This is a genomic window from Thermophilibacter provencensis (assembly GCF_030372065.1).
Lineage (GTDB): Bacteria > Actinomycetota > Coriobacteriia > Coriobacteriales > Atopobiaceae > Thermophilibacter > Thermophilibacter provencensis_A.
Genome location: NZ_JAUDEA010000014.1, coordinates 1 through 51,083 on the forward strand (window position 1 = coordinate 1; position 51,083 = coordinate 51,083).

At 65.3% G+C, this 51,083-nt stretch carries 35 protein-coding genes; 13 read left to right on the forward strand and 22 right to left on the reverse strand.

The features are described 5' to 3' along the window. Nucleotides 1-298: 298 nt before the first annotated feature. Together QUW25_RS08190 and QUW25_RS08195 are read right to left on the reverse strand one after the other, a co-directional pair. Nucleotides 299-4,939 (reverse strand): 2-hydroxyacyl-CoA dehydratase, encoded by a 4,641-nt coding sequence (locus QUW25_RS08190; protein ID WP_289511716.1) that lies wholly within the window; start codon nt 4,937-4,939, stop codon nt 299-301. Then, on the reverse strand, nt 4,939-5,616 hold the full coding sequence (locus QUW25_RS08195) for a TetR/AcrR family transcriptional regulator (RefSeq protein WP_289511717.1): 678 nt from the start codon (nt 5,614-5,616) through the stop codon (nt 4,939-4,941). Before QUW25_RS08195 ends, QUW25_RS08190 begins: the two co-directional genes overlap by 1 nt. Before the next feature lie 465 nt (nt 5,617-6,081). Here QUW25_RS08195 and QUW25_RS08200 point away from each other — a divergent pair, with 465 nt between their 5' ends. Beyond that, nucleotides 6,082-7,053, forward strand: coding sequence for a serine hydrolase (locus QUW25_RS08200; RefSeq protein WP_289511718.1), 972 nt, complete (start codon nt 6,082-6,084; stop codon nt 7,051-7,053). 181 nt (nt 7,054-7,234) lie between these two features. Here QUW25_RS08200 and QUW25_RS08205 read toward each other — a convergent pair whose 3' ends face one another. From QUW25_RS08205 to QUW25_RS08255, 11 genes are all read right to left on the reverse strand, one after another. Next, complete coding sequence (locus tag QUW25_RS08205; protein WP_289511719.1) at nt 7,235-9,712, reverse strand: phosphoketolase; 2,478 nt, start codon at nt 9,710-9,712, stop codon at nt 7,235-7,237. A gap of 144 nt (nt 9,713-9,856) precedes the next feature. Then, nucleotides 9,857-10,882, reverse strand: a complete 1,026-nt coding sequence (locus tag QUW25_RS08210) for a LacI family DNA-binding transcriptional regulator (RefSeq protein ID WP_289511720.1) — start codon at nt 10,880-10,882, stop codon at nt 9,857-9,859. A gap of 14 nt (nt 10,883-10,896) precedes the next feature. After that, on the reverse strand, nt 10,897-11,904 hold the full coding sequence (locus tag QUW25_RS08215) for a substrate-binding domain-containing protein (protein ID WP_289511721.1): 1,008 nt from the start codon (nt 11,902-11,904) through the stop codon (nt 10,897-10,899). 178 nt (nt 11,905-12,082) lie between these two features. Further along, nucleotides 12,083-12,793, reverse strand: a complete 711-nt coding sequence (locus QUW25_RS08220) for an L-ribulose-5-phosphate 4-epimerase (protein ID WP_289511722.1) — start codon at nt 12,791-12,793, stop codon at nt 12,083-12,085. A 47-nt stretch (nt 12,794-12,840) separates the two neighbouring features. Continuing rightward, nucleotides 12,841-14,445 (reverse strand): xylulokinase, encoded by a 1,605-nt coding sequence (locus tag QUW25_RS08225; RefSeq protein WP_289511723.1) that lies wholly within the window; start codon nt 14,443-14,445, stop codon nt 12,841-12,843. Between the two features lie 96 nt (nt 14,446-14,541). Beyond that, complete coding sequence (araA, locus tag QUW25_RS08230) at nt 14,542-16,038, reverse strand: L-arabinose isomerase (RefSeq protein WP_289511724.1); 1,497 nt, start codon at nt 16,036-16,038, stop codon at nt 14,542-14,544. Between the two features lie 171 nt (nt 16,039-16,209). Beyond that, the gene (locus QUW25_RS08235; RefSeq protein ID WP_289511725.1) at nt 16,210-17,241 is read right to left on the reverse strand and encodes an ABC transporter permease subunit; all 1,032 of its coding nucleotides are present in this window, start codon (nt 17,239-17,241) and stop codon (nt 16,210-16,212) included. 1 nt (nt 17,242) lies between these two features. Next, nucleotides 17,243-18,340: an ABC transporter permease gene (locus QUW25_RS08240; protein WP_289511726.1), complete on the reverse strand. Its 1,098-nt coding sequence runs from the start codon at nt 18,338-18,340 to the stop codon at nt 17,243-17,245. After that, complete coding sequence (locus QUW25_RS08245) at nt 18,337-19,854, reverse strand: sugar ABC transporter ATP-binding protein (protein WP_289511727.1); 1,518 nt, start codon at nt 19,852-19,854, stop codon at nt 18,337-18,339. The genes QUW25_RS08240 and QUW25_RS08245 overlap by 4 nt, the downstream gene beginning before the upstream one ends. Nucleotides 19,855-19,960: 106 nt before the next feature. Continuing rightward, on the reverse strand, nt 19,961-20,983 hold the full coding sequence (locus QUW25_RS08250; RefSeq protein ID WP_289511728.1) for a substrate-binding domain-containing protein: 1,023 nt from the start codon (nt 20,981-20,983) through the stop codon (nt 19,961-19,963). Between the two features lie 518 nt (nt 20,984-21,501). Continuing rightward, complete coding sequence (locus QUW25_RS08255) at nt 21,502-22,281, reverse strand: type III pantothenate kinase (protein ID WP_289511729.1); 780 nt, start codon at nt 22,279-22,281, stop codon at nt 21,502-21,504. 104 nt (nt 22,282-22,385) lie between these two features. On the opposite strand from QUW25_RS08255, the gene QUW25_RS08260 reads away from it, so the two are divergent. Then, complete coding sequence (locus QUW25_RS08260) at nt 22,386-24,035, forward strand: OPT/YSL family transporter (protein WP_289511730.1); 1,650 nt, start codon at nt 22,386-22,388, stop codon at nt 24,033-24,035. Nucleotides 24,036-24,197: 162 nt separating this feature from the next. Here QUW25_RS08260 and QUW25_RS08265 read toward each other — a convergent pair whose 3' ends face one another. Beyond that, on the reverse strand, nt 24,198-25,010 hold the full coding sequence (locus QUW25_RS08265; protein WP_289511731.1) for a fructosamine kinase family protein: 813 nt from the start codon (nt 25,008-25,010) through the stop codon (nt 24,198-24,200). 293 nt (nt 25,011-25,303) lie between these two features. Between QUW25_RS08265 and yihA the strand changes: the two genes are divergently transcribed. Next, a complete protein-coding gene (yihA, locus tag QUW25_RS08270; RefSeq protein WP_289511732.1) occupies nt 25,304-25,891 on the forward strand; it encodes a ribosome biogenesis GTP-binding protein YihA/YsxC in 588 nt (195 codons plus the stop codon). Between the two features lie 100 nt (nt 25,892-25,991). On the opposite strand, the gene QUW25_RS08275 is transcribed toward yihA, so the two are convergent. Then, on the reverse strand, nt 25,992-26,564 hold the full coding sequence (locus tag QUW25_RS08275) for a manganese efflux pump MntP (protein WP_289511733.1): 573 nt from the start codon (nt 26,562-26,564) through the stop codon (nt 25,992-25,994). A gap of 153 nt (nt 26,565-26,717) precedes the next feature. Here QUW25_RS08275 and QUW25_RS08280 point away from each other — a divergent pair, with 153 nt between their 5' ends. From QUW25_RS08280 to QUW25_RS08290, 3 genes are all read left to right on the forward strand, one after another. Then, nucleotides 26,718-27,593, forward strand: coding sequence for a transporter substrate-binding domain-containing protein (locus tag QUW25_RS08280; RefSeq protein ID WP_289511734.1), 876 nt, complete (start codon nt 26,718-26,720; stop codon nt 27,591-27,593). A gap of 81 nt (nt 27,594-27,674) precedes the next feature. Further along, nucleotides 27,675-28,328 (forward strand): amino acid ABC transporter permease, encoded by a 654-nt coding sequence (locus tag QUW25_RS08285; RefSeq protein WP_289511735.1) that lies wholly within the window; start codon nt 27,675-27,677, stop codon nt 28,326-28,328. After that, nucleotides 28,321-29,094, forward strand: a complete 774-nt coding sequence (locus QUW25_RS08290; RefSeq protein WP_289511736.1) for an amino acid ABC transporter ATP-binding protein — start codon at nt 28,321-28,323, stop codon at nt 29,092-29,094. The genes QUW25_RS08285 and QUW25_RS08290 overlap by 8 nt, the downstream gene beginning before the upstream one ends. A gap of 174 nt (nt 29,095-29,268) precedes the next feature. On the opposite strand, the gene QUW25_RS08295 is transcribed toward QUW25_RS08290, so the two are convergent. Then, complete coding sequence (locus tag QUW25_RS08295; RefSeq protein ID WP_289511737.1) at nt 29,269-33,453, reverse strand: FtsX-like permease family protein; 4,185 nt, start codon at nt 33,451-33,453, stop codon at nt 29,269-29,271. A gap of 10 nt (nt 33,454-33,463) precedes the next feature. Continuing rightward, nucleotides 33,464-34,165 carry an ABC transporter ATP-binding protein gene (locus tag QUW25_RS08300; RefSeq protein ID WP_289511738.1) on the reverse strand — a complete coding sequence of 234 codons (702 nt, stop codon included), beginning with the start codon at nt 34,163-34,165 and terminating at the stop codon, nt 33,464-33,466. Nucleotides 34,166-34,322: 157 nt separating this feature from the next. On the opposite strand from QUW25_RS08300, the gene QUW25_RS08305 reads away from it, so the two are divergent. Further along, on the forward strand, nt 34,323-34,868 hold the full coding sequence (locus QUW25_RS08305; RefSeq protein ID WP_289511739.1) for a TetR/AcrR family transcriptional regulator: 546 nt from the start codon (nt 34,323-34,325) through the stop codon (nt 34,866-34,868). A 340-nt stretch (nt 34,869-35,208) separates the two neighbouring features. Here QUW25_RS08305 and QUW25_RS08310 read toward each other — a convergent pair whose 3' ends face one another. Together QUW25_RS08310 and QUW25_RS08315 are read right to left on the reverse strand one after the other, a co-directional pair. Next, on the reverse strand, nt 35,209-36,054 hold the full coding sequence (locus QUW25_RS08310; protein ID WP_289511740.1) for a DegV family protein: 846 nt from the start codon (nt 36,052-36,054) through the stop codon (nt 35,209-35,211). 79 nt (nt 36,055-36,133) lie between these two features. Beyond that, entirely contained in the window at nt 36,134-36,586 is a 453-nt protein-coding gene (locus QUW25_RS08315; protein WP_289511741.1) for a MarR family winged helix-turn-helix transcriptional regulator, read from the reverse strand. Between the two features lie 472 nt (nt 36,587-37,058). Here QUW25_RS08315 and QUW25_RS08320 point away from each other — a divergent pair, with 472 nt between their 5' ends. The 4 genes from QUW25_RS08320 to recQ all read left to right on the forward strand — a co-directional run bounded on the left by QUW25_RS08320 (nt 37,059) and on the right by recQ (nt 42,211). Next, on the forward strand, nt 37,059-37,628 hold the full coding sequence (locus QUW25_RS08320) for a hypothetical protein (RefSeq protein ID WP_289511742.1): 570 nt from the start codon (nt 37,059-37,061) through the stop codon (nt 37,626-37,628). 72 nt (nt 37,629-37,700) lie between these two features. Beyond that, complete coding sequence (locus QUW25_RS08325) at nt 37,701-39,461, forward strand: ABC transporter ATP-binding protein (RefSeq protein ID WP_289511743.1); 1,761 nt, start codon at nt 37,701-37,703, stop codon at nt 39,459-39,461. Continuing rightward, complete coding sequence (locus QUW25_RS08330; RefSeq protein WP_289511744.1) at nt 39,454-40,200, forward strand: energy-coupling factor transporter transmembrane component T family protein; 747 nt, start codon at nt 39,454-39,456, stop codon at nt 40,198-40,200. Before QUW25_RS08325 ends, QUW25_RS08330 begins: the two co-directional genes overlap by 8 nt. A gap of 124 nt (nt 40,201-40,324) precedes the next feature. Further along, nucleotides 40,325-42,211 carry a DNA helicase RecQ gene (gene recQ / locus QUW25_RS08335; protein WP_289511745.1) on the forward strand — a complete coding sequence of 629 codons (1,887 nt, stop codon included), beginning with the start codon at nt 40,325-40,327 and terminating at the stop codon, nt 42,209-42,211. A gap of 89 nt (nt 42,212-42,300) precedes the next feature. On the opposite strand, the gene thpR is transcribed toward recQ, so the two are convergent. Together thpR and QUW25_RS08345 are read right to left on the reverse strand one after the other, a co-directional pair. Further along, on the reverse strand, nt 42,301-42,837 hold the full coding sequence (gene thpR / locus QUW25_RS08340; RefSeq protein ID WP_289511746.1) for an RNA 2',3'-cyclic phosphodiesterase: 537 nt from the start codon (nt 42,835-42,837) through the stop codon (nt 42,301-42,303). Nucleotides 42,838-42,948: 111 nt separating this feature from the next. Beyond that, nucleotides 42,949-44,250 carry a hypothetical protein gene (locus tag QUW25_RS08345; RefSeq protein ID WP_289511747.1) on the reverse strand — a complete coding sequence of 434 codons (1,302 nt, stop codon included), beginning with the start codon at nt 44,248-44,250 and terminating at the stop codon, nt 42,949-42,951. A gap of 529 nt (nt 44,251-44,779) precedes the next feature. Between QUW25_RS08345 and QUW25_RS08350 the strand changes: the two genes are divergently transcribed. After that, nucleotides 44,780-46,114: a DinB/UmuC family translesion DNA polymerase gene (locus QUW25_RS08350; RefSeq protein WP_289511748.1), complete on the forward strand. Its 1,335-nt coding sequence runs from the start codon at nt 44,780-44,782 to the stop codon at nt 46,112-46,114. 158 nt (nt 46,115-46,272) lie between these two features. On the opposite strand, the gene QUW25_RS08355 is transcribed toward QUW25_RS08350, so the two are convergent. Continuing rightward, on the reverse strand, nt 46,273-47,784 hold the full coding sequence (locus tag QUW25_RS08355; protein WP_289511749.1) for an aminotransferase class I/II-fold pyridoxal phosphate-dependent enzyme: 1,512 nt from the start codon (nt 47,782-47,784) through the stop codon (nt 46,273-46,275). A 734-nt stretch (nt 47,785-48,518) separates the two neighbouring features. On the opposite strand from QUW25_RS08355, the gene QUW25_RS08360 reads away from it, so the two are divergent. Beyond that, on the forward strand, nt 48,519-51,083 hold a 2,565-nt coding region (locus tag QUW25_RS08360), incomplete at its 3' end, for a hypothetical protein (protein ID WP_289511750.1).

Genomic DNA, 51,083 nt, shown 5'->3' on the forward strand with positions numbered 1-51,083 from the left:
GTTTTGGCCCTTCTCGTGTCCCGCGGATCGCCTTATCCGGGGCGCCCGGGGAGGTTTTGGGGCAAAGGTTTTATGCCGCACCGCCGTGGAAGGAGCCAAAGCCACGTCCTTCTCGCCGCCGAGCCCGGCGGATTCAAGTTTGCATTGCACCACCACTTGGAGGTGGTGGTGCAATGCAAACTTGAATCCGCCCCAAGCGGGGACGCGGACCAACGCTCAGGCGAGAAGGACCCTCACACAAGAAGGCGCCGCCGGACACGCGGCCCGACGGCGCCGATCATGACACTCAACCCTGACGTCAGCTACGCGCCGCGGCCTTGGCGCGGTCGAGCTGGGCGAGCTGCTCGTCGCTCAGGTGGATGGGGCCGTAGTCCTCCCCACCGTACGTGGGATCGTCGGGATTCTCCAGCTTGAAGCCGCCGGAGCGGTTCTCGCGGAAGTTCTCCTTGGCCACAGAGATCATGAGCTTGATGCGGTTGAGCTGGTTCACCTCGGAGGCGCCGGGGTCGTAGTCAACGGCCACGATGTTGCTCTCGGGGTGCATCTGGCGCAGGCGCTTGATCACGGACTTGCCCACCACGTGGTTGGGCAGGCACGCAAACGGCGAGCAGCACACGATGTTGGGCGTGCCGGTCTCAATGAGGTCGCACATCTCTGCCGTGAGCAGCCAGCCCTCGCCCATCGTGTTGCAGAGAGACAGCACCTGCTCGGCCTTCTCGGCCAGCTCGAAGATGTCCGGGTACGTCTGGAAGCGCGTGGTCTTGGCGAGCATCTTGTTGATGGGCTCGCGCAGGCCCTCGATGAGCTTGATGCCGGCCATGTGGGTGGCGCGGCTCGTGGCCTTGGTGCCCAGCTCGGCGTTGGTGTTGATGGCGTTGGTCATGCCAAAGAGGAAGAAGTCCACAAGGCCGGGCACGTTGGCCTCGCAGCCCTCCTGCTCGATGACCTTGACCACCTGGTTGTTGGCCGTGGGGTGGAACTTGACCAGAATCTCGCCCACCACGCCCACGCGCGGCTTGGAGCGGTCGTTCACGAGCGGCAGCGCCTCAAAGGCGTCGATCGTGCGCTGGCAGAGGTCATAGAAGCGCTTGGAGCCGCCCGCCACGATGGTGCCCTTGGCGTCGGCCATCATGCGGTCGTAGAGCGCGTCGGCGGAGCCCGCCTCGGCCTCGTAGGGGCGCACGCGGTAGAGCAGCTGCATGATGAGGTCGCCGTAGAGCAGGGCGTTCACGGCCTTCATGAGGAGCCCCGGCTTCTTGAGGACGTCAAATCCGGGGTTCTTCTCGTCCAGGCCGGAGGCGGCGGTCAGGCTGATCACCGGGATCTCCGGGTGGCCGGAGTCCTTGAGTGCCTTGCGGATGAGGGCGATGTAGTTGGTGGCACGGCAGCCGCCGCCCGTCTGCGTGATGATCACGGCCAGGCGGGAGAGGTCGTACTTGCCGGAGAGCACCGCCTCCATGATCTGGCCCGTCACGAGGATGGACGGGTAGCAGATGTCGTTGTTGACGTACTTGAGGCCGGCCTCAACAGCGCCCTGGTCCACGGAGGGGAGCAGGACCACGTTGTAGCCGGAGCTCTTGAAGAGCTCCTCGATGAGGTCAAAGTGGATCGGCGCCATCTGCGGCACGAGGATGGTGTAGCCGGCCTTCTGCATGTCCTCGGTGTAGCGGACCTTCTCGAAGGCGGCGCTGGCGGCCTCGCGGTAGACTGGCACGCGCCCCTCCTGCGTGGTGCGGGCGCGCTCGAGCGAGCCGTCGGCGTTGTGGACGCCCACGGGCTCGACCTCGCGGACCTTGCCCTGGCTGGCGGCGCGGCGCAGCTCCTCGCGCTGCTCGGTGAGGGCGGCCATGAGGGAGCGGATGCGGATGCGCGCGGCGCCCAGGTTGGAGACCTGGTCGATCTTGAGGACGGTGTAGATCTTGCCCGAGGCCTCAAGGATCTCCTGGACCTGGTCCGTGGTGAGGGCGTCAAGGCCGCAGCCAAACGAGAAGAGCTGGATGAGGTCGAGGTCGTTCCTGGACGCCACAAAGCGTGCGGCGCGGTAGAGACGACTATGGAACATCCACTGGTCGATGACGCGGATGGGACGCTCGGGCTTCATCTTGTGCGCAACGGAGTCCTCGGTGAGCACGGCAAAGCCAAAGGAGTGCACGAGCGCGGGGATGGCGTGGTTGATCTCCGGGTCGTTGTGGTAGGGACGGCCGGCAAGCACGATGCCGTGCGCGTCATGCTCCTCGATCCAGCGCAGGGCCTCGTCGCCGGCGCGGTGCATGGCGTCCTTGAACTCAAGGTCGGCCTGCCAGGCGGCGTTGACGGCCTCGTCGATCTCCTTGCGGGTGATGTGCTCGCCGCGCACGCGGCCGCGACCATCCGCCGCGTCCTTCTCGCGCTGCTCGGAGACGAGCTCGTAGAGGCGGCGCTTGAGCTCCTTCTTCTTGTCATACGGGATGAACGGCGAGAGGTACTCGATCTTGGAGCCCTGGCCGAGCTCGTCAACGTTGAGGCCGAGCGCCTGCGGATAGCTCATGACGATCGGGCAGTTGTAGTGGTTGGTGGCGCCGTCGTCCTCCTGGCGCTCCCAGCGGATGCACGGCATCCAGATGAAATCCGGGTCCTTCTCGATGAGGTTCATGATGTGGCCGTGGGAGAGCTTGGCCGGGTAGCACACGCTCTCGGACGGCATGGACTCGATGCCGGCGTCGTAGGTTGCCGCGGAGGTCTGGTCGGAGAGCACCACCGAGAAGCCCAGCTTGGTGAAGAAGGCGTGCCAGAACGGGTAGTTCTCGTACATGTTGAGGGCACGCGGGATGCCCACGGTGCCGCGGGGCGCTTCGTCGGCGGGGAGCACCGGTCGGTCAAAGAGCAGCTTGTTCTTAAAGTCAAAGAGGTTGGGTGCCTCGTTCTTCTTGGCCTTGGAGCCACCCGCGCCCTTCTCGCAGCGGTTGCCCGTGATGAAGCGACGGCCGCCGCCAAAGTCGTTGATGGTGAGCAGGCAGTTGTTGGAGCAGCGCCCGCAGTGGACGTTAGTGTGCTTGACCTGCAGGTTGTCGATGTCCTCGCGGGAGAGGACCTGCGAGGTGCCATACGCGCCGGCACGGTCGCGGGCGAGAAGGGCCGCGCCGTAGGCGCCCATGCAGCCCGCGATGTCCGGGCGGATGACGTCACGCCCGGTGAGCTTCTCAAAGGCGCGCAGCGTGGCGTCGGACATGAAGGTGCCGCCCTGGACCACGCACCACTGGCCGATCTCATCGAAGTCACGCAGCTTGATGACCTTGAAGAGGGCGTTCTTGATGACGGAGTAGGAGAGGCCGGCCGCCACGTCACCGATGGTCGCGCCCTCCTTCTGCGCCTGCTTGACGCGGGAGTTCATGAAGACGGTGCAGCGGGAGCCCAGGTCCACGGGGCTCTTGGCGCGCGTGGCCGCCTGCGCAAACTCCTGGACGGTCATGTTCATGGAGACGGCAAAGCTCTCGATGAAGGAGCCGCAGCCCGAGGAGCACGCCTCGTTGAGCATGATGTGCTCGATGACGCCGTCCTTAACCTGCAGGCACTTCATGTCCTGGCCACCAATGTCCAGGATGAACTGCACGTCCGGGACAAAGGCCTTGGCACCGCGCAGGTGGGCGACCGTCTCGATCTCTCCGGAGTCGGCGCGCAGGGCCTCTATCAGAATCTGCTCGCCGTAGCCGGTGGTGGTCACGTGGCCGATGGTGCAGCCCTTGGGCAGGCGGTCGTAGATGCCGTCCATGATGTGGCGCGCGGTGCCGAGGACGTCTCCGTTGTTGTTGCCGTACCAGGTGTAGAGCAGCTCGCCGCCCTCGCCCACCACGGCGCACTTCATCGTGGTGGAGCCAGCGTCGATGCCGATGAACACGCGGCCCTGGTACGTGGCGAGGTCGCCCTTGGGGACCACCTGCTTGTCGTGGCGCTCCTTGAACTCCTGGAAGTCCTCCTCGGAGTCAAAGAGCGGCTCCAGGCGCGCGACCTCGGAGCCCTGGGTGTCCTTCAGGTTCTCGAGCAACTGGATGACCTCGTCAAAGGTCACGTACTTCTCGGACTCGCCGGCAAGGGCCGCGCCCGTGGCCACAAAGAGGTGCGCGTTCTCCGGCACGATGATGTGCTCGTCGTCCAGGTTGAGCGTGATGTAGAAGCGCTTGCGGAGCTCCGAGAGGTACTGGAGCGGGCCGCCGAGAAACGCCACGTGACCGCGGATGGGGTGGCCGCACGCCAAGCCGGAGACCGTCTGATTGGCCACGGCCTGGAAGATGGAGGCGGCGATGTCGGACGGCTTTGCGCCCTCGTTGAGCAACGGCTGGACGTCGGACTTGGCAAAGACGCCGCAGCGCGAGGCGATGGGGTGGATCTGGGTAGCGTCCTTGGCGAGCTCGTTCAGGCCCGCGGCGTCCGTGTGGAGCAGGGACGCCATCTGGTCGATGAAGGCGCCCGTGCCGCCGGCGCAGGTGCCGTTCATGCGCTGCTCGATGCCATTATCGAAGTAGATGATCTTGGCGTCCTCGCCGCCCAGCTCGATGGCGCAGTCGGTCTGCGGGATGAGGGTCTCCACGGCGCGCTTGGAGGCGATGACCTCCTGGACAAACTCCAGGCCCAGCCAGTTGGCGAGCAGCATGCCGCCCGAGCCGGTGATGGAGACGCGCATGGGGGCCGTGCCGATCACCTTGCGCGCGCGGGCGAAGAGCTCCTTTGCCGTGGCGCGGATGTCCGTGTGGTGGCGCTCGTAGTTGGCGTAGACGAGGTTGTCATTGTCGTCGATGACGGCGAGCTTGACGGTGGTGGAGCCCACGTCGATGCCCAGGCGCAGGTGAGCGTGGCTAAAGTCCGTGCGGCGCGCCGGGGAGAGCTCGGCGCCGTCCGCCTTGAGCTCGAGCGGCTGGCGGGCGCTCTTCTCGGCCTGGATGGATGCGGCGGTCTTATCGGTCATCAGTTGTCCTCCTCGGAGCACATCGCGGCAAGGGCGAAGCTGGGAATGTCGAGGTCAATGGGGTTGTCGTAGAGGTCGCCGGGGCGTACGAACATGAGCGCCGTCATGAGGCGCGCCATGATGGGCACGCTCTCGCGGCAGCCGCCGTCGAGCCAGCGCAGGAGCACGCCGACCTCAGCGGAGATGGCAAACGTGAGGTAGTAGTCAAAGAGCGGGCCCAGGGCGCGCAGGTCCAGCCCGTCGAGGGCGCGCGTGCCGATGACCTGGTAGACGAGGGCCTTGATGCGCTCGGCAAAGGCCGGGTCGCCGCCGTTGCCCAGGAGCGGGCGCAGGTAGTCCGCGCGGTCGCGCACGGCCGTGAGCAGCCCCTCCGCGCCGGGAGCCGGGGCGCCATGGGCGAGCGCGGAGCGCAGGTCGTCCAGGTGGCAGGCCGCAAGGCGCTCGAGCGGGGCCCTGAGCTCGGCGAGGGTCTCGTCCTCGATCTGCGTGACGAGGTCCGGGATGTCCTTGAAGTGGGAGTAGAACGTGCGCCGCGTGACGCCGGCGCGCTCGGTCACCGCCGTGACGGTGACGCGGGAGAGGTCGCCCGTCGCAAGGATCTCATCCGCGAGGGCGCGCCGCAGGGCCCGCCGGGTGCGGACGCTCCTGCGATCGGTGCTGAGCACGCATTCCTGCATGGAGTCCCTTCTCCGATATTTCACAGCCTGCGTAGTATTGCACAACCTGTGCAGAAATGGGACGGCGAGAAGCGCGGCATAACTTCTCCACGCGCTGCGACGCACGCCGATGTGACACTGGCGTCAGAGCTGAGCGTCACATCAGGGCTGAGTGTCATACCGACAGGACGCACAAATCCGGTTTTGAGCAAACGCCGCACTCAAATGGGTGATTTGTGCATTGGGGCAACGAAGGAGGTCCTTCTCGCTGACAAAACCTCAGTTGGCGAGAAGGACAGGCGGCTCCCCGCCCCGAAAAGGCGACCCATGAGACGCCCCCAACGCTCAAAACCCTTAATTGAGCGCCCGCTTTGCACAAATCCGGATTTGAGCGCAAAGGGGCGGGCGCACGTGACACTCAGCTCTGACGCCAGTGTCACGAGTGTCATACTGGTGCGAGAGACGAGCGCCTAACGGGAGGCAGCCATGCGTCAGACCCACATCCTTGCCGTCATTCTTGCCGCGGCGTGCCTGCTGCCGCTCTGCTCGTGTGCCCAGGAGCCCCAGGCAGCCCCGGAGGAGCAGCGCGCGCCGCAGGTGGAGGTATACGACCGGACCGCCGACGAGGTCGAACCGGAACCGGAGCCCGAGCCCGAGCCGGAACCGGAACCCGAACCTGAACCCGAGGAGCCCCCGTTTGATACCACCGCCCCCGTTGCCAACGCTACCTCGCAGAGCGGCGTGAGCGCGACCGCACCCGAGGGGTTTCTCGACACGTCGGCTTTTGCCGAGGTAGACGCCCAGATTGCCGCCCTCGCGGAGGACGGCTACCACGTGGGCGTGGTGATGCGCGACCTCACCACCGGAAACGAGATCTCCTACAACACCGACGAGCGCCTCTACCCCGCAAGCTCCATCAAGGCCTCGTTTTGCGCGATGGTCTGCGAGAACAACGGCGGGGCCGGCAGCATGGCCGCAACGGTTGAGGACTGCCTGGTCAACTCCTCAAACGAGGCCTTTGAGACGCTGATCAACACCTATGGCCTCTACGCGCACGCCGCGTGGCTTCAGGCCCACGGCGCGCCGGAGGCGGCGGCGGACGCTGACTACTGGTACTACCCCAACATTTCCGCAGGTGAGCTTGCCGCCGTCTGGGAGGAGATCTATCGCTACGGGACCTCGGGCGAGGCCGGCGGCAACGAGCTTGCCGGATACCTCGCACGCACCGTGAGCTCCCCCATCGGCGAGCTCCTGCGCGAGAAGTGCGACGTCTGGAGCAAGCCCGGCTGGTTCCCGGACAACGGCGAGCTTGTGGCCACCAACGACGCGGGCGTGGTCTTCTCCGAGAGCGGCCCCTACGTCATGGTGATCATGACCACGATGAGCTCAAACCTCGACGGGCTGCTGCCCCTTATCGACGCCCTTGACGCCGCCCACGCCACCATGTGCGGCGCGTGACGTCACAGCCGAGAGGCGCCGGCCTGGGAACACGCACTTCTCGACAGGCAATCTCAAAATAACGCGCAAAAACGTACATGTACGTTATTCCGGCGCACACCCGCAAAACAGACCCGGCCGCACGTCTCGATTGGCGAGAGGTGCGGCCGGGCCCTTGGGGTGCGTGTGACGCGAGCGCTACTTACTCGTTGTCGCCCGCGGTCATCTGCGTGGCGGAGATGTCCTCGCCGGCGTCGGAGGCGTCACGCCACTTCCAGTCGGTGAAGGCCGGGTGGTCGTAGCCGTTGTCGACGGCAAACTGGAAGGCCTCGACGCGGAACTTCTCCCACTCGTCGATCTGCGCGGCCCACTTCTCGGCGTCGATCATGCGAAGGGCGTCCGCGGCGAGCGCCCAGCGGTCCATGTCGTTCACGCGGACCATGTCGTACGGCGTGGTCGTGGAGCCCTGCTCCTTGTAGCCGTGGACGTTGAAGTTGTCGTGGTTCGGGCGGTCCCAGATGAGGCGGCGGATCGTGCCGGGGTACGCGTGGAACGCAAAGAGGACGGGCTTGTCGGCCGTGAAGAGCTCAACGAACTTCTCGTCGGACATGGCACGGTCGTTCTCGCAGGCGTTCTGGATGCTGAGAAGGTCGAGCACGTTGACCAGGCGAACCTTGACGCCCAGCTTGTCGAGCATGTCGAGCGCGGCCATGGCCTCGCCGGTGGGAACGTCGCCGCAGCAGGCGAGCACGATGTCCGGCTCCTCGCCCTCGGCGGTGTTGGACGCCCACTTCCACTCGGCGGCGCCGGTGGCGAGCTCCTCGCGGGCCTCGTCGAGCGTGACCCACGTCGGGGCGGGCTGCTTGCCGGCAAAGATCGCGTTCACGCAGTTGGTAGACGTGTAGGCGCGCTCGGCCACGGCAAGGAGCAGGTTGGCGTCGGCCGGGTAGTAGATGTTCACCACATGGTCGTTGTTGAAGTTCTTGTTGAGAAGAACGTCAACGAAGCCGGGGTCCTGGTGCGAGAAGCCGTTGTGGTCCTGGCGCCAGACGTGGCTGGAGAGCAGCATGTTGAGGCCGGAGATCGGCGCGCGCCAGTCAATGTGGCGGACGGTGGCCTCGAGCCACTTGCAGTGCTGGTTGACCATGGAGTCAACGATGTGCACGAAGGACTCGTAGGAGCTCCAGAGGCCGTTGCGGCCGGTGAGGATGTAGCCCTCGAGCAGGCCCTCGCACTGGTGCTCGGAGAGCTGCTCGATGATGTTGCCCACGGGCGAGAGGTGCTCGTCGTTGGCAGGGTCGTCGTAGGTGCCCTCGCCAAACCACTGTTTGTCCGTCACCTGGTAGGACGGCTGCAGACGGTTGGAGGCCGTCTCGTCCGGGCCAAAGATGCGGAAGGCGTCACGGTTACTGTTGATGAGCTCGGCCGTGTACTCGCCGAGGACGCGCGTGGCCTCCACGGCGCCAAAGCCGTGGCCCTTCTCGGCGACGGGGACCTCGTACTTGGCGGTCTCGGGGAGCTTGAGCGGCTCGCGGAGCTTGCCGCCGTTGGCGTTGGGGTTGGCGCCCAGGCGCAGCTCGCCCTTGGGCATCCAGTCCGTGACCTCGGGACGGATGGCGCCGTTCTCGTCGAAGAGCTCCTCGGGCCTGTAGGACTCCATCCAGCCCTTGAGGACCTGGAAGTGGGCCTCGGTGTCGCGAGCGGAGGCCAGCGGCACCTGGTGCGCACGCCAGGAGCCCTCGGTCTTCTTGCCGTCGATCTCCTTGGGGCAGGTCCAGCCCTTGGGGGTGCGGAAGACGATCATCGGGTAGAACGGGCGGGAGGCCTCGCCGGCCGCCACGCGGGCCTTGATGTCGCAGATCTCGTCGAAGACGGCCTCGAGCAGCGCCGCAAAGCGACGGTGGATCGAGGAGTGGTCCTCGTTGTCAAAGCCGGCGACGAAGTTGTACGGGTGGTAGCCCATGCCGCGGAAGAACTCGTCGCGCTCGGCGTCGGAGATGCGGGCGAGGATCGTGGGGTTGGCGATCTTGTAGCCGTTGAGGTGCAGGATCGGGAGCACGATGCCGTCGGTCAGCGGGTCCATGAACTTGTTGGTCTGCCAGGAGGTGGCAAGCGGGCCGGTCTCGGCCTCGCCGTCGCCCACCACGGCAACCGCGAGCAGGCTCGGGTTGTCAAGGACGGCGCCGTAGGCGTGGGAGAGCGTGTAGCCGAGCTCGCCGCCCTCGTGGATGGAGCCGGGGGTCTCGGGCGCGTAGTGGCTGGGGATGCCGCCGGGGTAGGAGAACTGGCGGAAGAACTTCTGGAGGCCTGCCTCGTCATCGGTGATGTCCGGACGGACCTCGCGATAGGTGCCGTCGAGCAGGGACTGCGCGGTGCCGGCCGGGCCGCCGTGACCGGGACCCATGAGGAAGATGGCGTTCTGCTGGTGATCAGCGATGAGGCGGTTCACGTGGCCAAAGAGGAAGTTGATGCCCGGCGTGGTGCCCCAGTGACCAACAAGGCGGTGCTTGACGTCCTCGCGGCTAAAGCCCTCGCGCATGAGCGGGTTGCTGCGGAGGTAGATCTGGCCCACCGAGAGGTAGTTCGCCGCGCGCCAGTAGCGGTCGACGCCCTTGAGCTCCTCCTCGGAGACACCCCCGTTGAGCTTCTTCCACGGGGTGCCGATGACGGGCTGTGCCATGCTTGCTCCCTTCGTCCTTCGCCCCTCCCTTTGGGGCAAATGTTTCAGCTTGATTGCAAGTGTACGTGAGTAAAACGTTTTACTTCTCGAGAATTCCTGAATTTCTCGTGAGCGCCCACTTTGTGCCGGGTACGTTTTGGACGCTCACGAGAGGGTGCGCACGCTGGCCTTGAGCACCAGGCGCGGCATGAGGATGCGCTCCTCGGGCTCGCCCAGCTCCCCGCGCGCGCCCTCCTCGATCCTGCGGAACAGGAGCTCGAGCGCCGCCGCGGACAGCTCGTCCACGTTCTGCTCGATGGAGGTGAGCGCGGGCTCAAAGAGCACGTCCACAGCCGAGTTGTCGTAGCTCACCACCGAGTAGTCGCGCGGGACGCGAAGCCCCCGCTCATAGAGGCGCTTGAGCAGGCCAAGGGCGATGTTGTCGCTCGTGGCGAGAACCGCCGTGGCGTCCGTGTCCAGAAGGGCGCGGGCGGCCTCGTAGGCGGCGGGGATGTAGTAGGTGCTGTCGAGCACGAGCGCCGGGTCCGGCTCCACGCCCTTCTCGGCAAGCGCGCGCTCGTAGCCGGCCACGCGCTCGCGGCCAGTGTTGGAGGCAAGGTTGGCGAGACAGGCGATCCGGCGATGCCCGGCGTCAAGCAGGTGCCGGCACGCCAGGTAGCCGCCCGCCTCGTTGTTGAAGGCCACCTTGTCGCAGGAGAGGCCGTCGATCAGGCGGTCAACGAGCACGTAGGGCACCGGCAGCTGGGAGAGCGTCGCCGCCAGGCGCTCGTCCGTGCCGGACTCCCCCGAGGCAACCACAAACAGGCCGTCCGCGCCGCGGTTCACGAGCTGCCGCACGAGCCCGGAGTCGTTTTCCGAGGAGTCATCCGAGTTGGTGATGAAGAGCGCGTGACCCCGCTCGCGGCACCCCAGCTCCAGGCGCCGCGCAAGGGACGAGAAGAACCGGCTCTCGATGTTGGGCACCACGAGGCCAACGGTCTGGGAGTGCTGCGTCACGAGGCTGCGCGCGATCTGGTTGGGGATGTAGCGCTTCCGGCGCGCCACCTCCTTGATGCGCCTGCGGTTCTCGGCAGAGATCTTACACGGGCGGTCGTTGAGCACAAGCGAGACGGCCGTCGGCGAGAGGCCAACCTCGCGCGCGATGTCCCTCAGCGTCACCTTGGCGGCCACGTTTGCCCCCCGCCCTAGGTGAGCGCGCGGACGCTCTGCCGCTCCACGAACGTCGTTGAGAGGTGGACCACGCTCGTGTAGTCGCGCGGGGTGCGCATGCGGTTGATGACGGTCTCCACCGCCAGCTCGCCCATCTCGCGGTTGGGAACGCGCATCGTGGTGAGCGGCGGATTGGCGATGCTCGCAAAGGAGAGGTCGTCAAAGCCGACCATCGAGACGTCCTCGGGAATGCGTATGCCCTGCTCGTTCATAGCACGCATGCAGCCGAGGGCCATGATGTCGTTCTCGACGAAAAACGCGGTGGGGAGCACCGGGTTCTTGGCGAGCCACGCCTTCATGGCCTCACGCGCGGTGCCCACCGTCGTACCCACCTCAACGCAGAAGTCGGGGTTCACGGGCAGGCCCGCCTCGCGCAGCGCGCGCCGCCAGCCGCGCTCGCGCAGCGGGAAGTTCTTGATCCGGCACGAGCCGTAGATGTAGCCGATCTCGCGGTGCCCCATCTTGATGAGGTAGGTCACCGCGCGGAAGGCGGAGTTCTCGTTTGAGGTGACGATGCAGTCAAAGAAGAGGTGGTCGCTCCAGCCGTCCACCACCACAAACGGCGCGGTGGGATTCTTGAAGAGGTCGTAGTCCTCCTCCGCCATCTCCGTGCCCAGGAGCACCACGGCGGTGTCCGGGTTGTGCGTGAGGTCGTGGGCCTGTCGCGCCGCCGTCTGCCGGTCGGAGAGCTCGATCGTGGTGTAGATGGTGCTCAGGCCCTGGGCGCTCGCGGCGCGCTCCACGCCCTCGATAACACCCGGGTGGAAGGTGCCCTCGTCGAGGACCTCGCCCGACTTGCGGGCAAAGACAAAGTTGACGTTCTCCACGCGGTCGGGCCGCTCGTAGCCAAGCTCGCGCGCAACGCGCAGGATGAGGGCCGCCGTCTCCTTGTTAACACCGCGTTTATGGTTGAGCGCGTTGGAGACGGTTGCCGGAGAAAAGCCCGTTTTCCTGCTGATTTCTCGTACGCCTGAGTGTCTCATAGGGGCTCGGTTCCACTCTTGCTGTGCTGCCATGACACCCCCTATATTAAACAAATCTAAACACTGTTACGCCCTCGCCCGCCTAAAAGGGGACTGACCCCCTTTAGGCGGGCTTGCGGACGGTTGATGACGGGCTGCCCGGTGATGATGACAAACTACCCTGTCACCTTTGTCATGATCAGTGGGCGCCGCCCTGGCCGTAGTAGGCGTTGGGGCCGTGCTTGCGCAGGTAGTGCTTGTCCTGGAGGTACTGCGGGGCGGGCTCGACGCCGTGGTTGAGCGCCTCGGTGCGGGTGGCCATCTTGCAGACCTCCTCGAGCACCACCGCGTGGTAGACGGCCTGCGCCGCGTCCTTGCCCCACGAGAAGGGCCCGTGGTTGCGCACCAGAACGGCCGGCACCGCCACGGGGTCGATCCCGCGCTCGGTGAAGCCCTCGTGGATCACCTTGCCGGTGTTGAGCTCGTAGGCCTCCTCGATCTCGGCCTCGGTGAGGCCGCGCATGCAGGGCACGGGGCCGTAGAAGTAGTCGGCGTGCGTGGTGCCGTAGGCGGGCACGTCGCGACCTGCCTGCGCCCACGAGACCGCCCAGGAGGAGTGCGTGTGCACGACGCCGCCGATCTTCTCGCCCCACTTCTGGTAGAGGTAGGCGTGGGTGGCGGTGTCGGAGGACGGGTTGAGCTCGCCCTCCACGACCTTGCCGTCGAGGTCGCAGATCACGAGGTTCTCCGGCGAGAGCTCGTCGTAGTCCACGCCGGACGGCTTGATCACAAAGAGACCCCTCTCGCGGTCGAGCCCGGAGGCGTTGCCCCAGGTAAAGACCACCAGGCCGTGCCTGGGCAGGTCCATGTTGGCCTCGTAGACCTCCTCGCGGAGCTCCTTGAGCATCATGTTCTTCTCCAATCAGTCGGGTGATGAAAAGTGGCAGTCGCGCTTCATCACAGCACGGCCTCGGCGGTCTTCTCGGCCTCGTTTACCTTCTTGAACGTGGCGAGGAAGGCGCGGTAGCCCTCAACGTCGGCCGGGTCGGGCTCGAGCGTGGTGCCCTCCATGCCCGCAAAGACCTTGTTGTTGAGGTAGTCCGCGAGGGACTCGCCGTCCTCGTGGCGCGCCATGTAGGCGGCCGCCACGGCCTGGCCCCAGGCGCCGCCCTCGCCCGCCGTGGCCATGACGGTCACGGGCGCCTCGAGCGCCGCGGCGAGCAGGCTCTGGGCCACCTTGGGCGTCTTGAAGATGCCGCCGTGGCCGTAGAGCTTGTCGATCTTCACGTCCTCGGCGCGCAGCGCCTCGTTGCCGGCGGCAAGCGCCCCAAAGGCGGCCATGATGTGCATGCGCATGAAGTTGGCGATCGAGAAGTTGGCGTTCTGCCCGCGGACAACCATCGGGTAGCCCGTCTGGACGCCCATGACCGTCTCACCCGAGATGAACGGGATGGAGACGATACCGCCGGCGTCCTTGTCGCCCTCAAGGGCGGCGTTGAAGAGCTTGGTAAAGACCTCGCCCTTGCTGAGCTTGGTGCCCATGAGCTCGGAGAACTCGCAGAGCAGGTCAACCCAGTCATTGATGTCCGAGGTGCAGTTGTTGCAGTGGACCATGGCCACCGGGTCGCCCACGGGCGTGGTCACGAGGTCAATCTCCGGCACGGTGGCGTCCTTGAGCGCGTGCTCGAGCACGATCATCGAGAAGACCGAGGTGCCGGCAGAGACGTTGCCGGTGCGCGGCGCGATGGAGTTGGTGGCGATCATGCCGGTGTCGGCGTCACCCTCGGGCGGGCAGAGCGGGCAGCCCGGCTCGAGGTCGCCGTCGGCGTCGAGAAGGGCCGCGCCCTCGGGCGTGAGGTGTCCGGCGCACTCCCCCGCCACCAAGATCTTGGGCAGCAGGTCCTCGACCTTCCAGGCAACGCCCTTGGAGGCCACGAGCTCGTCGAACTTGGCGATCATGGCCGCGTCGTAGTCGTGCGTGGTGGAGTCGATGGGGAACATGCCGGAGGCGTCGCCAATGGAGAGGACCTTCTCGCCCGTGAGGCGCCAGTGGGCGTAGCCGGCGAGCGTGGTGAAGAAGGCGATGTGGGGCACGTGCTCCTCGCCGTTGAGAACGGCCTGGTAGATGTGGGAGACGCTCCAGCGCTCGGGCGTGTGGAAGGCAAAGAGCTCGGAGAGCTCGTGGGCGGCCTGCGTGGTGGTGGTGTTGCGCCACGTGCGGAACGGCACGAGCAGCTTGCCTTCGGCGTCAAAGGGCAGGTAGCCGTGCATCATCGCGGAGATGCCGAGGGCGCCCACGCGCTTGAGCGTGACGCCGTACTTCTCGGCAACGTCCGCCTTCATGGACGCGTAGGCGGCGGCAAGACCGGCGAAGATCTCCTCGTCGCTGTAGGTCCAGTAGCCGTCGATCAGGGAGTTCTCCCAGTCAAAGGCACCAATGGCGATGGGCGCGTTCTGCGAGTCAACGAGAACCGCCTTGATGCGCGTCGAGCCGTACTCGATGCCCAGCGCCGTGGCCCCGGACTCGAGCTCCTCGATGATCTGTTCCTTGGTGAGTGCCATGTGTTCTCCTTGTTGAGTGAGGCGGCCGCGCCCCCCTGGCGAGGACACGGCCGCCGCGATTCACGTGTGACGAGAAGTGACCGTCGCTCCTCGTCGTCAGCGGTAGAATACCTCGCCGAGCCTGAGGTCGCGCTTGAAGCCGCGGATGGTGGTGTCGGCGTCGATGACCACGCTCTCGATGCCCATGGCGTCCGCCCAGTCAACCATCTGGTCGGCCGTGAGGTCATAGGAGAACGCGGTGTGGTGCGCGCCGCCGGCGTAGATCCACGCCTCCGTACCCACCTTGAGGTTGGGGCGCGGGGTCCAGAAGACGGTGCCGGTGGGCAGCATCGGCATAGGCTTCTCGACCTTCTTGCAGTCCACGTCCTGGATGATCAGGCGGAAGCGGTTGCCCAGGTCAACGAGGGAGGTGGCGATGGCCGGGCCGGTCTTTGCGGTGAAGATCAGGCGCGCGGGGTCCTCGCGGTCGCCCATGGAGAGCGGCGTGGCGCGAATGGCCACCGGGCCCTCGGCCACGGACGGGTCGACCTCGGCCATGTGGGACTCGAGGATGCCCTCCTTGCCGGGCACCAGGTTGTAGGTGTAGTCCTCCATGAGGGCGGAGCCCTTGGCGGACGGGTCGCCGGCGGTCATGACCTTCATCAGGCGCACCATGGCCGGCGTCTTCCAGTCGCCCTCGGGGCCAAAGCCGTAGCCCTTCTGCATGAGGCGCTGGATGGAGAGCGAGGGCAGCTGCTTGAGGCCGCCGAGGTCGCCAAAGTGGTCGGAGAACGCGTTGTAGCCGTGCTCCACGAGGAAGCGCTCGATGCCGATCTCCTGCGCGGCCTGGACCTCCACGTGGCGGCGGAACTCCTCCGGGTCACGCCCGTCGAGCACAAGCTCGTAGGTGTCGTAGTACTCGTCGGTGAGGGCCTTGACCTCGCCCGGCGTGACGGCGTCAACGTAGGGAACGAGCTCGTTTACCGGCCAGGCGTCCACGGTCCAGCCAAAGACCTGCTGCGCCTCGATCTTGTCGCCGTCGGTAACTGCCACGTTGCGCATGGTGTCCGCAAAGCGGCACACGCGGATGTTGCGGGACTCGTTCACGCCCACGGCAACGCGCATCCACTGGCCGAGCTCGGCGAGAACCGCCTCGTCCTTCCAGTAGCCAAACACCACCTTGTGCTCCCAGCGCATGCGGGCGAAGATGTGCCCGAGCTCGCGCTCGCCATGGGCTGCCTGGTTCTCGTTCATGAAGTCCATGTCGATGGTGTCGTACGGGATCTCCTCGTTGTACTGCGTCGCAAACTGGCAGAGCGGCTTACGGAGGTCCGTGAGGCCTGCGATGTAGTTCTTGGAGGGAGAGAAGGTGTGCGCCCAGGTGATGATGCCCGCGCAGTCCGGGTCCATGTTGGCCTCGTTAAACGTGGCCTGGATCACGTCCGCCGTGAGCAGGTTGGGCTTGAGCACCACCTCAAAGGGAACCTTGTCAGAGGCGTTGAGGGCTGCCACGACCTCGGCCGAGTGCTCGGCCACGTGACGCAGCACCTCGTCGCCGTAGAGATCTTGCGTGCAGGGGCAGAAGTAGAACTTGTACTTCCTGATCTCGAGCATGCCGTCTCCTTTCTTGGGGGTCTGAAGGGGTGCGCGGCATCCGAGTCTCAGCATGCCGGCGCCACCCCAATGCCCCTTGCCCCGCTTGGGAGGAGGGAGCCGGGGCAAGGGGAAGGGGAAAGGAGGGGCGCCGCCCACGGGAGCGGCGGCGCCACCGTTAGGACCTCAGGGTCACTCCGTTTGCTTCTTTCTGGCCAGAACCACGCTCTGGATGACGAGGAACAGGCAGATCATCGCGGCAACGGTGATCTTTGCCCACCAGGCGTCGCTGAAGCCGGCGGAGGAGACGATGTTCTGGATGGTGCCCAGCGAGAGGACGCCGAAGAACGTGCCGATGATGTTGCCCACGCCGCCGGTGAGCATCGTGCCGCCGATGATGGAGGCCGCGATGGCGTTCATCTCCATACCCTCGGCGTTGGTGACGGCGCCGGAGGCGGAGTGCATGATGTAGACAAAGCCGGCGATGCCCGCGAGCAGGCCGCTGATCACGTGAGCCAGGAAGAGCGAGCGCTTGGTGTTGATGCCGAGCATGAGGGCGCTCTGGCGGTTGCCGCCGAGGGCGTAGAAGCTGCGGCCCAGGCTCGTCCAGCGCAGGAGCACGAAGGCGAGAACCACGAGGATGAGCGCCACGGCCACGCCGATCTCCATGTAGGCGGGGGTGAAGACGCCCGCGTTGTTGGGAGAGCCCAGGAACGGAATCGTGAGGCGCGTGTCCTTGAGGGCGAGGAAGGCCTCGTTCTGAACGTTGAACGGCTCCGCGTGGATGATCGTCGTGAGGCCGCGGGAGAAGAACATGCCCGCCAGCGTGACGATGAACGGCTGGATTTCCAGATACGCCACCAGGAAGCCCTGGATAAGGCCAAACGCCAGGCCGATGCCGAGGGCGATGACGAGCGCCGTCATGGGGTTTCCGCCCTGATAGTCAAGGTTCACGGCGCAGCACATCGTGACGAGGCCCACGACGCCGCCAACGGAGATGTCGATGCTGCCGCAGATCATGACGATCGAGAGGCCAATGGCCGTGATGATGAGCGACGCGTTGGCGTTCAGGATGTTGAAGAACGTCTGCCACTTAAGGAAGCCCCTGCCAAGGCCAAACATGGCAAAGAGGTACATGGCGACAAACACGACGATGGTGATGGTAAGCAGGAGGTTAGTGTCCGTGATGCTGCGCCTACCAACAGCCTTCTTGAGCTCTGCCATCTTACTTTGCCACCTCCACTTCTGCCTTGGGACTGCGAATCTTCCTCCAGAGCGCGGAGAGCTTCTCGCGAACGATCGGCGCGCTCAGGACCACGAGCACGATGACGACGATGGCCTTGTACGCCGGAAGGGCGGCGGAGGCAACGTTGAACTTGTAGAGCGTGGTCGTGAGGAACTGGATGATATAGGCACCGAGGATGGAGGCGCCCATGTTGAACTTGCCACCGGAGAGGGCGTTGCCGCCGAGGGCCACGGCCAGGATGGCGTCCATCTCGATGTCCGCCGCGATGGTCTGGTAGTTGATCGTGTTGAGGCGGCTGACCTTGATGAGGGCGGCCACGGCCACGCACACGCCGAGAATCACGAACGTGAGCCACTTGATGAACGTGGGGTTAAGGCCGTTCAGGCGCGCGGCCTTCTCGTTGATGCCCACGGACTGCACGTAGAGGCCCAGGCTCGTGAACTTGAGCACGAGGAAGATGACCACGATGCAGGCAAGGGCGATGAAGAACGGCGTGGGGATCGGGATGCCGGGGATGAACCCGCCAAAGACGCCAAAGCCGGAGTCGGTGGGGATGATCGGCAGCTGGTTGTTGTTGATCCACGCGGCGATGGAGCGGCCCGCGGTGTAGAGGATCAGCGTGGCGACCATCGGCTGGACCTTGAAGACAGCGACCATCACGCCGTTGAACGCGCCGCAGAGCATGGCCACGACCACGCCAACGAGGAAGGCCACGATGATGGGGGCCGCAATCGCCTCGGGCCTCACGTTGCCGCCGCAGAGCACGGCGAGCATCGCCGAGCCGGCCACGGCGATGGTGGCGCCCACGGAGATGTCCTGGCCGCCGGTTGCCGCCGTGACGAGCGTCATGCCGATGGCAAGGATGGCCAGCTCGGAGCCGTTGTTGAGAATGGAGATCAGCTGGCCCGAGAGGACCTGGTTGCCCGTGCTGTCCGTGTTCATCGTGATCGCAAAGAAGGACGGATCAGCGATGAGGTTAAACAGGACGAGGGCGAGAAGCGCCGCAATCGGGATGATCAGCTGGTTGTGAAGGAGACGCTTGAGGATGTTGTCGTCCTTGCTCTTCTCGATGGTCACTTTGCCTCACCTCCCGCGATGGTGCTCATGATCTTGTTCTGGTTGAGGTCCTCGCCCGTGAGCTCGCCCACGACGTGGCGGTCGCGCATGACGACGAGCCTGGAGCAGGTGCGGATCATCTCGTCGAGCTCGGAGGAGATGAACGTGACGCTCATGCCCTCGGAGGCGAGCTGCAGGACGAGCTTCTGGATGTCGACCTTGGTGCCGATGTCAATGCCGCGCGTGGGCTCGTCGAGGATCAGGTAGTCCGGGTGCGTGAAGAGCCAGCGCGCGAGGATGGCCTTCTGCTGGTTGCCGCCGGAGAGCGACGCGATGGGCGTGTCCGCAGAGGCGGTCTTGATGTCGAGGAGCTTGATGTACTCGTCGGCGATCTTGTAGGTCTCGGCCTTGGAGAATGGCTTGAGGAAGCCGCGGAGCACCTGCGCCGCGAGGATGATGTTCTCGCGGACGGAGAGCGAGCCGATGATGCCGTCGCCCTTGCGGTCCTCGGGCAGGTAGGCAATGCCCCTCTTCATGGCGTCGAGCGGCTTGGTGATCTTGACGTCCTTGCCGCCCTTCTTGACCTTGCCGCCGGTGACGCGGTCCGCGCCAAAGATGGCGCGCACGCACTCCGAGCGACCGGAGCCGAGAAGACCGGTGAAGCCGGTGACCTCGCCCTTCTTGATGTGGAAGTCGAAGGGGTAGACGGCGGCGTTGCTCTTGAGGCCCTCGGCCTCGTAGACGAGCTCGTCCGCGTCGGCGCCGGCGTAGGTGGTGTAGTCGCCCTTGATGTCGGCCATGTCGTCCATCTGCTTGCCGAGCATAGCGGCAACGAGGTCGACGCGCGGCATCTTCTCGATCTCGTACTCGCCGACGAGCTGGCCGTCGCGCATGACGGTGATGCGGTCGCAGATCTCATAGACCTGGTCTAGGAAGTGCGTGACGAAGATGATGCCAACGCCGCGCGCCTTGAGCTGGCGCATCATGCCGAAGAGCTTCTCGACCTCGGACTCGTCGAGCGACGAGGTGGGCTCGTCGAGGATGAGGACCTTGCAGTCCATGTCCACCGCGCGGGCGATGGCCACCATCTGCTGCATGGCGATGGAGCAGCTGCCGAGCTGCTGCTTGGCACTGATGGGAATGCCGAGGTTCTGGAGGATCTTGTCCGCGTCCGCGTACATCTTCTTCCAGTTCTCGGTCTTCTTGTGGCCGCGGCCGATGTACATGTTCTCGGCGACGGTCAGGTTGGGACAGAGCGTGATCTCCTGGTACACGGTGGCAATGCCCACGTCCTGGGCGTCCTGCGGGGACTTGATGGAAACGGCGCCGTCGTGCCCCTGGAGGTAGATGTCGCCGCCGTCCTTCTCGTAGACGCCGGTGAGGACCTTGATGAGCGTGGACTTGCCCGCACCGTTCTCGCCCATGAGCGCGTGCACCTCGCCCGGGCGCAGCGTGAAGTCAACGTTTTGCAGAGCCTTCACGCCAGGGAAGTACTTGCAGATCCCCCTCATCTCAACGAGATGATCTTTCTCCACCGGTTGTTCACCTCCTTGTCAAAGGAAAGGGGCACGACGCTGATACCGTGCCGAATGCGTCGTGCCCCTTCCGATTCAAAAACCAAAAATGGGGTGGAATCTCGACTTAGATGCCGTTCTCGTCGATGTACTCCTGGGTCACCGTCTCGCAGTCGGCGTAGCCCTCCTCCATGATGATGGTCTTCTCCTCGACGGTGCCACCGGACTCGAGGGTGTTGATGACCTCGAGGATCGTGGCGGCCTGGTAGGGGTTGCACTGGCCGTCGTAGTTCCAGCGGCCGGCCATGACCTCCTCGAGGGCCCAGGTGTTGTGGTCAAAGCCCATGATGATGACGTCGCCGTCCTTGCCGTGGGTGATGCCCGCGGCGTCGAGGGCGGCCACGGCGCCCTTGGCCATGTCGTCGTTCTCGGCGTAGATAACGTTGAACGGGGTGCCGGCGTCAATGACGGACTGGGTGATCTGCTGGGCGGTCGCGGCGTCCCAGTCGGCGGCCTGCTGGGTCACGAGGGTCCAGTTGTCGTTGGCCTCAACGGCCTTGTTGAGCGCGCCGGTGCGGCCGACCTGGGCGGCGGAGCCCATGACGCCCTGGATGTGGATGATGTTGTACTCGTCGAGGCCCTGCTCGGTCAGCCAGTTGACGGCGGTCTCACCCTCGGCGTCCATGTCGGAGACGACGGCGGCCACGTAGAGGGACTCGTCGGCGTCGACAACGCGGTCGAAGAGGATGGTCTGGGTGCCGGCGGCCTGGGCGTCCTGGAGCGGGGTGTCCCAGCCGGCGGTGTCGGCGGCGGAGACGAGCAGGTACTTCACGCCGTTCTGGATGAACTGCTGAGCGGACTGGATCTGCTCCTCGTTCTTCATGCTGTAGGCGAACTCGGCGGCAAAGCCGTTCTCCTCAGTGAAGGTCTCCTTCATGTCCTTGTCGTTAGCGGTGCGGTAGCCAGACTCGTTGGGATCGTTGTTAATGATGCCCACGGAGATGAGCTCGCCACCAGCCTGGCTGGCGTCGCCCTCGCCGCCGTCGTCAGAGGCGGGGGTGTCGGTGTTGCCACCGTTGCAGCCAGCAAGCGCGAGAACGCCAGCAGTGCCGCCTGCGACCTTCAGGAAGTTCCTTCTCGAAATGCTCATGTCCCTTTCCCTTCTCCTTGACATGACTTCCTTGCCATGCACAACAAAACATTGAGTAAACATGTGTTTATACATGTTCACTTCAAAGACAACCTTTGGTGACGCTAAAGCTGAGACGGCAAATCTCCTTTTGGTGCCACTCCCCTCCCCGTGCTCGTACGGCCAACTCTCCTTGCCAAATCTTTGGGCACCGCATGGTACGTGCAACGACGTACTGTCCCAAACTCCCCAGGCAAAGATTGGGCCGCCCTGGACGACTCTGCTCTTCGTCCTCTTCTTTTTACTATTGGCTTACAGGCGGCATACCACTGCGCCCCGTAAACGGTATTTTTCTGTCCGTGAACGCAATGTTTAGCAGATGTTTATATCAAATCGAGCGTATTAACAGCCAAATTGTTTATAAATGTTTAGATTCTCGCGGCACCGAGATGAGCAAAAGCAGTGCTCAGGCGGGTTGCATGTTCTTCTCGCTGTTTTGATATGACTGTTTAGCCCGCATACAGACAGGGCGCGGGCATCTACCGTTGATTGACTGCCCAGAGCCGGAGAAGGCCGCGCAGGGTAAGCGTCTCGTCCACGGCGGCCTCGTGGCGCAGCAGGGCAGATATCGTCTGGGCGCCCGTGCCCGTGATTACGACGCGAGACTCTGCCCCGAGCTCCGCGGCTATGGCGTCGAGCAGCCCGTCTATGCGAGCCACCTCGCCCAGGACCACACCGGACATCATCGCGGCGCGCGTGTTCTTGCCAATGACGGAGGTGGGGGCCTTGAGGCCAATCATGGGCAGGCGCGCGGCCGCCTCGGAGAGCGAGCGGGCCCCCAGCTCCACGCCCGGGGTGATGATGCCGCCCACGAAGGCACCGTCGGGGTCCACGACCTCAAAGTTGGTGGTCGTTCCCAGGTCAACGACCACGACGGGCGCGCCATAGGTCTCCCGCGCGGCAACGACGTCCGCCACGCGGTCCGGGCCCACCTCGGAGGGGTCGTTGTAGCGCATTTTGACGCCAGTCTTGAGGCCGGGCCCCACCACGAGCGGGCGGCGGCCGCAGGCGGCGGCGAGCGCACGGCTCCACACGTCAACGAGCGTGGGCACCACGCAGGACATGATGGCGTCCTCGGGGAGGGGCAGCCCCATCATGAGGGCCGCCTGGGAGAGCTGCATCCTTGCCTCGTCGACGGTCAGGCGCTCGGCCGTGGTGACCTCGCAGGTTCCCGCAAGGCTCTCGCCCGCAAAGAGGCCAAAGCGCGTGGTGGTGTTGCCCACGTCAACGGTGAGCACGCTCTTCTCGGCCTGTGCCATGTGTCCTCCTCGCCCAAACGAGAGCGCCTGCGTTAGGCATATACTGTAGCAGTCCGTAGAAACCCGACTCCCTGTGCGAGGGAGCGGATATTCAAAGGAGACATATGAGCGAGAAGGGCTCTCGCGCCTCGTGGCGCGGGCAGCTGAGCCCCGTGGGCATTGCCATCGGGTGCGTTGGCTGCGTCATCATCACGGCGTCCTCGGTCTACACCGCCCTCAAGATGGGCGCGCTGCCGTGGCCGACCATCTTCACCTCCATTGTTGCGCTGTTCTTGCTGCGGGCCTTTGGGCACCGGAGCCTCAACGAGGCCAACGTCACGCAGATCGTGATGTCGGCGGGCTCCATGGTTGCCGGCGGCCTGGCATTCACCATTCCCGGCATCTGGATGCTCGGGCTTGCCGACGAGGTGAGCTGGGTAGAGATGCTCTTCGTGGCGCTTGCCGGCACGCTTTTGGGCCTGGTGTGCACCGCGGCGATCCGCCGGCGCTTTGTCGACGAGTCCAACCTTGAGTACCCCATCGGCACCGCCGCGGCGGAGACGCTGCTCGCCACCAAGACGGGCGGCGTCACGGGCCGCAGGCTCTTTGGCTCGATGGGCCTGGCGGGCCTGTGGTGCGTGGCGCGCGACGCGCTGGGCTGGCTGCCGTCGATGCTGCTGCAGCTGCCGATCCCGGGCGTGAGCTTTGCGCTCTACAACTCGCCACAGATGCTTGCCGTGGGCTTTCTCGTGGGCGGCGTTGCCGTGGCGTTCTGGTTTGCCGGGGCGCTCGTGGGCAACTTCGGCATCATCGTGGGCGGCTCCGCGGCCGGGCTCTGGGACGTGAGCACGGCGCAGGGCATCGTGTCCAGCCTGGGCATGGGCCTCATGATGGGCTCCGGCGTGGGCGTGGTGCTCAAGGACATCCTTCCCCACGCGGCGAGCGTGCTGCGCGGGCGCGGCGGCACCGATGGCACCTCCTCAGGTCACGGCTGGGGCAAGCTCGAGCGCGGGACGCTTGCGCTCATGGTTGCCGCGGCGGCGCTCGTCGTGTGCATCGGGCTTGGGCTGGGGCCGGTCGTGGCCGTGGTCGTTGTGCTTCTCGCCTTTGTGACCACGATCATGAGCGCACAGTCCGTGGGCCAGACCGGAATCGACCCGATGGAGATCTTTGGCCTCATTGTGCTGCTTGCGGTGGCGGCGTTCTCTGACGCGAGTCAGGTGCAGCTCTTCTACGTTGCCGGCGTGGTGGCCGTGGCGTGCGGCCTTGCCGGCGACGTCATGAGCGACTTCAAGACGGGCGCCATCATCGGGACAAACCCGCGGACCATGTGGGTGGGCCAGGCCATCGGCGCCCTGCTGGGCACCGTGGTTGCCGTGGCGGTGCTGTGCACGCTGGTGGCGGCATACGGGACCGGCGCGTTTGGCCCGGGCGAGATGTTTGTCTCTGCCCAGGCGAGCGTGGTGGCAACGATGGTCTCGGGCATCCCGAGCGTGCCGGGGTTTGTGGTCGGTCTTCTCGGCGGGATTGCGCTCTACTGGGCCGGGCTGCCGGCGATGATGTTTGGGCTTGGCGTCTACCTGCCGTTCTATATGTCGCTTACCGCTGCGCTGGGCGCGGGGGTCAAGTGGGTCTACGAGCGCTCGTGCGCTGCGCGGGGCGTTGAGGACTCCGAGGAAAAGGGCATTGTCGTGGCGTCGGGCGTGCTGGGCGGCGAGTCTATCGTGGGCGTGGTGATTGCGCTTGCGAGCGTGGTGAGCGGTCTCGCCGGATAGCGGCGGCCTTGTCGGCGCGCGGCCGTTTGTGGACCCGCGCCGACAGTTTTCTCGCTTGGAACGTCGGCGCGCGTCCCCGTTATTCCCAGCGGGGACGCGCACCGACGTTTTTATCGCCAGAAGTGTCGTTTTGCGTCCACGCGCGCGAGCCGCCGCGGGCACCTACGCGTAGCGGAGCGCAGTGCGCACAGCCTCGTCGAGATACCCTCCCCCAAAGAGAACGCAGTGGAGGAGCAGCGGGGCCAACTGGTGGAGGCCAACGCGCTCCTGCCAGCCATCCGCGAGGGGCGAGGCCTCGTCGTAGCCGCGGACGACCTCCCCGAGATAGGGGTAACCAAAGAGCGCGAGCATGGCGAGGTCCGTCTCGGCGTGGCCGCCGTAGGCCATCGGGTCTATGAGCACACCGCCGGTTGGGGCGTCCGGGCTGGCGTCCCAGAGCACGTTACCGGCCCAGAGGTCGCCGTGCAGGCGCGCGCACGGGACGTCGGCCTCGCAGACGAGCGCGGGCTGCGGGGCATCAAACTCTCCCGACGCGAGCCGTGCCGCCACGCTCTCAAAGAGCCGCTGCTCGCGCGCGTCAAAGTCACCGCGGTCAACGAGCGTCTTCACGTAATTCATGATGCGGTGTTCGGCAAAGAAGACGCCCCAGCTTGTCGAGGCGTCCTCGCGCGCCACGTAGGGCGTGCGAGCGCGACCGCACCAGGGATTTCCCCGCCAGCCATCCGGAGCGCATCCGTACCATGCCGCGCCGGCAGCATGCATGTGAGCGAGACCTGCGCCAATGCGCCGCGCCGCCGCGGCCGAGGGGGCGCCTGTGATCACGCGCTCCTCTTCGAGGACGTCGTCGCTTGCGCGAATCACGCGCACAACGCGAATTCCGCCCGAGCGCTCGGCCTCCGCAAGCCAGCGGAGCGCGGCCGCCTCCCCAGGCAGGTTGTCGCCGTAACCAGCGGTTTTTATGAAGGTGCTCGACATCGCGCCGTCTCCCTTATTTGAAAAATGACCCTTCGTGTAGCGCCGGAGCACTCCAGATTGGAAAATGCTCCTTCGTGCAGCGTCAATTGTGACCTAAAACGCAGTGGAGCCAGGTATCTGAGCACAAATGCCCAGTTGGCTACTTGAGATACCCCCGGAAATACGCTACACGAAGAGGCATTTTCCCAATTGAGAGGGCCTCGCGCTACACGAGAGGCGGTTTTTCGATTTCTCATGAGCCCCGTCAAGCCTCGGTACAATGGAACGCCTGAAGACGAGTGAAAGGACCAGCATTGGCCGGCATCAACTACCAGACCGCGCGCTTTGAGGCCTCGTACGGCACCGTTGCGCAGCTCCCCGCCTCTACCACCCCCGAGGTTGCCGTGGCCGGCCGCTCCAACGTGGGCAAATCGTCCCTGCTCAACAAGCTCTTCGGGCGCAAGGGCCTCGTCAAGGTCTCAAGCACGCCCGGAAAGACCGCCAACATCAACTTCTTCGAGGTGGACGGCATTCGCTTTGTGGACCTCCCCGGCTACGGCTTTGCCAAGGTCTCGCAGAAGGAGAAGCAGCGCTGGGCAGACCTCATCTCCGGCTACTTTGCACAGGAGCGTAGTTTTAACCTGGTGATTGCGCTTGTGGACATTCGTCACGACGCCCAGAGGCTCGACCACGAGATGGTCGGTTTCCTGCGCGAGAGCGAGCTTCCCTTTGTGGTGGCGCTCACCAAGGCCGACAAGCTCGGGCGCTCCAAGCAGGCGCAGCAGGCGTCGACCATTGCCCGCCAGCTCGGCATCGAGCGCGACCAGGTGATCGTCACGTCCTCCGAGACCGGTCAGGGCATCGACGACCTCCGCCGCCTCATCGCCGAGGCGTGTCTGTGATTTGGGGACGTGCTATTTCTCTCAGAGTTTTTGGGACAGGCCCGGCGTCTACGTGCCGGGCCTGTCCCAAAAACTCTGAGAGAAATAGCACGTCCCCAAATCACAGAAGGCCGAGATGCTCGAGGAGCACTTTGAGGCCAATCAGGATGAGCACCACGCCGCCCACGACGCTCGCCGGCTTCTCGTAGCGCGCACCAAAGAAGTGCCCCACGGCAACACCGGCAAACGAAAGACCAAACGTGATCACGCCAATGAGCGCAACGGTGGGCACAATGTCCACCGAGAGCGCCGCAAACGAGATGCCCGCCGCCAGCGCATCGATTGAGGTCGCCACCGCCAGGACAAGAAACTCCCGCAGGTCAATCCGGCTCGTGTCCTCGCAGGCGCAGTCCTCGCTCTCCTCGTGAAAGGCCTCCCAGAGCATCTTTCCGCCAATGAAGGCAAGCAGCACAAACGCCACCCAATGGTCAACGGGCTCGATCAACCACATGAACTGGCTGCCGAGCGCCCAGCCAATGAGCGGCATGAGCGCCTGAAAGCCCCCAAAGAAAAGCGCCAGCACCGCGGCGGTGCGCAGGTTGAGCTTCCTCATGCCAAGGCCGCGGCAGATGGAGACCGCAAACGCGTCCATCGAAAGCCCAACGGCAATCAGCAGCTGCTCGACAATCCCCATGACGCCCCCTCTCGCGAGGCGCCATCATACCACAGCGCCCTCTGTTACCAGCAGGGAAACTGCCTTGCACTCCATCGCGCTAAAGCGTATATTCGACCGTGCGCTTTAGCTTAATAAAGCGCTGCCGAGAAGAACCACATGGAAGGAACAGCCATGATGAAAAGAAGGTCGTTCGTGCTCACCTCAATGGCCGCGGCAACGGTTGCCGCAACCACCCTCGTTGGCTGCGGCAGCAGCCCCGACGCGCCCGCGGAAACCGGGGGCTCCACCGAGCCGGAGGCAGAGGTCGGAACCGGCACCGGCGCCGTGGACACCGGCAAGCTCATTGTGGGCTTTGACGCCTCCTACCCGCCCTACGGCTACCGCGACGACAACGGCGACTACACCGGCTTTGACCTCGAGCTCGCCCAGGAGGTCGCCGCCCGCAACGACTGGGAGGTCCAGCTCGAGCCCATCGACTGGGACGCCAAGGACACCCTGCTCGACAGTGGCGCCATCAACTGCATCTGGAACGGCTTCACCATGGAGGGACGCGAGGAGGACTACACCTTCTCCGAGCCGTACATGCTGAACGCCCAGGTCGTTGTCGCGCGCGCCGACTCCGGCATCGCAAGCTTTGCCGACCTTGCAGGCAAGAACGTGATCACGCAGGTTGACTCCGCCGCGTACAACCTCCTCGAGGGAGAGGAAGCCGCCCAGGCTGATCTTAGGGCCACCTTTGCAAACCTTGAGCCCACACCCGACTACAACACCGCCTTCATGCAGCTCGAGTCCGGCGCCGTGGACGCCGTGGCCTGCGACCTCTCCATCGCCGCCTACCAGCTTGCCGCCAAGCCCGACGCCTACGTCCAGCTCGACGAGTACCTCTCCGAAGAGCACTACGCCGTCGGCTTCAAGCTCGGAGACGACGCCTCCGCCGACACGGTCACAGAGACGCTGCGCGCCATGGACGAGGAGGGCTTCGTCGAAGAGCTCTGCGAGAAGTACGCCGACCAGGGAATCTCCTACGCCAACTGGTGCCTCGCATAGGCGCCCCAGCATCGGCTCCTCCCCGGATGCCTAAAAGGGGCCCGTCCCCTTTTAGGCATCCTCCTCATGAAGGGAACGCACGTGGACACGCTCACCATGGTCGGACTGCTCGGCGAGGGCTTCCTCGTCAGCCTCCAGATCTTTGCCCTCACGCTCGTGGGGTCGCTGCCGCTCGGCATGCTTGTGGCCTTCGCGCGCATGAGCCGCTTCAAGCCGCTGGCCCTTCTCGCGCGTCTCTACATCTCCATCATGCGCGGCACCCCGCTCATGCTGCAGATGTTTGCCATCTACTTTGTGCCGTACTACGTCTTTGGCATCCGCCTCACCACGGACAGCAAGTGGTACGCCACGATCGTGGCGTTTATCGTCAACTACGCCGCGTACTTTGCGGAGATCTACCGCTCGGGCATCCAGTCCATCCCGCGCGGGCAGCACGAGGCGGCCGAGGTCCTAGGCTACTCGCGCGCGCAGACGTTCTTCCGCATCGTGCTGCCGCAGGTGGTCAAGCGCATCATGCCCTCCATGACCAACGAGGTCATCACGCTGGTCAAGGACACCTCGCTCGCCTTCTCCATCGGCGTAATCGAGATGTTCACCGTGGCCAAGCAGCTCGTGGCAAGCGAGGTGAGCATGCTGCCCTTTGCCATCGCCGCGGCGTTCTACTGGATCTTCAACCTGCTCATCGACGCCGTTGCCGGGCGCATCGAGAGAAAGCTGAGCTACTACCATGACTAATGCCGAGAAGAACGCGGGCGCCCCCGTCGTTGCGCTCGAGCACGCGCGTAAGAGCTTTGGCGACGTGGAGGTCCTGCACGACATCTCGCTCTCCGTTGCCCCGGGCGAGGTCGTTGCCATCATCGGCCCCTCCGGCGGCGGCAAGTCCACGCTGCTGCGCTGCCTCACGCTGCTCGAGCGCCTGGACGGCGGCAGCCTCTCCTATGAGGACGTCTCCGTGGCCACGGACGGCTCATATGGCGACAAGAACGTGCTCGCGCAGGCGCGCGCCCGCTTTGGCCTGGTCTTTCAGAACTACAACCTCTTCCCGCACTTCTCGGTGCTGCGCAACGTGATGGACGCGCCCGTGTGCGTGCAGAGGCGCGACCGCGCCGAGGCGGAGGCGGAGGCCCGGGCGCTCCTGGCTAAGATGGGGCTCGCGGGCAACGAGGACAAGGTGCCCTGCCAGCTCTCCGGCGGCCAGCAGCAGCGCGCGAGCATCGCCCGGGCGCTGGCCATGCACCCGCAGATCGTCTACTTCGACGAGCCCACGAGCGCCCTGGACCCCGAGCTCACGGCCGAGGTCCTGCGCGTGATCAAGCAGCTCGCGGCGGAGAACATGACGCTCGTGATCGTGACGCACGAGATGGGCTTTGCGCGCGAGGTCGCCGACCGCGTGATCTTCATGGACGGCGGCGTCATCGTGGAGGAGGGCCCCGCCGAGCAGGTCATCGACCACCCACGCGAGGCCCGCACCCGCGCCTTCCTCGCCCAGCGCGAGGCGTGACGCTTTGGTGGCGGAGGTGACGGCAGGGGCGACGGGGCAGCTTGGTGACGGAGGTGATGACAAAGGTGACAGGGTAGCTTGTCATGAAATGTATTTCATGACAAGCTACCCTGTCACCTTTGTCATCACCTCCGTCACCAAGCTGCCCCGTCGCCCCTGCCGTCACCTCCGCCATCACTCGGCGGACTTGAGGGCGCCGACCATGTCGATGCGGTCGAGGGAGCGGTTGGTGATGAGGTTCACCACCAGCGTGAACGCAAACGCCAGCACCGCGGAGACCACGTACGTGAGCGGGTCCACCACCACGTCGAAGTAGAGCGACGGCATGCGCAAGATCCATGTGAGCGAGCGGGCCAGAGCGTAGCCGACGGGCAGGCCAACCACCACGCCAATCCCCGTGAGAATGAGCGTCTCCTTGTTGATGTAGCGGTGCACCTCGGGACGCTTGAATCCCAGCACCTTGATGGTGGCAAGCTCCCGCTCGCGCTCGGAGATGTTGGTGTTGGAAAGCGTGAACACCACCGTGAAGGAGAGCGCCGCCGCGAGAATGATGACCACGTAGACCACGGTGTTGATAAGCGTAAAGGCGCTCGAGAAGTCATTCACGAGCTTCTGGGTAGAGACCACGGAGAGATAGCGTCCGTCCGCAGAGAGCCTCTCGGAGAGCGCGATCTGCTCGTCGGCGTCTCCTGTAAGATGCGCCAGCACCCCGTTGGGTTCGAGCTCCTGATCAAACGCCTCCTCGTAGGCGGCCTCGGTCATATAGAGCGTGTTGCCAAGATAGTTGTCAACGATGGCGCCCACGTGCGCCTCGCCCTCGGCGAGCGTGGAGTCCTGCAGGTGGATCACGCTGCCCACAGAAAGACCCATAACCTGCTCGGCGTTCTTGGTGATAACAGCCTGCGCCTCGTCAAGCGAGACCTCGCCGGAGGCGCCCTCCAGCTTGACGTAGTCCTCGACGCTACTACCCTCGGGCACCACAATGAGCTGAACGCTCTCCTTGTCCTCCCCAAAGCTCACCGTCAAGCTGTCGATGTATACCAGCACGAGGTCAGATACCTCGTCATCGGCAAGAAGGTCGTCCACGACGGCGTCCAGGTCATCCGTCGAGGTCACCGCCATAAGATCGTAGGCGATCACGCCGGCGTCTCCATACTGGCGCGGAGAGAGCGAGATGACGGTGTCGCGGATGCCAAAGCCCGTGACAAGAAGGGCCACGCAGCCCGCGATTCCAAAGACGGTCATAAAGAAGCGGCGCTTGTAGCGGAAGAGGTTGCGCGCCGTCACTTTGTTCAGGAAGCCAAGCCGGCTCCACACGGGGCCAATGTACTCCAGGAAGATGCGCGACCCCGCCTTGGGCGCCTTGGGCAGCATGAGCGACGCCGGGGACTCGCGCATTTCTCGCCAGCAGGTGATGAGCGTGGCACCCACGATACCGGCGGCAAAGAGCGCAAACGCCGCAAGCGCCCACAGCGGGTCGAATCCGTAGAGAAAGTACGGAAGCGCGTACATGGTCGAGAAGATCGTGAAGATGATGGCGGGAAGCACCACATAGCCCAGCACGTTGCCCACAACGCCGCCAAAAAGGCACGCAGCCAGCGCGTAGAGCACGTACTTGGAGAGGATGCGCGCGCGACCGTACCCGAGCGCCTTGTAAAGGCCAACGAGGCCGCGCTCCTCCTCGACCATGCGCGTCATGGTGGTGAGGCTGATGAGCACGGCCACCACAAAAAACACGACGGGGATCACGGTGCCGATGGCCTCGATGGAGGAGGCGTCGGAGTCCACGCTCGCGTAGCTCGAGAGGCTTGAGCGGTCCTGCACGTACCAGGTTGCGTCCGGGATGTCCTCGATCTCCTCGCGTGCGTCAGCAATCTCGGCAAGGGCGTCGGATCGCTCCTGCTCAAAGGTAGCGCGAGCGTCGTCGAGCTCCGCCTGGCCCTCGGCAATCTCCGCAAGGGCGTCGTCGAGCTGTTGCTGCGCGTCTGCAAGCTGCGCGAGCGCGTCCGCGCGCTGCTCGTCAAGCTCAGCCTGGCCGCTCTCAAGCTCCGCGTAGCCGTCCGCAAGCTCGCGCTCGCTCTGCTCTATTATCTCCTGCGCGGAGACGAGCTGCTCATAGGCGTTGCGAAGGTCCTGCCAACCCTGGTCGATAAGCGCCTGCTGCTTGGGAAACTCCGCCTCCGCCGTAGCCTTTGCCTGCGCGATGCCGCTCTCAAGCTGCGCCAAGCCGTCGCGCGCCTGTACGAGACCGTCGGCAGCCTGGATGCGTCCGCGTGCCATGGCGGCGGCACTCTCGTCGCTCTTGGGGTCCGCGGTGCCCAGCGAGATGATCTGCTGCAGACCCTCCTGGCTCTCCTCGAGGCTCTTCAGCTGCTCGGGGATGGCCTCCTGGGCAAGCACGGCCTGCTCGCGCGTTGCGCTGAGCTCCTCTCGCTGGGCGAGAAGGGCGTCGAGCGTTGCCTGGAGCTCTGCGCGCTTGGCGAGAAGAGCCTCGACGAGCGGGTCGGCGAGGGCCTCGGGGTCGACGGGGGCCTCGGGGTCCTCGTCCGCGGCATCGTCCTCGGCTGTCTCGGGCTCAACCGATGCCTCAGAATCGGCAGGCGCCTCGGCCTCGCCAACGTCTTCGGAGACGCCGTCATCGGGTTTCTGATCGTCCTCGGGGGCCTCCCCCGCCTCAAGTGCCGCCAGCTGCTCGTCAATGGCCGCAACGCCCTTCTCGGCCTGGTCAATGCCAAGGTCAAGCTGGGCAATCCCCTCGTCGATGGACTCGATTTGCGACGGGAGCTTCTCGGCCTGCGCGCTCAGCTGCTCGACGGTCTGCGCAAGGGACTCCGAGACGGGCGTCAGCGTCGTCGCGGCCTCTCCGAGCGCATCCGAGAAGCCCTCGACCGCATCGTCTTGATCGTCCTTATCGCCGTCCTGCGCAGCCGAGACCACCTCTGCCCACGAATCCCGGACACCCGTGGCAATCTCTGAGAGCTCGTCGCCGCCCTGCGGGAGGGACTGGGCCATGGCGTCGATTCCGTCCGCCATCTCGGCGACCCCGTCATCGATCGTCTCTACGGTCTGCGTAAGCGTATCTATGGTTGCCTCGACCTCGTCGCGCTGCACCTCGAGGCCGGGAATCGTTGTTGAGTACAGCTCGTCACGAGCGGCGTCAAGCTGGGCCTGACCGTCTTTGAGCTGCTGCTCGGCCCCGGGGAGGGCCTCGTTGTACTCCCTGATGCCCTCCTCGAGCTCTTGGCGGGCGTCATCGAGCTGGGCGGAGCCCTCTTCAAGCTCCGCGCGGCCGTCGTCTATCGTCGCCTGCGCATCATCCAGCTGGGCAAGGGCGTCGGCGCGCTGTTCGTCGAGCTCGGCCTGGCCGTCGGCCACCTCCGCGCGACCGTCGTCGAGCTCGGCCTGGCCGTCCTCGATCTCTTGCTCGGCGTCGGCAAGCTCCTCCAGGGCCTCCGCCTCCGCCTCGTCAACCTCTTCGGTGGCGTCCGCGCGCAGGCTCTCGCCGCGGGCGCGCTCGCGCTCGCCGCGGGCGTCCTCCACGTTCTGCATCACGTCGTCGACGATCTTCTCGTAGTCGGCCGAGTAGCACAGCGGGTCAGACGCCCCCTCAACGGTAAGGTAGACGACCGTGTACACCTCAGCTGTAACGCAGTCGGGCGTCAGGAAGAACGAGTACTGCGAGGCGCCACTCGAGCGAAACGACATCGTCCCCTCGCCGGCGTTGATCTCCATGGGGTCGAGCACGGAGCCCACGATGGTGTAGTCGCGTCGCTCGAAGACCTCGGAGGAGTCGTCCAGGGGGCCGTCGTCCTTCTCGTCCTGGTCCTTCTCGTCCTGGTCCTTCTCGTCCTGGTCTGCCGCCGGCTCGTCGTCCTCATCGCCGTGGAACGTCACGGTATCGCCGAGGGCAAGGCCGGAGTCCTTGAGGTAGCGCGCGGTAACGGCAATCTCGTCCGACGCCTCGGGCAGGCGCCCCTCAAGCACCGCGGGCTCGTTCATGCCGCTCGGCGAGAGCGCCTTGACGTCGACCTTCTCCGAAGCCGAGCCCACCGTCGTGTAGGCCGCCTCCGCCCAGCCGCCCTCCGCGAGCTCCACGCCATCGAGCGCCGCGAGCGCCTCCACGTCCTCGTCCGTGAGGCCCAGCGTGGACTGCACGCGCACATCGAAGAGATGCTGCTCGTCAAAGAAGGCGTCTGCGGAGTTGCGCAGGTCAACGCAGGCCGCGCGCAGGCCCGTGAGCATGGTCACGCCAAGCGCAGTGATGGTGGCAAGCGCCACGAAGCGCTTGAGGCTCCCGCGCACCGTGCGCAGGATGCCAAGCGAGAACGCGTTGGGGCGTATGTTGCGACGGCCGGACACGTCTACCTCGCTACCACTCGATCTCTGAGATGGGCAGCGGGCTCTCGTTTGTGGTCATGCTCGTCACGCGGCCGCTCTTGAAGCGGATGAGGCGGTCTGCCATGTCCGCGAGCGCGGCGTTGTGGGTGACGATGACAACGGTCACGTGCTCCGAGCGGCTCATGTCCTGGAGCAGCTGAAGAATCTGCTTGCCCGTCTGGTAGTCGAGTGCGCCGGTGGGCTCGTCGCAGAGCAGCAGCTTGGGGTTCTTGGCGAGGGCACGCGCGATGGAGACGCGCTGCTGCTCGCCGCCGGAGAGCTGGGCGGGGAAGTTGCCCAGGCGATCTGCCAGGCCCACCTTCTCGAGCATCTCGGTGGGATCGAGGGAGTCCGGGCAGATCTGGGTGGCCAGCTCCACGTTCTCGAGCGCGGTGAGGTTGGGCACGAGGTTGTAGAACTGAAAGACAAAGCCCACGTCCGCGCGGCGGTACAGAACGAGGTCATTCTCGCTGGCGTGGGAGAGGTCGCGACCGTCCACCGTTATTGTGCCGGAGGTGGCGCTGTCCATGCCGCCCAGGATGTTGAGGGCGGTGGTCTTGCCTGCGCCCGAGGCGCCCAAGATAACGGCGAGCTCGCCCTTCTCGACGTTGAAGCTCGCGCCGTCCAGCGCGTTTATCTTGGTCGTGCCCTCGCCGTACGTGCGCACGACGTCAGAGAACTCGATGTATGACATGCCGGCTCCGATTACTCGACAACGTGTTGTCTAAATCAAAGTATACTTGGCTCAAGGGGCGAGAAGAACCTCGGCTCGACACCCGCCCCCCAAGTGTCGAGAAATGACTCGAGGGGAGCGGTCCCCTTTTGAGTCATCCGCGGTTCCGGAGGACGTCATGAAGAAGCAGCCGCAGGTCACCGAGCAGACGCGCGCCAACCTCCGCCAGGCGTTCTGGGAGCTCTACGCGGAGAGGCCCGTGGAGAAGATCTCCGTGCGCGAGATCACGGACCGCGCCGGGTACAACCGCGCGACCTTCTATCTCTACTATCACGACGTCTACGAGCTGCTCGAGGAGATCGAGGAGACGGTGCTCGGCAACATCGAGCGCCTGGTGAACGAGCGCCTGCTCAAGGGCGACAAGCTCGACTTCTCACAGCACATGGGGCTCATTCTGCGCCTTGCCGGACGCTCGCGCGACTACACGCGCGTGCTGCTGGGACCGCACGGGGACCCGGCGTTCTCACGCCGCCTCAAGGAGATCATCAGCCCGCTCGTGGACCGCTTCTTCCTGCCCGCAGCCGAGCTCGACGAGCAGGCCCGGCGCGTGGTGCGCGAGTTCTACCTCTCGGGCATCCTCGCCACCATCCGAACATGGACGGCCGAGGAGAACCCCATGCCCATCGACCAGCTCATCCAGCTCGTAGTGCGCATCGTAACGTGACCGGCGCCTGTGCCAGTCTCAGCGCCCGCCACGGAATCGAACGCCGAGAAAACCTGGCCTCTGTACCGGTTTTGAAAAATGTCGTCGAGAAAAGCGGGCCTCTGTACCAGGGAAGTCGCGAGCGGAGGCGCCGCGTCCCCTCCTCCCGGTACAGACGCCGGTATTACTCGGCATCACGCGGTACAGCCGCCGGCGTTTCTCGGCATACTGCCGCAGCCCTGGTACAGAGGAGCGTTTTTCTCGACAGGCCACGGGTCAAGCCGGTACAGCCACCCGCTTTTCTCGACGCACCTCCCGGATTCCGGTACAGCAGACGGGTTTTCTCGGCACCCCGGCAGGGCTAGTTCTTAGCAAAGAACGCGAGGGCAATCGCGCCGGGACCCACGTGCGTGCCGATGGTGGCGCCCACGGAGGTGATGGGCAGGTCCTCCTCGGCGACCCTGCCCTCCCAGATGGCGCGGTTGTCGTCCAGGTACTTCTTGAGGAGCTTCTGCGAGAGGCCGGTGTAGCCCAGCAGGACCGGCATGTCAAAGTCGATGCCGTGCTTCTCGACCAGCTGGTGCAGCTGGTTGCGGCCGTTCTTGGAGCCGCGCGCCTTGCCGAGCATCACGACCTCGCCGTCCTCCACGCCCACCACGGGCTTGATGGAGAGCAGCTCGCCGATGGCACCCACGCTCTTGGGAATGCGACCGCCGCGCTTGAGGTACTCGAGCGTGTCGAGCAGCGCGAGCAGGCAGACGCGGTCCACGACCGCCTCGACCTTCTCGGCAATCTCCGCCGCGCCGAGGCCCTCGTCCACGAGGTGCAGCGCGTAGAGCACGAGAAGGCTCTGGCCGATGGTCACGTTCTTGCTGTCGACCACGTGCACCTCGGGGAAGTCCGCCGCCGCGGTGACGGCGCTCTGGTAGGTGCCGGAGAGCTTGGAGGAGAGCGTGATCACCACAGCCTCCTCGCCCGCGGTGCGGACCTGCTCAAAGACCTGCTGGTAGGCAAAGGGCGTGGCCTGGCTCGTCTTGGGAAGCTCGTCGTTCTCGATGAGCAGCTCGTAGAAGCGGTCGTTGGTGAGGTCCACGCCATCGGCGTAGGTGGTCGTTCCAAAGGTGATGCCCAGGTGAATCACGGTAAGGCGAGGGTCAAGCTCGCCCGGGAGGTCTATGCCGGAGTCGGTGATGATGCGAACGGCCATGATGCTTCCTTTCCGAGTCTCGTGCGCGGGACAAGGGCGCAAGGCGGCATGCGGTGACGCACGGCAAACCGGGCGCTGGCTAGTCGCGCGCGAAGGTCCTCAGGCGCTCGAGGATGTGGTTGAGTGAATCGTACATCTGCAGGCGCTCGCGCATGGCGAGCTCGCCGCCAGCCTCGTCGAGCACTCGGTGAATGATGTCATCGAGCGGGCGCGCCGCCTCAAAGCCCTTCTCGGTAAGGCGCACGGGCGCTCGGTACTTGGAGGCGTCGCCTTCCTCGGCGTCCCCCACCTCAACAAAGCCGTCCTCGGCCAGGTGCGCGATGGTGCGCGACATTGCGGCGCGGCTCACGTCGACCACGCGGGCCAGCTCGGAGGCGGTGAGCCCCTCGGGATGCTTGACCAGGTAGTAGAGGCACATCACGTCCGAGCCGCGGAAGCCCAGTCGCTTGGCCTCGGCGGTCTTAATGCGCTGAATCTCCTTGTTAAGGGCGCTGATGATGCCCACAAAGTCCTCAAAGCGCTTCTCGGTCACGACGCTCTTCTCTCCCGCCCGTCGGGCGCTCAACAGATGTTAACTAGTCAACATTATGCCCAAGAACCGGCGAGAAGAACCGGGCCTCGCGGCGGCCACGCGATATTCACATGCCAGCACGAAGCGCAGGCTCGGGTGGTTTGTTTCCGGCTGGGAAACTAACTTGCGCGGTGGTTTGGCTGCGCGTATCTTCTCATCAAGCGCAGTCACGCCTTCGGGCCGTCATACGAGAGGAGCGCCAGACATGATCACCAACGTCAACGTCAACGCACGCACGTCCATGAACTGGTGGTGGCGCAACTTCTCCTCGCTCGGTCGATGGTGAGCTTGACGCGCCATATCAATTTGCGCTGAGAGGGCTCCCGGAAGACCGGGGGCCCTTTTTCTTGTACGCGCACCACTCCGCAGCTCAGATCGAAAAACCTGACACTTTACCCTGTCACCTTTGTCATCATCATGAAAGGAAACCACAATGTCTGAGAACACCACCGCCGCCCGCACCGTCGCCGCCTCCGCCGACCACGGCAAGCTCGACATCCAGGCCCTCGTTCTTCTCGCCGTGCTTCTTGCTGCCGGCTTTATCCTCAACTTCACCGTGGGCAAGGCCATCTCCGGCATCTCCGGCGGCCTCATCAGCCCCGAGTTCATCATCTCGGCCTTCTGCCTCACCATCCTGGTGGTGCGTCCCAACGTTGCGCAGGCCCTCGTCATCGGCCTCATCTCCGCGGCCGTGATCCAGGTCACCACCACCTCGCCGTTCATCGACTTTGCCGCCGAGGGCGTGGCCGCCATGCTCATGGCGCTCATCGTGGCCGCTGGCATGCGCGGGTCCGCCAAGAGGTTTGTCCCGCTCGTGGGCTCCTTTGCCACCACCGTCGTCTCCGGCGTGATCTTCATGCTCATCAAGATCGCCATGGTGGGCGGCGCGGCCGAGCTCGCCGCGGCCATGCTGCCCGTGGTCCTGCTCACCGGCGTCTTCAACGCCGTCCTCGTGAGCGCGCTCTACCTCCCCGTCAAGAAGGCCCTCAAGCTCAACGACTAATGGTGACAAAGGTGACAGGGTATTTTGTCATCATGACAATTTACCCTGTCACCTTTGTCAGGAAAGGCGCTCATGGCACCTAGCAGCATCATTCAACTGAACGACGTCTCCTTCTCCTACGCCGGCGAGAAGGACGCTCGCGCCCTCGACCACGTCTCCCTCGACATCGCGCCGGGGGAGTTCGTGGGCGTGCTCGGCCCCTCGGGCGCCGGCAAGTCAACGCTCGCGGCGGCGCTCTCCGGCGCCATCCCCCACCACTTCCGCGGGCAGCTCTTTGGCGCCGTCATCGTTGACGGGCAGGACACCTGCGACGTCACGCTCACGGACGTCTCGCGCGTGGTGGGAAGCGTCAACCAGGACATCGACGCGCAGATGGTGGCGTCCGTCGTGGAGGACGAGCTGCTCTTCGGCCTTGAGAACTTCGGCGTTCCGCACGGCGAGATAGAGTCCCGCCTCACCACCTCGCTCGAGGCCGTGGGCATCCCGGAGCTGCGCGAGCGCGAGATCGCCACCCTCTCCGGCGGTCAGAAGCAGAAGGTCGCCATCGCGGCCATGCTGGCCCTGCGCCCCCGCGTCCTGGTGCTCGACGAGCCCACCGCCGCGCTCGACCCGGCGTCCACCACGATGGTCTTCGAGACCCTGCGCGCCCTCAACGAGCGCGAGGGCATCACCGTCGTGGTCATCGAGCAGAAGGTGGCCACCCTCTCAGAGTACTGCGGGCGCATCCTCGTCCTGGACCAGGGCCGCCTTGCCTTTGACGGCACCCCGCGCGAGGTCTTCTCGCATGGCGCCGAGCTGCGCGCGATGGGCGTGGACAGCCCGCGCGTGGCCCGCGTCTCCAACAGCCTCGCCCAGCACGGCCTCATTGCCCCCGGGGAGCCGTGCCTCACCGTCGCAGAGGCAAAGCGCCTGGTAGCCGGCCTCGTCGGCGGCGTGGCAAGCGCATCCCCGCGCGGCGAGAAGAACCCGGTGCCGGAGCCTTCCTCCCGCCCCCGCGCCGCCCAGGGCGAGCCCGTCGTCTCCTTCCGCAGCGTAGGCTTCACGTACCCCTCGACGGGCGCCGAGGTGCGCGACCTCACCTTTGACGTCTACCCCGGCGAGGTCGTAGGCGTGATTGGGCAGAACGGCGCCGGCAAGACCACCCTCACCAAGCTCCTGAACGGCATCCTGCACCCAGACTCCGGCGAGGTGCGCGTGGCCGGCCTCGACACGCGCGAGACGCCCACGAGCCGCCTTGCCGCGCACGTCTCCACGCTCTTCCAGAACCCCGACCGCCAGATCTGCAAGGACACCGTGCTCGACGAGGTAGCCTTTGGGCTCGAGCTCACGGGCGTCGAGGGCCGCGAGGCGCGCCGGCGCGCGAGCACCGTCATCGAGCACTTTGGCCTGCCCGCGGGCGAGGCGCCCTTCTCGCTCTCCCGCGGCCAGCGCCAGATGGTGGCGCTGGCCTCCGTGGTGGTGATGGAGCCGGACGTGGTCCTTCTGGACGAGCCCACGAGCGGCCTTGACTACCGCGAGTGCATGACCGTCATGGAGACGGTCGCCGAGATGGCCGAGCGCGGGTGCGCCGTGGCGATGGTCTGCCACGACATGGAGGTCGTCTCGGACTTTGCCGAGCGGGTCATTGTGATGGCCCGGGGAGAGATTGTCGGACGCGGCACCGCGGCGGAGGTCTTCTCGGACGCCGCCCTCATGGCCCGCGCGGGCGTGGAGCCGCCGCAGGTTGTGGCGCTGTCCGCCGCGCTTGCCGAGGACGTCTCGCCGGCGTTTGCGGGAATTGCCCAGGTCTCTGGCATCGTCGACCTTGTGGAGGAGATGGTCCGCCGTGACTAGCATCATCGACTACGTTCCGGGCGGCACGCTCCTCCACCTGCTGAACCCCGTGGCCAAGCTCGCCCTTGCCGCCGCGATCATCGTGGCGACCTTCCTCGCGGACACCTACGCGCTGCTCCTGGGGCTTCTTGCCCTCACGTTTGCGCTCGGGGCGTACGCGGGGGTTGCCGGACGGCTCGCGCGCCTGCTCAAGGTGCTCGTGCCGCTTGCCGTGGTGATGCTCGCGCTGCAGCTTGTCTTTGTGCGCAGCGGGGACGTGATCTGGGGGTTTGTCACCACCGGCGGCCTGACCTCAGGCTCCAAGGTCTGCCTGCGCCTTCTGGGCGTGGCGCTGCCGCTTGTTCTGGTGCTCATGGTGACCAAGCTCACCGACCTGGCAAACGCGTGCGTGGAGGTGCTCCATGTGCCGTACCGCTACGCGTTCACGTTCACCACCGCGCTGCGCTTTGTTCCGGTCTTCTCGCAGGAGATGAGCGCCATCATGGAGGCGCAGACCGCCCGCGGCGTGGAGTATGACACCCGCAACCCCTTCCGCAAGCTGCGGCTCATGCTGCCACTCTGCGTGCCGCTGCTCGTGAGCTCCGTGGGGCGCACGGACGCCATCGCGCTGGCCGCCGAGCAGCGCGGCTTCTACCTGCGCACGCGCGAGAGCAGCTACAAGCGCTACCCGCTTGTCGCGCGCGACTGGGCGGTGCTGGCGTGCTGCGTGGCGCTCGTGGCACTGGGGGTCGTGGCGTAGGGGCTGCCGAGAAGAACGGGCGGCGGGTGGACAGTTTGTCGGGCCGGAACGTCCGGAACCTGCCCGTACCCAGCTCCCCGCAAGTCTCATAATGGGACGAGAAGAACCCGGAGACAGGAGCCCCATGGCGGAGCACGCGCCGCTCGACATTCTGCGCGACACCTTTGGCTACCAGAGCTTTCGTCCGCACCAGGCGGAGATCGTGGACGCTGCGCTCACCGGCCGCGACGTGCTGGCCGTGATGCCCACCTCGGCGGGCAAGTCGATCTGCTACCAGGTGCCGGCGCTCGCGCTCGCCGCGCGCACGGGCGGCATCACGCTCGTGGTCTCACCGCTCATCTCGCTCATGGCAGACCAGGTGGGGGCGCTCCGTCAGGCTGGCGTTGCAGCGAGCTTCCTCAACTCCACACTCGGCGTCCGCCAGCGGGCGGACGTGCTCTACGGCATGGCCTCCGGCGCGCTTTCCCTCGTCTACGTGGCGCCGGAGCGCCTTGACGACCCCGCCTTCGTGGAGACCGCCGCCGCGCGCGGCGTGGCGCTTCTCGCCGTGGACGAGGCGCACTGCATCTCGCAGTGGGGCAACGACTTTAGGCCAAGCTACCAGCGGATCATTGAGTTTATCGACGCCCTTCCTGCGCGCCCGCCCGTGATGGCGCTCACGGCAACTGCCACCCGCGCCGTGCGCAAGGACATCGTCTCCGCCCTGGGCCTGCGCGACCCCTTTGAGGTCATAGCGAGCTTTGACCGCCCCAACCTCTCCTTTGCCGTCTCGCGCCCCAGAAACGGCGCCGAGAAGGACCGCATGCTCGTGGGCTTTGTCCGCGAGCGGGCTGAGAAGAGCGGCATCGTCTACTGCTCGAGCCGGCGCGCCGTCGAGGAGGTCTGCGAGCTGCTGCGCGACGAGGGGCTTCTCGCCACGCGCTATCACGCGGGGCTTCCCGCCGAGGAGCGCAGGCGCAACCAGGAGGACTTTCTCTACGACCGCAGCCGCGTGATGGTGGCCACCAATGCCTTTGGCATGGGCATCGACAAGTCCAACGTGAGTTACGTGGTCCACTACAACCTGCCGCTCTCGCTGGAGAACTACTACCAGGAGGCGGGCCGTGCCGGACGCGACGGCACCAAGGCGGACTGCCTCTTGCTCTACTCCCCCGGCGACGTCCATACCGCGGAGTTTCTTCTTTCGAGGAGCGAGCCGCGCGAGGGCCTCACGGCCGAGCAGCGCGAGCTGCTTGCCGAGCGCGACTCCGAGCGGCTGCGCCAGATGGTCTTCTACGCCACCACCACGGAGTGCCTGCGCGCCCACATCCTGCGCTACTTTGGCGAGGAGGCGCCGGCGTACTGCGGCAACTGCGGAAACTGCCTCACGGACTTTGAGGAGGTGGACGCAACGACGGACGCGCTCAAGGTGGTAAGCTGCGTGGCGCGCATCGCCCAGCGCGGGCGCACCGTGGGGGCGTCCATGATCGTGGACGTGCTGCGCGGCTCGCGCGGCGAGAAGGTCCTGCGGCGCGGGTTTGACCGGCTTTCTACGTACGGCATCATGGCGGACGTGCCCGCCGCGCGTATGCGTGCCATCATCGATGAGCTGGTGTTTCTTGGAGTGCTTACGCGGACGGGCGGCGACTACCCCACGATAGCGCTCACGGGGGCCTCGGGGGCGTTCCTGCGACGCGAGGCTCCCTGGGACGGGCCGTTCATGCTCAAGGTTGCCAAGGGCGCGCCGAGAAGAGAGCGCGTGCCGGCACCGCCCGCCAAGACCCGCGCCGCCACGGACGTCTCCGAGCTGGACGCCGCGGGCCAGGAGCTCTACGCCCGGCTCTCCGAGCTGCGCGGCAGCCTCGCGCGCGAGCAGAACGTGCCGTCGTACTTCATCTTTAGCAACGCCACGCTCGTGGACATGTGCGCCAAGCGGCCGAGAACCACCGACGAGCTGCTCGCCGTCTCCGGCGTGGGCGCCAAGAAGGCCGAACGCTACGGCGACCTCTTCCTCTCCGCCATCAACGGCTAGCTGTCTGTAATTTTGGGACGTGTTTTTTCGCTCAGAGATTTTGGGACAAGTCTGACGCTGGCACCGGCTTGACACTGGCGACACTGGCGTCAGAGCCGAGCGTCAAGCTCAACGGTGTAGAGCGACTTGTAGCGGGCGCCGTCCGAGCCGAGGATGCTACGGAAGAGCGTGAGCCGCGTAGCCACGTCCGGCAGCGGAAACGCCAGCTCGCCCAGACCGCCCCGCGGCAGCCGCGCGCGCCGCGCGAGCGTGACGTGCGGCAGAAAGCCCTTCTCGTCATAGGAGAGGTCGCGGGCGGCAAGTTCTTCTCGCATGCGGTCCGCAAGGCCCATGAGCTGCGGGTCCTTCTGTATGCCCAGCCAAAGCGTGGCGTCACTCGCACGACCAAAGGTGCCCAGGCCCGTGGCGCCCAGCCGCACAGGACCGGTGCCAAGGCAGGCCGCGTCGAGCGCCGCCATTGCCGAGCGCGCCTCCGCCTCCCCCACCTCGCCGAGAAACGCGAGCGTGAGGTGCAGGTTCTCCGGATCCACAAATCGCCCGTCGCAGACCTCGGCAAGCGCCCGGGAAAGCGCCGCCGTCTCGTCCGCAAACGCCTCCGGCAGCTCCAGCGCAACAAATGCCCGCATCTCTTCTCCTCTCGCCACTCCCCATGATGACAAACTACCCTGTCACCATTGTCATGATGACAAAGGTGACAGGGTAGTTTGTCATGATGGGGCTGACGTCAGGGACGGCGGCTACTTCTTTGCGGGGGTCACGCCGTACCAGGCATAGCCCTCCTGCTCCCAACCGACCTCGCCGAGCTTGTTGTACTCATCGGAGCTTGCGGTGTAGTGGTGCGTGGCCACCGTGGCGTAGGGGTTGAACAGGCGGTAGAGCGGCACCGCGCCCTTGTCGTCCTTGCTGGCGGAGTACCAGGCGATGCCCTCCTGCTCCCAGCCGATCTCCGCGAGCGACTCGTACTCATCGGCCTTCATGGTGTAGTGGTGGTCGCCGCTGTAGGGGTTGTAGAGGCGCCAGACAACCTCGCCCGTGCCAGGCGCGGTCCACGCGAGGCCCTCGTCGGTCCAACCAAGGGAGGCAAGCTTCTCGCGCTCCTCGGCGTCCCTCGTGAAGAGGTGCTCGCCGCTGTAGGGGTTGTAGAGACGCCACATGGGAATCTCGGCATCGGCGGTAAAGGTAGCGGTGAGCTTGTAGTAGGAGTCGACAACGCCCTTATCCCACTGGTTGCCGCTCACCACCACATAGTGCGTGCCGGGAGAGACCTCGATCTCACCCGTCGTGTGCGCGGAGGAGCTATCGAAGGCCTTCTCGTAGAGGGCCTTTTCCGCATACGGGTTATCGATCACGCTCACGCGCCACGTTCCGTCGGTCGCGTCGGTCCCGTCGAAGGCAAACTCGACCGTGCCGAACCCAGTCGTGGTGAACTCAAACCAGTCCTGGTCAAACTGGTTGTCGATTCCGCCGTTCATCATCTTGCCCAAAGTCAGGGCATCACTCTTATTTGCCCCGTTGTTATACTCGGACTCCCACGCGTCAGACGGGGTGTACTTGACCATGAGCTGGTATTGCTGGCCATAATCGAGCTCGCGGCTGGGGTGGACCGAGATGTCGTAGGTCCCCGCGTCGACGCCAGTTATGGCAGTGCTCTTGCTGCCATCTTCGGCGAGCAGGTTAATCGAGGCGTTGTATCCGCCATAGGCGCTACCAAACTCGTCCTGCGCCTCCGAGGTCACGAGGCTGATAGACCAGCCGGCGTCCGCCTCCTCGTCCCCCGTGGCGAGCGAGGTTGCTACGAGCTGAAGCGTCCCGCTCTTGGGCAGCTCGAAGCGCCACCAGTCCTGGTCCTGCCACATGCCGATTGCACTCGGGTCCTCGGTGGTGAACGTATAGGTCTTGTTGACCTCTATCATCTGAAACTCGCCCTCGTTCTCGATAACCTCCGCCGCGGCGGGCGCAGCGAGGCCGAGGCTCAGCACCAGCGCGCTCAGCGCGGCAACAAGGGCCGTCCCACCTCGCCTGATGTGGCGTGCGTTCATGGAAACTCCTCTCATAAAGCTTGCTGAAAAACGCTACGGCCATTGTACTTGTCGGCCTCAGAGGAAATACAAAGGTGGGAGGGGGCACATTCGGCAAGCGGCATAGGGCGGGGCGAGAAGCACCTGTCGGTGATGGTTACATTATTTTGCTCGGTTTCTGACTCGGGACGGCGCGATGCGGCCCCGCGCGCTCGCCGCAGGGGCCAAATCGAGAGGTTTGGGGAGGTTTTGGGCAACACTTTTTATATAGCGGGCGCCTCGGGCGGCGGCCGAGGGTCGTCGCGTCAACGTTTCCGCAGGTCGTTCTTCTCGCCGGCCCGCAATTAACGTGCAGGGGGTCGTCCAACATAAAACTTGTTGCCCAAAACCCGCCCATCCAGCACGGAGAACACAGCGAGAAGAACGCGCCGCCAAGAAGCGCCCGGATGATGACAAACTACCCTGTCACCTTTGTCATCACTCCGTCCGGTGGGGGTGCTATCATGGTTGGCGACAAGAACATGTGTTTGGATTCCTTAGGGGGAAGCCGGTGGAGCGCGCCTACCTCTGCATAGACCTCAAGTGCTTCTACGCCTCCGTTGAGTGCGTGGACCGCGGGTACGACCCCTTCGAGCGGCGCCTTGTGGTGGCCGACCCCACGCGCGGGCCCAAGACCATCTGCCTGGCCATCTCGCCCGCCATGAAGGCGCTCGGCGTGCGCAACCGCTGCCGCGTCTTTGAGATCCCGGACACCATAGACTACGAGATGGCCCCGCCCCGCATGCGCCGCTACATGGAGGTCTCGGCAGACATCTACAGCCTCTACCTGAGGTTCTTCTCGCCGGAGGACATCCACGTCTACTCCGTGGACGAGTGCTTCATCGACGTGGCCCCCTATCTGACGCTCTACAGGAAGACGCCGCGCGAGCTGGCCGTGGACCTCGTGGAGCTCGTGCGGCGCGAGACGGGCATCTGCGCCACGGCGGGCGTGGGGACCAACCTCTTTCTTGCCAAGGTGGCGCTCGACGTCACGGCCAAGCACGCGCCGGACAACATCGGCGAGCTCACCGAGGAGACGTTCAAGTGCAAGATCTGGCCGCACCGCCCCATCACGGACATCTGGGGCATTGGCCCGGGCATCGCGCGCAGGCTCGAGCAGCTGGGGGCGCGCACGCTCGGCGAGGTGGCGCTGCTGCCCGAGCAGGCCCTCTACGACGAGTTTGGCATCAACGCCGAGCTGCTCATCGACCACGCCTGGGGCATCGAGCCCTGCACCATGGCAGAGATCCACGCCTACCAGCCAAAGGCTCACTCCCTTGCGAGCGGCCAGGTCCTTGCCTGCGACTACACCTTTGACGAGGCGCGCGTGGTGCTGCAGGAGATGGTGGACGGCATTGTGCTAGACCTCGTGGAGAAGGGCCTTGCGGGCGGGCACGTCTCGCTCTACGTGGGGTACGCGCACGAGCGACGCGGATGGGGCGAGGAGGACGAGGGCGCAGGGGGCCGCACGTTCACGGGAGAGCACGGGACGCGCGTGCTCGGGCGCGAGGCGCCGCACGCGGCGGTTTCCCGCAAGCTCGAGCAGACCACCAACTCGCGCGCGCTCCTCTCCCGGCGCTTTCTGGCGCTCTATGACGAGATGGTGGACCCCAACCGCGCCATACGGCGCGTGAACATTGGCGTGGGGGCGCTCGTGCCCGAGGAGTTTGCCGGGCTCACGCTCTTCACGGACGTCGAGGCCGAGGCGGCCGAGCACCGCCTTGCCCAGACAACGATTGCGGTCAAGCGTCGCTTTGGCAAAAACGCCCTGCTCAGGGGAACCAGCTTCAAGCCAAAGGCAACCGCGCGCGAGAGAAACGAGCAGGTGGGAGGACACCATGAGTAACGAGGGGGAGCCGCGCCGCCACGTGGACCGCGCGGCCCAGTTTGTTCCGTTTGCCGCCCTGACCGGCTACTACGACCTCATCCGCGAGCGCGCCAACCTGACAATGGCGTCAGAGCCAGGTGTCATGGTGACAGCCAGCTCTGACGCCAGCGTCACGTCTAGCCCTGGCGGTAGTGGGCAAAGAAGTCCGCAAGGTCGTCCATGGCCTCGTGCAGAACCTCCATGCGCGGGAGGTACACAATGCGGAAGTGATCGGGCTCCGGCCAGTTGAAGCCGCCGCCGCGCGTGATGAGGATGCGCTTCTCGTGCAGGAGGTCCAGCGCAAACTGCTCGTCATCGGTGATGTTGAACTTCTTGACGTCGATCTTGGGGAAGATGTAGAACGCCGCCTTGGGCTTCACGGCCGTGATGCCGTCGATGGCGTTGAGCGCCTCGTAGACGTAGTTGCGCTGCTCGTAGATGCGCCCGCCGGGCTCCACGTAGCGCTCCACGCTCTGATAGCCGCCCAGAGCCGTCTGCACGATGGACTGCGCCGGCACGTTGGAGCAAAGGCGCATGTTGGAGAGCATGTTGATGCCGTAGATGAAGTCGCGCATGCTGCGCTTGTTGCCGGAGAGGATCATCCAGCCAATGCGGTAGCCGGCGATCATGTGGGACTTGGAGAGGCCGGAGAACGTCACGCACGGCAGGTCGGGCGCAAGCGAGGCAATGGAGACGTGCTCGTGGCCGTCCATGCACAGGCGGTCGTAAATCTCGTCCGAGAAGATCATGAGCTGGTGGCGGCGGGCGATCTCAACGATCTGCTCGAGGACCTCGCGGGGGTAGACGGCACCCGTGGGATTGTTGGGGTTGATGATGACGATGGCCTTGGTGTTGCTCGTGACCTTGGACTCAATGTCGGCAAGGTCGGGGTTCCACTCGGCCTGCTCGTCGCAGAGGTAGTGCACGGGCGTGCCGCCGGCAAGCGTGGCGCACGCGGTCCAGAGCGGGTAGTCCGGGCTCGGGATGAGAATCTCGTCGCCGGTGTCGAGCAGCGCGTTCATGCAGAGCTGGATGAGCTCGGAGACGCCATTGCCCGTGTAGATGCCGTCCATGCTCACATTGGGCAGGTGCTTGAGCTGGGCGTACTGCATGATGGCCTTGCGGGCGGAGAAGAGGCCGCGACTGTCCGAGTAGCCCTCGCAGTCCGGCAGCTGCTGGCGCATGTCGTGAACGACCTCGTCGGGCGTGCGGAAGCCAAACGGAGCGGGGTTGCCGATGTTGAGCTTGAGGATGCGCAGGCCCTCGTCCTCCATGCGCGCCGCCTCATCGGCAACGGGGCCGCGGACGTCATAGAGAACGTTATCGAGCTTGGAAGACTTCTTGAACTCTCGCATGGTGGTGCTCCTCGTGGTAGCGGTGGGACGGACGGGCGCGTTCGCGGTCTCAGGCCGCGCGGCGGCTCGGGCCCCGTTTCCCGTGGCGAGCCACGCCGCGTCAACGTCCAAGATGGCGGCGAGAAGGGCCCGCACGTCGGAGCGCGGCGTCACCTTGCCGCTTACGTACTGGCTGACCTGGCTCTTTCCGAGCTTCTCGCCACGCGCGGACGCAGCGTGGATGAGGTCGGCCTGCTTGAGGCCGCGCTCGGCCATGACGGCGCGCAGCCGGTCCGCAAACGTCTCGAGGGCCATCTCGCCTCCTTTGGTTCAATTTTTAGCTCAAATTGAACTTCTCGGCAGAATAGTTCAATGCGGACACTCTACCACAGTTTCAAATTGAACTTGTTGGGTTTTTCGACCCAAAACCCTTTCATCCGAGACTATGTACACTGTTGCGACTTTGATGCTTTTGGAGCAACGCCGCTACCTGCGGTTCTTCTCGCCGGAACATCGAGAAAAACTTTCAACTGTGTACATACCCTCAACGGGCTGGCCGCGACGGCCGGCCCCCTCCCCCTAACTCGCAGCCTTTCGCCCCCAACTCGCAGCCTTTCGCCCCCAACTCGCAGCCTTTCGCCCCGAACTCGCTCCCCCAGCGAGGTCGGTGTCTGGGAGAATCTTGATACGCCCCGCCACCGAGAGGCGCAGGGCGGGAAGGGTTGCGGGCGGCCCGCCCGGAGCCCCGGCGCACGGGACGGCCGCCCCCGACGAGAAGGAGGTAGACCCATGCGCAAGAGAACCTGGGCGCTCGCGGCGTCGGCGGCGCTAACGCTCGCCCTGACGTTCGCACCCGCGGCCGCGCTTGCGGACCCCGGAATCAACGAGGGGGGGGGCAGCCTGAAGTAGGCGCCCGCACCGGAACGCTCGAGACGGTGTATCTCAACCCACAAACGGGCAGCGATGACAATGCCGGAGACTCCTCCAGCGTTCCCGTTGAGACGCTTGACCAAGCCCTCGCGCTCGTCTCGGCAGACGGCGCAATTGAAATGTCGGGCCGTCTAGACATTGAAGAAAACACGACCATCACGGACGCGACCTTTAAGCGCGCCAGCGGATACGAGGGCACCCTCTTCGACGTTACGGGCGGAACCCTGACGCTCGCGAACGTCACCATTGACGGCCAGAACCAGAAAGCCTCGGGCTACCTCGTCGAGGTTAACGGCTCCTCGAGCAGCCTCGTCATCAACGGAACCACTCGTCTCGTGAACAACGGCGCCTCGGCAACAAGCGGCCAAGGCAATTCCGCCGTCTACATAACTGGTGGCGGCTCGCTCACCATGAACGACGGAGAGATCTCCGGAAACCGCTCAAGTTCGGCGGGTGGCGGAATCGAAGGCAACGTTGTTGGTACCATTCAGCTTAACGGTGGAACCATTAAGAACAACATCTCTGCCCTATCGGGAGGCGGCGTTTCCATCCTTGGCTCCGGAAAGCTGGCGCTTGCGGGAACCGAGATATCTGGCAACTCGGCCAGCGAATCTGCCGGCGGCATCTACCTGCAGGCTGCCTCGGAAAAGATAACGTTTGAGATGAGCGCCGGCTCCATCGTGAACAACACCTGTTCCAACGTGTTTGGCACCGCCATCTCAACAAAATACGAACCGGATGATTACCACGACATCACCATGTCCATCTCCGGCGGCACCATCTCGGGTAACGGCAAAACAGCCGGAGACGCGAACCCCGACGCTATTCTCGTCGTAGGACAGGACAAGAGCGACACAAGGGGATCGACGCTCGCCCTTTCGGGCAGCCCCATCCTCACCGACGGCATCTGCATCGGCAACGCCAGCGACGCGTTCAGCTATAACGCACTCACGGTGGACGACTCCTTCAATCCCCCCTCTCCTGTCACGCTTGACGTAAATCGCCCGCCGACGACCTCGTCCTTTAACGTGGTTGCCTACACAAATGGAGCCACACCCGACGCCTCCCAGTTCGTCTCTTACAACGAGAGGAGCTACGTCTTCACCGCCACAGAAACTCACCTTCAGGCAGCAAGATCAATCAAGGTCTACTTCAAATCCACAGACGGAGAGACGGAGTATGCCACCATCTATGTGGCGAGGGGCGCGCTTATCGACACCGCGCTCATTCCGACCGACTTCGAGGGGCCCGTGGGCTACGACCTGGTCGCATGGATGCGATATAGGTCCAGTGGCAGTAGCATTTGGGATTTCTCCGATCCTACGCCCAACGCGTCAACCCTTGAACTCCGCGCCACGTGGGCGCTGAGCGCCCCGTCTGTCAAGGTCGCAGGCGAGACCTCCGTGCACGTGGGCACCAACATCACGCTCAAGGCCGACGTCGAGCACCCGCTCGACACCGTCACCTACACCTACCAGTGGTACCGTGACGGCAAGGCCATCGACGGCCAGCGGAGCGCGACGCTGCTGGTCACCGAGCCCGGCAGCTACGCGGTCGAGGTCGTCGCCAGCGCCGGCGGAGACGTCGCCGACGCCGTCATGAGCGAGGCCGTCGAGTGCTCCTTCGAGGCCCACGCCCCGTCCGAGGGCTGGACGACGAGCGCGACGAGCCACTGGCACGAGTGCGCCGTCTGCGGCGCCAACCTCGACGAGGGCAAGCACACCGCGGACGACGAGTGGCACACCGATGGATCCTCCCACTGGCACGAGTGCACAACCTGCGGCGCCAGGCTCGACGTGACTGCCCACGAGACGGACGCCAAGTGGCACTCCGACGGCGCCTCGCACTGGCGCGAGTGCGTGACCTGCGGGGCCAAGGTCGGAGCCGCCGACCACGCGCCCGAGTCCGCCTGGGCCAGCGACGCGACCTCGCACTGGCACGAGTGCGCCGTCTGCGGGGCCAACCTGGGCACCGAGAAGCACGAGGCCGACGCGAAGTGGCACTCCGACGGGACGTCCCACTGGCACGAGTGCGCGACCTGCGGCGCCAAGCTCGGCGCCGAGAAGCACGCCGCGGGCGACGAGTGGTCCCACGACGAGGTCCAGCACTGGCACCAGTGCACCACGTGCGGCGAGAGGGTCGGCGCCGAGGCCCACGAGTGGGGCGCGTGGGAGGTCACCGAGCAGGCCACGGCCACCGAGGCCGGCAGCCGCGAGCGCGCCTGCGCCACCTGCGGGCTCAGGCAGTCCGAGGAGATCCTGCCCGGCGGCGTCGAGGTCCTGCGCATGCTGCGCTTCTACAACCCCTGGACCGGCGAGCACCTCTACACCTCCGACGAGGTTGAGGCGGCGGCCCTGGTGAGCCAGGGCTGGCAGGCCGAGGGCACCGGCTGGCTCGCTCCCTCCGTATCCGACTCCCCGGTCTACCGCCTGTTCAACCCCTACGCGGCGGGCGGCGACCACCACTACACGACGGACGAGACCGAGCGCGACGCGCTGGTGGGGCTCGGCTGGCGCTACGAGGGCGTCGGCTGGTACTCCGCCGAAGGCGAGGGCGCGGTGCCCCTCCAGAGGCTCTTCAACCCCTACACCCAGGTGGCAACCCACCACTACACCACGAGCGCCGAGGAGCGCGACACGCTCGTCGGGATCGGCTGGGTGCACGAGGGCGTGGCCTGGAGCGGC

Bases quoted from the DNA above. Each gene is read 5' to 3' on its own strand.
- QUW25_RS08220 (WP_289511722.1), bottom strand. From the start codon at position 12,793: ATGATGCTCAAGGAGCTCCGCGAGGAGGTCTACGAGGCCAACATGGAC.
- QUW25_RS08250 (WP_289511728.1), bottom strand. From the start codon at position 20,983: ATGAGCATTTCGAGAAGGAACTTCCTGAAGGTCGCAGGCGGCACTGCT.
- QUW25_RS08280 (WP_289511734.1), top strand. From the start codon at position 26,718: ATGATGAAAAGAAGGTCGTTCGTGCTCACCTCAATGGCCGCGGCAACG.
- QUW25_RS08310 (WP_289511740.1), bottom strand. From the start codon at position 36,054: ATGGCCGTTCGCATCATCACCGACTCCGGCATAGACCTCCCGGGCGAG.
- thpR (WP_289511746.1), bottom strand. From the start codon at position 42,837: ATGCGGGCATTTGTTGCGCTGGAGCTGCCGGAGGCGTTTGCGGACGAG.
- QUW25_RS08345 (WP_289511747.1), bottom strand. From the start codon at position 44,250: ATGAACGCACGCCACATCAGGCGAGGTGGGACGGCCCTTGTTGCCGCG.
- QUW25_RS08195 (WP_289511717.1), bottom strand. From the start codon at position 5,616: ATGCAGGAATGCGTGCTCAGCACCGATCGCAGGAGCGTCCGCACCCGG.
- QUW25_RS08255 (WP_289511729.1), bottom strand. From the start codon at position 22,281: ATGGCACAGGCCGAGAAGAGCGTGCTCACCGTTGACGTGGGCAACACC.
- QUW25_RS08320 (WP_289511742.1), top strand. From the start codon at position 37,059: ATGTCTGAGAACACCACCGCCGCCCGCACCGTCGCCGCCTCCGCCGAC.
- QUW25_RS08325 (WP_289511743.1), top strand. From the start codon at position 37,701: ATGGCACCTAGCAGCATCATTCAACTGAACGACGTCTCCTTCTCCTAC.
- QUW25_RS08225 (WP_289511723.1), bottom strand. From the start codon at position 14,445: ATGGCACTCACCAAGGAACAGATCATCGAGGAGCTCGAGTCCGGGGCC.
- QUW25_RS08265 (WP_289511731.1), bottom strand. From the start codon at position 25,010: ATGTCGAGCACCTTCATAAAAACCGCTGGTTACGGCGACAACCTGCCT.
- QUW25_RS08355 (WP_289511749.1), bottom strand. From the start codon at position 47,784: ATGGCCCTCGAGACGTTTGCGGACCGGCTGCGCGCCGTCATGGCCGAG.
- araA (WP_289511724.1), bottom strand. From the start codon at position 16,038: ATGCTCGAGATCAGGAAGTACAAGTTCTACTTCTGCCCCTGCACGCAA.
- QUW25_RS08190 (WP_289511716.1), bottom strand. From the start codon at position 4,939: ATGACCGATAAGACCGCCGCATCCATCCAGGCCGAGAAGAGCGCCCGC.
- QUW25_RS08260 (WP_289511730.1), top strand. From the start codon at position 22,386: ATGAGCGAGAAGGGCTCTCGCGCCTCGTGGCGCGGGCAGCTGAGCCCC.
- QUW25_RS08300 (WP_289511738.1), bottom strand. From the start codon at position 34,165: ATGTCATACATCGAGTTCTCTGACGTCGTGCGCACGTACGGCGAGGGC.
- QUW25_RS08305 (WP_289511739.1), top strand. From the start codon at position 34,323: ATGAAGAAGCAGCCGCAGGTCACCGAGCAGACGCGCGCCAACCTCCGC.
- QUW25_RS08215 (WP_289511721.1), bottom strand. From the start codon at position 11,904: ATGAGACACTCAGGCGTACGAGAAATCAGCAGGAAAACGGGCTTTTCT.
- QUW25_RS08290 (WP_289511736.1), top strand. From the start codon at position 28,321: ATGACTAATGCCGAGAAGAACGCGGGCGCCCCCGTCGTTGCGCTCGAG.
- QUW25_RS08235 (WP_289511725.1), bottom strand. From the start codon at position 17,241: ATGGCAGAGCTCAAGAAGGCTGTTGGTAGGCGCAGCATCACGGACACT.
- QUW25_RS08205 (WP_289511719.1), bottom strand. From the start codon at position 9,712: ATGGCACAGCCCGTCATCGGCACCCCGTGGAAGAAGCTCAACGGGGGT.
- QUW25_RS08275 (WP_289511733.1), bottom strand. From the start codon at position 26,564: ATGGGGATTGTCGAGCAGCTGCTGATTGCCGTTGGGCTTTCGATGGAC.
- QUW25_RS08200 (WP_289511718.1), top strand. From the start codon at position 6,082: ATGCGTCAGACCCACATCCTTGCCGTCATTCTTGCCGCGGCGTGCCTG.
- recQ (WP_289511745.1), top strand. From the start codon at position 40,325: ATGGCGGAGCACGCGCCGCTCGACATTCTGCGCGACACCTTTGGCTAC.